This is a genomic window from Yersinia sp. 1252 StPb PI, from assembly GCF_048593885.1.
GTDB lineage: Bacteria > Pseudomonadota > Gammaproteobacteria > Enterobacterales > Enterobacteriaceae > Yersinia > Yersinia enterocolitica_E.
Map to the genome: position 1 here is coordinate 1 of NZ_JAZGQE010000003.1, position 57,671 is coordinate 57,671.

Genomic DNA, 57,671 nt, shown 5'->3' on the forward strand with positions numbered 1-57,671 from the left:
AGTTTAAATGACACCATATTGAGAAATGACAGTGTTAAGACTATTGGATTTGTTCCATTTACATGGGGAACTAAAACTATCGAAGATCATGCCGTTCAGAAAAGAATATATTGCCACTTCCCTTTCGTCCCTAAAACGTATATGCCATTGGGTGATTATCTTAAAAATGTTAAAGTCTGTGACAAAGACACAAAAGATCAGACCATGTGTACTATAGAAAATAATATTGACTACGATAAGACCATTAACTCTATTACTAATACCACCGCCCCTCATGATTTTATTAACATACCTATAGATGATGTTATATCCAATTCCTATTGTCTAAAAACATCAAATGCTTATACTCTAAGTTCTGATGATCTAACCAATGATAATATTCAGAGAAATATAGAGCAAGAAGTTGAGGGCGATACATTAGTAAGCTCTGGGATATTAGCTGGAAATAAATTACTGAAAGAATCGAATTCTACAAATAGTAACAAGTTAATGATCATTCTGTCTGACGGCAGTGACAGTGGTAATGGCATTACAATTACATCAACGCTTATGGAAAAAGAAATGTGCGATAAAATAAAAGAAAATAATATCAGAATGGCATTTATTGCTATTGGATACTCAGAAGAACATAAAACAACAAATAAGTCATATAACATTGATTGGAACAAGTGTGTCGGTGAAGGCAATTATTATGAGGCATACAATGCTCATGAGTTAGAAGCCAGCCTCCGTCAGGCATTGAGCTCAACAAAAACGCCTGAAGTTGGCCGTAATATACCTAAAAACTGATGATCAGGTGCGGTGACATTCACCGCACCTGTTTTGATTATTTCGCGCCGCCCGCTTCCATACCGACTAAGCCAACCTTGAGATAACCTGATTTACGCAGTGCATCCATCACGCTCATCAGGGTTTCATAATCCACCACTTTATCCGCCTGGAAGAAAATGGTGGTTTCTTTATTAGATTGCGTCACTTTATCCAGCGCTGCCGCCAGGGTATCGCGGTCAACCTGCTGATCACCGACATAAAGCTGATTATCGGCTTTAACTGTCAGGAATACCGGTTTTTCCGGCCGTGGCTGTGGTACCGCTGAAGACGCCGGTAAATCCACTTTAATATCGACTGTTGCCAATGGTGCTGCCACCATAAAGATTATCAGCAGTACCAACATTACATCGATAAAGGGTGTCACGTTGATTTCGTGTAATTCACCGCTTTCATCAAGATTGTCATTCATGCGCATAGCCATAAATCACCCCGCACGCAATTGGTGAGGATGCTTAGATGACTTTGCCTCAGCGCTGCTCGCCAGATCAAGGTCGCGGCTTAATAGCAGCAATACTTGGGCGGCAACGTCACCCACCTGTGCACGGTAACTACCAATTAAGCGAGCAAATATATTGTAGATAACTACCGCAGGGATTGCTGCGACCAGACCTAACGCCGTTGCCAGCAAGGCTTCGGCGATACCCGGTGCAACAACAGCCAGATTGGTGGTTTGCGAATGAGCAATACCAATAAAGCTGTTCATAATGCCCCATACGGTGCCAAACAACCCGACAAACGGTGAGATTGCACCGATAGTAGCCAGGAACCCATTGCCTTTACCCATTTGGCGACCAATGGCTGCTACACGGCGTTCCAGCCGGAAAGCCGTACGCTCTTTAATGCCATTGTTATCATTGGATTCTGTCGACAATAGGCGCTCGTTTTGCGCTTCTCGTAGCAGTAAGGCACTAATGCTATCGGTGCTAAAAGCCTCCGCCCGCTCAGACGCGGTATCCATATCAGTCACAGCCCCGATAACTTCATGTTCTTGCTGCAAACGGCGGCGAGCACGGAATAACTCAGTACCTTTGGAGAACAAAATAGTCCAGGTTACGATTGAGGCTAACACCAGACCAATCATCACCCCTTTAACCACCACGTCGGCATGTTGATACATGCCCCAAACAGAGAGATCCATTGCCAACCCTTGTGGTGCTGGAGCTGTTAGTGGCTGAACCGCTGGCGCTGATGTGGCAGGGGCAACATCGTCTGCATTAGCAGGAGTTGCCGCGACTGGGGTGATTTCCGGCGCAGGTAACGGTGTTGATGTTGCCGTTGGTGTGGCAACAGATGCAGCGACTGCACTGCTGTTGCCTGGCGCGGCCTGTACATGGCCTGCCAAACCGGCCACCAGCAATAATGCCATTACGCCTGCTATCATCCGGCCTTGCACGAATGATTTATCTTTAATCTCTTTGCCAGCTATTTTCACGCTGTGCCTCCACCCAATATGCAGATCAATTTAAGGACGAAATCAGGTGCCGATCATATCAAACAAATCGGGGATTGATAGTAATTATCATTAGTATTTGAGACGATTTTTTAAGAATGAAAGAGAATTATTCTGATTGAAACAATTATGTAAATTAATAGAAATGATAGCGACCTTAATTATTCCATGCCGATAACATTAGATATAAAGATAAGAAGTGATTGATTGAACTAAAGAACTCTCACCAAGACTCCTTAATAAATCCCTTGTTTTGCCACTTACACAGAATTTCTCCATTACAAACTGTCAGAAAACAGCGCGTCACTCTCTTTAGTTTTTTTCATGGTGAAAGCTGCCCCCACATAACAATCATCATGCTAACGTAAGGAATATATCTCTAAAATGAATGCTGGCTCTGGAACTACAGCATATCCTATGTAAAGGTGACGACACGATCATGTCTGCAAACAAAGAAACGACAGAAAAACTGGAAACAGCCTTAGTCAGTGCGGGCAGAAGTAAACGATTTACTCAAGGCTCAGTGAATACGGTGATCCAGCGGGCTTCATCGCTGGTTTTCGACTCGGTAAAAGCGAAGAAGCATGCCACTATCAATCGGGGAAAAGGCGAATTATTCTATGGCCGCCGAGGCACCCTGACTCACTTCTCGCTGCAAGAGGCGATGACAGAGCTGGAAGGTGGCGCAGGTTGCGTCCTTTATCCTTGCGGTGCCGCGGCTATCAGCAACGCAATTTTGTCATTTGTCGCAACGGGTGACCATGTGCTAATGACCGGTTCTGCTTATGAGCCGGCCCAAAGTTTTTGCGATAAAATTTTATCACGCATGAATATCACCACGACCTATTTTGATCCGATGATAGGTGCTGGGATCGACTCATTAATTACCCCAAAAACCAAAGTGGTATTCCTTGAGTCACCCGGTTCCATCACCATGGAAGTACAAGATATTCCGGCAATGGTGCAAGCTATCCGGGCCGTTGCACCAGACATCATTATTATGATGGACAACACCTGGGCTGCGGGTGTGCTGTTTAAAGCACTGGATTTTGGTATTGATATCTCTATCCAATCAGGAACTAAATACATCATTGGTCATTCTGATGCGATGCTGGGGATTGCCGTTGCCAACGCGCGTTGTTGGGAGCAACTGCGTGAAGACTCTTATCTGATGGGGCAAATGGTTGATGCTGACACAGCTTATCTTGCTAGCCGTGGATTGCGCACACTGGGTGTGCGTTTAAAACAGCACGAGAAAAGCAGTATTGAAATTGCTAACTGGCTGGCTCAGCGCCCGGAAGTTGCCACTGTCTATCACCCTGCCCTGCCAAGCTGCAAAGGCCATGAATTCTATAAACGAGACTTCAATGGCTGTAATGGCTTGTTCTCTTTTGAATTAAAAGAAGAGTTAAGTCAGCAACAGTTAGAGGCTTATCTCGACCATTTCACCCACTTCAGTATGGCCTTTTCATGGGGCGGTTTTGAATCCTTGATTCTGGGTTATCAACCGGAGAATATCCGTGCCATTCGTCAGTATGAAGGGGACGGGATAAAAGGCACACTGTTCCGTCTACATATTGGTCTGGAGAATGTGCAAGATTTGCAGGACGATTTGGCCGCAGGATTTGAGCGCATCAAAACAGTGCAGTAAGGGTTTCTGAACGATTGATTTGTTAATGCGCGGTAACAATATCCGCGCATTAATCCTCTCTTACACAAATAGTCTCAACGACACGTATATATCCCTCAAAAATTCGATTATTGAGGATAAGATCAATGTGGATCCGCACCATTACGGATACACTAGACCAGTCCTTACAACAATATCCTCACACGCTAGGCAAACAGGAACAGAAATGGATGTATTACGCGAAATCCTTCATGCCTTATGGCAGCAGGATTTTAGTAAACTTGCCGATCCGAATGTGATTTGGGTCATTTACGGCATTCTCTTTACCACCCTATTTTTAGAAAACGGTTTGCTACCGGCTTCTTTCCTCCCCGGTGATAGTTTGTTGCTATTGGCGGGTGCATTAATTGCCAAGGGAGTCATGGGGTTCTTACCGACCATGATAATTTTAACCACTGCGGCCAGTTTGGGTTGTTGGCTCAGTTACCTGCAAGGGCTGTGGTTAGGCGATACTAAAATAGTTAAAAGGTGGCTGTTACAGCTACCGGTTCATTATCGGCAACGCGCCCATACTCTGTTTGTACGCCATGGTTTGGCGGCCCTGATAATTGGCCGTTTTCTCGCTTTTGTACGGACTTTACTGCCAACGCTGGCGGGTATTTCTGGCCTGAACAGTGCACGTTTTCAGTTCTTTAATTGGTTAAGCGGGCTGCTATGGGTGGGGAGTGTCGTTGGGTTAGGTTTCGCGCTAAGTCATATCCCATTCGTTAAGCACTATGAAAACCAGGTAATGACAGCACTGATGATTTTACCAATAGTGTTGTTACTGATTGGTTTGGTCGGCACCCTGGTGTTGGTGTGGTGTAAACGTAAAAGTGTCACTGAGTAACCCTGTGTTTGCCTCGTGACTTAAGCAGTTAAACGGCGCTCACCGCGCCGTTTTTTATTGCCATTATTCGCTGGGCCGTAAAATCAGTTAGTCCGCAGTTTAGCGACCTCTTCACTGGGTGTGAGACCAAAATAGCGTTTAAACTCACGACTGAACTGTGAAGCACTCTCATACCCTACTTTGTTGGCTGCGGTACTGGCTTTTAGCCCATCGTGCAACATCATCATTCGTGCGCGATGCAACCGGTAAGATTTGAGATATTGCAGTGGCGAGGTGTTAGTGACGGCTTTGAAGTTATGATGAAACGCCGAAACACTCATGTTCACATCTGCCGCTAATTGCTCAACATTAAGATTATCTGCAAATTGATTTTCAATACGCCGCAAGGTTTTGGTAATTTGATTAAAGTGCCCATGGCGGTTAACCAGCGCCTGCAAGGCTCCTCCGCACTGACTACACAGCACATAGTAGAGAATTTCCCGCACAATTTGTGGGCCGAGTACTCTGGCATCACGGGGATTGGACATCACATCCAATAAGCGCTCGGTGGCACACAGCATTTCTTCGGTCAGCGCCGATGAATTGACGCCAGAGGTATTACCGAACGGTTTATCCAGCTCATCATCACCGATATCTATCAGCAAATCCTGTAGCATCTGGCTGTCTATATGAATCGATATTCCGGCCAGAGGTATTTCAGGGCTGGCAAAAGTTTCACATTCAAACGGCAGTGGAACCGTCAGAATAAGGTAATTTTTCGGATCATACTGAAACACTTTACTGCCCAGATAACCCACTTTGTGCCCCTGGAATATGATGACTACACTGGGGGTGTACATTACCGGAGTGCGCGGCTGGTGCACTGTGGAGTACAAAATTTTCACCCGTGGCACAGCAGAGGGCGTTAAGCCATTCCCCTTCGCCAAACGCGTAATTTTTTCGGCCATCTGTGCCTGAATATCATTAACCTCAACCATATACTCTCACTTACTGGCGTTATCTGAGACAATCTAGCAACTAAAACGATCAGATATAAATTGTGCAATATTTACCGCATTTTCTACAGTGCTTTGGAGAAATAGGCAAGAGCAAGGCAGAAATGTGCATTGAGGTATCGCGCCAAGTTGCCGACAATGGCTGCCAATGGTACGGCAATAAACAATCATTGCATCACCGGCTAATACGTCGCGTTTTGATTACCATAATTGTTCATCACCCATAAGCTGGAAGACAAATAATGCAAAACTTTACCCTCCATACCCCCACTAAAGTGCTGTTCGGTACTGGCCAGATAGCACAATTGAGTAAAGAAATTCCTGCTGATGCCCGCATCTTGATTACCTATGGCGGCGGCAGCATCAAACAAAATGGTGTGCTGGATCAAGTCCATCAGGCACTGAAAGGCTTTGATTTCCTGGAGTTTGGCGGTATTGAGCCGAATCCAACCTATGAAACCCTGATGAAAGCTGTTGCGCTTTGCCGGGCAGAGAAAATCGACTTCCTGCTAGCGGTGGGAGGGGGATCAGTATTAGATGGCACCAAATTCATCGCCGCTGGCGTCAATTACCCACAAGAACCATGGCATATTCTGCAAACCACTGGCAGCGATATTAAAGAAGCACTGCCAATGGGTTCAGTGCTGACCCTGCCTGCTACCGGTTCTGAAGCTAACAATGGCGCAGTTATCAGCCGCCGTGAAACCGGTGATAAGCAGCACTTCTTCTCACCCTTTGTCCAGCCACTGTTTGCCGTGCTGGACCCGGTTGTCACTTATACTTTGCCACCGCGCCAAGTCGCGAACGGTGTTGTCGATGCTTTTGTACATACCATTGAGCAATATCTGACTTACCCGGTTGATGCAAAAGTGCAGGATCGCTTTGCTGAAGGGCTGTTGTTAACCTTGATTGAGGAAGGTCCGAAAGCATTGGCGGAGCCAGAAAACTACAATGTGCGCGCCAATATTATGTGGAGTGCCACTATGGCATTAAACGGCCTGATTGGGGCCGGTGTGCCACAAGACTGGGCGACACACATGTTAGGCCACGAACTGACCGCCCGCCATGGTCTGGACCATGCTCAGACGCTGGCGGTAGTACTGCCCGCTCTGTTAGTGGCGAAGAAGCAACAAAAGCGCGCCAAACTGCTGCAATACGCGGAGCGTGTCTGGGGCCTGCGTGACGGTAGCGAAGAGCACCGCATCGATGCCGCAATTGAAGCTACCCGTCATTTCTTTGAAAGCATGGGCGTTGCTACTCGTCTGTCGGCCTACAAACTGGATGGCAGTTCTATTCCTGATTTGATTAAAAAACTGGAAGAGCACGGTATGACTCAGCTTGGCGAACACAGTGATATCACTTTAGCTGATAGTAAACGTATCTACGAAGCTGCGGTCTAATAATAGCATCAGCCCAGTTTACAGTTTTCAACACAGAAGGCATCGTTGAACAGGATGCCTTCTGTTCAACATCTACTTACTCTTTTCACTTACCGTTAAAAGGGTGCTATCGTTATTAACTGCTAGGCTTTAGCTTATTACCACGCATTTTGCTGTTCATCTCTCAGTGGCAGATCGCCGATAGATCTGTGCACATTTTGATACTTCTCACACATGATTAATCGCTAGCAAGATCATAAATAGAATGATCACGACTAAACTTACATTACGGGTAAACAGGGCAAACACAGCCCAATCAGTCAGCGAAGGAGATAGACATGGCAACACAACCCATTATCAAATTGCACGATGGCAACCTGATGCCACAACTTGGCCTTGGCGTTTGGCAAGCAACGATTGAAGAAACACAGCTTGCTGTCAGCAAAGCACTCGAGGTGGGCTATCGCTCTGTCGATACTGCGGCGATTTATAAAAATGAACAGGGTGTCGGCTCGGCACTGAAGGCGGCGGGTGTGGCTCGTGATGAGCTATTTATTACCACTAAACTGTGGAATGACAGTCAGCAGGATCCGAAAAAAGCACTGGAAGAGAGCCTGAGCAAACTTCAGCTCGATTATGTCGATCTCTATCTGATCCATTGGCCCAACCCAACACAGGATCACTACGTTAGTGCCTGGCGTGAACTGATCACATTGAAAGAACAAGGTTTAATCCGCAGCATTGGTGTCTGTAACTTCCAGATTCCTCATCTGCAACGGCTGATTGATGAAACGGGTGTGGCGCCAACCGTCAATCAGATTGAGCTACATCCACTGCTACAGCAGCGCCAGCTCCATTCGTGGAATGCCACCCATCATATTGCAACCGAATCCTGGAGCCCGCTGGCCCAAGGTGGTGAGGGCGTTTTCGATCAAAGCGTTATTCGCCAGTTAGCGCAAAAATACAATAAAACACCTGCACAGGTGGTGATCCGCTGGCATCTCGATTGTGGGTTGATCGTTATCCCGAAATCGGTAACACCGGCGCGTATCAAGGAAAACTTTGAAGTGTTTGATTTTAAATTGCATAAAGATGAACTGACGGCAATTTCGAAGTTAGACAGCAATAAACGCCTCGGGCCAGACCCGGATGTTTTCGGGTCTGACAACTGAGTTCAAGACGATGCATTCAGTTTAATGATGCTTAGCTTTGCCCTTTGCGCCAGTAGCCGTCTGATTTACCGGGGATTTTCTCGCCCCGGTTTTGCTTACTGACGGTTTTGCCACTGGCGTACTACTGGCAACCTGCGGTTTTTTGCTGATAGCAGACGTTGTGCTTCGGCTACCTGGTTGACGCTGGCGGGTGATAGCAGTGTGCTTCGTCAGGGCCGGAGTATGGTGGCGCAGCGCCCGACGAGCTTCACGTTGCTCCTCGATTGTCGCTGCCGGAACCAGGCATTCCCGGCGGCTGCCAATCAAATGTTGCAACCCCATCTCCTCTAATGCAGTACGGATCATTGGCCAGTTAGCCGGATCATGATAACGCAGCAAGGCCTTATGTAACCGCCGCTGGCGATCCCCTTTCGGTACAACGACGTCTTCACTTTTATAATCAACTTTCGCCAGCGGGTTCTTACCGGTGTAATACATGGTCGTAGAGTTAGCCAGTGGCGACGGGTAGAAGTTCTGTACCTGATCCAGACGGAAACGGTTTTTCTTCAGCCATAGCGCCAAATTGACCATATCTTTATCCTCAGTGCCCGGATGGGCAGAGATGAAATAAGGGATCAAATACTGCTCTTTACCTGCCTGCTTGGAATAGGTATCAAACAACTCTTTAAAGCGCTGATAGCTGCCCATTCCCGGTTTCATCATTTTGGAAAGTGGCCCTTCCTCGGTGTGTTCCGGTGCAATTTTCAAATATCCACCCACATGATGGCTGGCTAATTCTTTGATATAGCGCGGATCTTCTACTGCCAAGTCATAGCGGACCCCCGAGGCGATCAGGATCTTTTTAATCCCTTTAAGATCACGTGCCCGGCGGTACAAAGAGATAGTCGGCTGATGGTTAGTATCCATATGTGGGCAAATCTCAGGATAAACACAGGATGCACGGCGACAGGTCTGTTCTGCCCTTGGTGACTGGCAGCGCAGCATATACATGTTAGCCGTTGGGCCACCAAGATCAGAGATAATACCGGTAAAACCAGGGACTTTGTCGCGAATCTCTTCGATTTCACGAATAATAGAATCTTCAGAGCGGCTTTGAATAATACGCCCTTCATGCTCAGTGATAGAGCAGAATGAACAGCCGCCATAGCAACCACGCATAATGTTGATCGAGAAGCGAATCATGTCATAGGCGGGGATCGGCGATTTGCCATAGGCTGGGTGCGGCACACGCTGGTAGGGGAGCGCAAACACGCTGTCCATCTCTTCCGTACTCAGTGGAATAGCCGGTGGATTAATCCAAATATAGCGATCACCATGTTTTTGCATCAAGGCCCGTGCACAACCGGGGTTGGTTTCATGATGCAAAATCCGCGAGGTGTGGGCATATAACACTTTGTCTGCTTTCACTTTTTCATAAGAAGGCAGCAAGACGTAGGTCTTTTCCCATGGTTTGGGTTTGGCGGCACGAACAGTAACCGGTTTAGCTTCAGATTCAGGAATGCTATCAGTGGCGCACGGCAGATCTTCACCGTACGGATTGGGAATGGCTTCAATACGCCCTGGTTTGTCCAGGCGAGTAGAATCAACCCCACTCCAGCCCGGTAATGCAGTTTTGCGCATCACAACCGTGTTGCGAACATCCTGAATATCGGCAATTTTCTCACCCGCCGCCAGGCGATGGGCCACTTCAACCAAAGGCCGTTCGCCATTGCCGTAGACCAACATGTCTGCTTTGGCATCCACGATAACCGAACGGCGCACAGTATCAGACCAATAGTCATAATGAGCAATGCGGCGCAAGCTGGCCTCAATACCGCCGAGCAATACTGGCACATGGCTATACGCTTCTTTACAGCGCTGGCTATAGACTAAAGTGGCCCGATCAGGTCGCTTACCGCTTTGATTATCCGGCGTATAGGCATCATCGTGGCGCAACTTACGATCGGCTGTATAACGGTTGATCATCGAGTCCATGTTGCCAGCCGTAACGCCGAAGAACAGATTGGGTTCACCCAACCGCATGAAATCGTTTTTATTGGTCCAGTCCGGCTGAGCAATAATTCCAACCCGGAAGCCTTGCGCCTCCAGCATACGACCAATGATCGCCATGCCAAAGCTGGGGTGATCCACATAGGCATCGCCGGTGACAACAATAATGTCGCAACTGTCCCAGCCCAATATATCCATTTCCTCCCGTGACATGGGTAAGAATGGCGCGGTGCCATAACATTCAGCCCAATAAGGCTGATAGGAAAACAGGTCACGTTCTGGTTGGATCAAGCTGGTACTCATGGCAACACTCTTTGAATTGGGGAAAGTTGAGGTGGTTCGGGTTAAGAAATCATCACCGGGCGGCGATTATACGCATTTCTCCACGTAAAGAGGAAGGATATATCTTTTGATTACCAGGCTCACACCATCAAGTGAGTGAATGTAGAGTGGATTAGGTTGCGGTTGATATTCGCTCTTTGCTCATCTGAGGCCAAGTAAGCACTAATCTTATATCAACCGAACCCGGTAACCCTTAACCTAACGCCTTAGCCAAGTGTTGGTGCAGCCTGTGTCACTAACTGCCCCGCAGAACCACGATCCGCCATCTCAAGTGTCTGGCTGTAGTACAAGAACGGGAAGTGCTCAGAGGAAACCTGATTGAAATACACCAGTAGCTCTACATCACCATCAACCCAAACAGTATCCTTCCAGCCGCGATCCTCGGCCATCGCCGGCGCGCCGTTGACATTCTTCACCAGGAAGGAGACCCCTTGAATATGGAATGCCTGTGGCATATCGGCATGCAGAGTCCAGCGCTCCCAAGTCCCTTGCTGGGCCTGAGCATCCACACGGCTCATATCCCAAATAGCGCCGTTAATGCCCGGTAAATCATCACCCAAACGGAACTCACGGGAACGAATCACGTTGCCATCCAGAATCTGGTCGGCTAATAAACGCATCGGCAGATTATCGGTCACCAGCGGCAATAAACCGGTTGGTTTTAATGTTAGCACTAGCGTAGAAATCAAAATACTTGAGGGTTCGAACAGCCCACGGAGCCTATCCATGATACCGGCAGATTCACCCGCCGTGATAGAGACTTCATTGCCTTGTGACATATCAATCACCACTTCGCGCCGCTCACCGGGAGCCAGCGAAAGCTGCTGTACGGCCACGGGCGCAGGCAAGAAGCCCTGATCACTGGCAACAACATGCAAAGGGCGGCCATCACTGAGTTGCAAGATGTAGCGACGAGCGTTAGAGGCATTTAATAGACGTAATCGAACCCAACCACGGGAGACTTCGACAAACGGGCTTTGCACCCCATTGACCAGCAATGTATCGCCAACAAAGCCACCTTTGGCTGGCGGGTCATATTCTGGCACGCCAAAATTATCAAGCCGCTTGTCCTGAATAATAATCGGGAAATCATCGACACCATAATGACTCGGCAATGGCATCGCTTTACTAATTTCATCTTCCACCAGCCACATACCTGCCAGTCCGTTATACACATGAGGTGCCATACGGTTAGGGGTATTGGCGTGGTACCAACAGGTTGCGGCCGCTTGCCGTACCGGCAATACCGGCGACCAGTCAACACCAGGGGAGATCATACGTGCCGCGCCACCCATTAGAGTACCAGGAACCTGCAACCCACTGATTGTCATGGATACCGGTTCAGCCAGACGGTTGCTATAAATCAGCTTCACATCATCGCCGCTGAAAACCCTGACTGTCGGCCCCAGATACATGCCGTTAATCCCCCAGACTGCGGCTTTCTGACCGCCGCTGAATGCCCAATGTGCACGCTGTAGCGTCAAAAACAGCGGTTGCCCACGACGAGACTCCAATAAGGGTGGAACCGGTAACGGGGGTTGCTGGGTACTATTAGCCTGTGCCCTCAATGGCAGCGAACCTGCGCCTAGCGCTAAGCTCGTAGCCTGAATGAACTGGCGACGACTGAGTGACATATCTTCTCCGTGAAAACCACAATCAAACCTACTGCAAAATTTTGCCTGACTGCGAATAACGCTGAAGGACGGCAAAACGCTCACGACCAGAGTCGTTTAAATGGAAAGCCAAAATTTACTTTAATCAAAACAAGCCACGCAATAACCTATCAATAAAAGCCAATAGTATTATTTTCCCGCCGCTTGCTGCTCTGCCTGTTGGGCAATTTCGGCATCGAGCTGCTCAATTTTAGCCAGCATCAGGTTACGACAATGTTCCGATAATTCACGCACGCGCTCTTTGCCATAACCACTGGTATCAACGGGCGGCATTATCTCTACAATGACTTTGCCATTTGACCAGCGGTTTAAATTGATATTATTGGTGCTGGACACGCAAATAGGCACAATAGGCACACCAGCAGCTATAGCGGCATGGAAAGCACCGGTCTTAAATGGCAATAACCCACGGCCACGGCTACGTGTACCTTCCGGGAACATCCAGATAGAAACATTTCTTTTTTTGACCTGCTCAACCACCTGAGCAATAGTGCCATGCGCCTTGGCGCGGTTATCACGATCAATGAGCAGGTTACCGGTCAGCCAATATAGCGGACCAAACAGAGGCACCCACAGCAGGCTCTTTTTACCCACCGTGACCGTACCGGACTGAACCACATTCGACATGGTGACCATATCGTAATTATTCTGATGGTTGGCGATATAAATACAGGTACCGTAGTCCGCCGCTTCCTTGGGGATACGTTGTTCAACTGTAATCCCGAATAATACCGACATCCGACCGAACAGATGCGCGAACGTCGCAAGATTACGTGGGTTTCGTGGCCTAAACAGGCAATAAATCGAACCAAACACACACACCAGAATACAATATAAAACTGCCAGCACCGTGCGCAAAATTAATAGCATAACAACCTCTTAAACACTCACTCTTAGACATGCGATCGACGCTAGTATAACGGCTTACCCACAAAATACCGCGCAGATTCATCGCCATAATTATGTAACGCGACAACGCACGCAAATTGCGCCTGCCATCGGTTACATTCACTGGGTGATGCCTGACTAACAATATAATAATGACCACCACGACAACTCAAGCCGGGTGGTCATTCATTTCTAGCGACGATTACTCTTCGGTATTGGTTGGTACTGGCGGCGCATCAACATCAACCCGATCAATACGCTGCAAGCCACGTGGTAACGGCGAACCTTTCCGACCCCGCTCTGCCCGGAATTTCTGTAAGTCTTCTGGGCGCAAGGTGAGCTTACGTTTACCAAAATGAAGAGTGATGGAGGTCTGAGGTGGCAGGACAAACAACCATGCCAGACGATCTTCACCCGCAGCCGCTTGTGCCGATGGGATGGAGACTATCTTATTACCCTTACCTTTTGATAACTCAGGCAGATCCGCGACCGGGAACATCAACATACGACCGGCGGCAGTAATAGATAACAACATGTCATCCGGCCCATGAATTTCTAACGGCGTCAACGCTTTGGCATTTTCCGGCAAGGTTATCATGGTCTTACCTGCACGGTTTTTAGCAACCAAATCATTAAAGGTACAGACGAAGCCATAACCGGCATCCGATGCCATCAATAATTTCTGGTCATCCGGTGCCATCAATACCTGTTCAATGGTTGCTCCCGGCGGCGGAGTCAGCTTACCGGTCAGTGGCTCCCCTTGCCCACGCGCAGAAGGCAAGGTCAGCGGATCCAATGCATAACTACGGCCCGTTGAGTCAATAAACACCACCGGTTGGTTACTCATACCGCGAGCCGCAGCACGGAAACTATCACCCGCTTTATAACTCAATCCACTCGGATCAATATCATGGCCTTTGGCACTGCGCACCCAACCCATTTCAGACAGTACAATGGTAACCGGCTCTGAAGGGACAATGTCATGTTCGCTCATCGCTTTAGCTTCACCACGTTCGGTCAATGGTGAACGGCGATCATCACCGTAAGCGGCCGCATCAGCTTGAATCTCTTTCTTAATCAGCGTGTTGAGTTTACGTTCTGATGCCAATAATGCCTGTAGTTGATCACGCTCTTTGGCTAATTCATCTTGCTCGCCACGAATCTTCACCTCTTCCAATTTGGCTAAATGGCGAAGTTTCAATTCGAGGATAGCTTCAGCCTGCGTTTCCGAAATGGCAAAATGCTGCATCAGCAGTGGCTTTGGCTCATCTTCGGTGCGGATGATATGAATAACTTCATCAATATTAAGGAAGGCAATCAATAAACCTTCTAAAATATGCAGCCGTTTCAGTACCTTTTCCAAGCGGTAATTCAGACGGTTACGTACCGTTTGGCGGCGGAATACCAGCCACTCAGTTAGGATCTCTAATAGCCCTTTCACTGATGGGCGATGATCCAGACCGATCATATTCATATTGATACGATAACTTCTTTCCAGATCAGTCGTGGCGAACAGGTGGTTCATCACTTGATCCAGATCGACCCGGTTGGTACGTGGAACTATTACCAGACGAGTAGGGTTTTCATGGTCAGATTCATCGCGTAAATCCTCAACCATTGGCAATTTCTTGGCACGCATCTGGCTGGCGATCTGTTCCAGCACTTTGGCACCAGAAACCTGATGCGGTAACGCTGTAATTACCGCACTGCCGTCTTCTTTCTTCCACAACGCCCGCATACGGACTGAGCCACGGCCATTCTGGTAAATTTTACGAATTTCATCACGCGGCGTGATAATTTCGGCTTCTGTTGGGAAATCTGGCCCTTGTACAAATTCCAGCAACTCTTCCAGTGAAGCAGTGGGTTTATCAATCAGTGCCAGCACCGCCTGTGCAATCTCACGCACGTTATGTGGCGGAATATCGGTTGCCATACCGACGGCGATGCCCGTAGTACCATTTAGCAGAATATTAGGCAGGCGCGCAGGTAGCATTTTCGGCTCCTGCATGGTGCCGTCGAAGTTTGGCACCCAGTCAACCGTCCCCTGCCCCAATTCGCCCAGTAAAACTTCAGCGTATTTGGATAAACGAGATTCGGTATAACGCATGGCGGCAAAGGATTTAGGGTCATCCGGTGCCCCCCAGTTCCCTTGCCCATCCACCAGCGGATAGCGATAGGAGAAAGGCTGCGCCATCAATACCATCGCTTCATAGCAAGCACTGTCACCATGTGGATGGTATTTACCCAGCACGTCACCCACGGTACGAGCTGATTTCTTGAATTTGGCGCTATTGTTTAGCCCCAATTCGGACATCGCATAGACAATACGCCGTTGTACCGGTTTCAAACCATCGCCGATAAACGGCAACGCCCGATCCATGATGACGTACATGGAATAGTTCAGATAGGCGTTTTCAGTAAAGGTGTGCAGCGGTAAGCGTTCTGCACCGTCATGAGTCAAATCACTCATTACTCAATTATCCTCAGACTCTGGGATGGCGATCACTGGCTTCAGCGGATCGGCACCGCAAGTTCATTGTCGATTTCTGCCCGCGATAGTACCTCATCTGCGGGGTTACTGTCACAACCCACAGATAAACTCAATCTTTCAGCTTTACAGCATTATCTTTCAAGCTTGCAACATCTGCCGCCCTTTCTATCAACGGGGTAACAAAACGATATCATCATGTAGCCTACCGCTTCTCTTCCCTTCATATACTGGCTATGCGCTGGACTTCCCTGCACTTTTATTTGCTCCCCCGATAACAGTGGTCGGGATGACGGCGTGCAAATCAACACACAGCGACAATGTCGTTTTTGCTTGCAGTCAATGTCGTTTCGCTTGCAATAGAAGTAGGAGAATACCCATGGCATCACCCAACATTCTGCTGTTACGCATCGATAACCGGTTGGTTCACGGTCAGGTCGGCGTGGCGTGGTCCTCATCTCTTGGGGCAAACCTGTTATTAGTTGCCGACGACGGTGTCGCGCAGGACAAACTCCAACAGCAAATTATGTCGATGACCGCCGAGTCTATGGGGTTAGGGATCCGTTTCTTCTCCATTCAGAAAACCATTGATGTTATTGGCAAAGCCTCTGCTGAACAGAAAATTTTTATCGTCTGTCGCACACCGGATGAAGCTCGCCGTTTGGTTGAGGGCGGGGTACCTATCCGCGATGTGAACGTCGGGAATATGCATTTTTCGGAAGGCAAACGTCCGCTAACCAAAAAAGTGTATGTCGATGATAACGATCTGGCCAACCTGCACGCAATTCAACAGCATAACGTAAATGTCTTTATTCAGGACACACCGAGTGACGGCAAAGATAAAGTCCAGTAAATAGCCGCCGCATCAGGGTATAGCAATCTGAGAGTTTCGGACTTAATCCGATAATACCCTGCCCTACAACGCCTTTGGTGACGGAATTATTTATGCATGAAATAACAATGATGCAAGGTATTGGGCTGGCAATCATGGCACTGATTGTCGGGATCGATTTTTGGTTGGAAGCGTTGTATATCTTCCGCCCGCTAATCGTTTGTACCTTAACGGGTGCCATTCTCGGTGATATCCAAACGGGTTTGATTACCGGTGCATTGACCGAACTGGCCTTTACTGGCCTGACCCCGATTGGCGGTACCCAACCACCAAACCCAGTGCTGGCAGGTATTATGACGACCGTGATTGCCCACAGCACCGGTGTCGATGCGAAAACGGCCATCGGACTGGGCCTGCCCTTTAGCTTCTTAATGCAATACATCATTTTGTTCTATTACTCAGCATTTTCCTTCTTTATGCAGAAGGCTGACCGTTACGCAGAAGAAGCTGATGGCGCAGCTCTCGGGCGGCTGAACTTGTTGTTAACCGCCATTGTTGCTGTGACTTATGCCGCCGTGACGTTCTTGTGCGCTTACGTTTCACAGGGCGCGATGCAAAGCCTGGTGCGATCAATGCCAGCCTGGTTGACTCATGGCTTTGAGGTTGCCGGGGGTATCTTGCCTGCGGTTGGTTTCGGCTTACTGTTGAAAGTTATGATGAAAACCCCGTTCACCCCTTTCTTTATTATTGGTTTCCTGTTTGTCACCTTTATACCGGTACAGAATCTGTTGCCTGTTGCGCTACTGGGGACGGCTTTCGCTATCTACGAATATTACAACCAACAGAAAAAAGCCGCCCATGCTGCTGTCGCTCCTGAGGAGATGAATGATGGAATCTAATACCTTGCCAACAACGACAGATGCCAGCACTGAGCCAACCACCAAGTTGACGCGCCGGGATATCACCAAGTTGGGTTTTCGGTCAGCACTGTTACAATCCGGTTTTAATTACGAACGTATGCAGGCGACTGGTTTTGCCAGTGCACAAGCCCCGTTGCTGAAGAAGATTTATGGTAATGACAAAGCCGCGCTGTCTGCCGCCATGAAAGATAATCTGGAGTTTATTAATACCAACACTAATGCGGTTGGTTTCCTGATGGGATTACTGATTTCTCTGGAGGAACGCCACGAAAGTCGAGACCTGATCAAAGGGTTGAAAGTGGCGTTGTTCGGGCCACTGGCGGGGATTGGTGATGCTATTTTCTGGTTCACTTTATTGCCGATTGTCGCGGGGGTTTGTGCCTCTTTTGCCAGTCAGGGCAGTATTTTGGGGCCAATCATCTTCTTCGTGGTTTATCTGGCGCTATTTTTACTGCGCGTGGTATGGACCCATCTGGGCTACACCTTGGGGGTAAGAGCCATCGATAAACTGCGTGCCAGTTCGGGGGCTATTTCCAGAGCAGCGACCATCCTTGGTGTGACAGTCGTTGGTGGGCTGATTGCTTCGTATGTCCATATTACCGTGGCGGCAAAAGTCGCGGTGACCGCGGGCCACGAGGTCTCTATTCAGGAAGCCTTCTTTGACAAAGTCTTCCCAAATCTGCTGCCCATGGTCTACACCTTGCTGATGTATTACCTGTTGCGCGCCAAGAAAGTCAGCCCGGTTACGCTCATTCTGGTGACTTTTGTATTGTCTATCGCACTGTCATGGCTCGGTGTGTTGTAGCACCTAAATCAGTCTCAATCTTTAATGCGCTGGCTAACGGCCAGCGCCCAAGGACCTTTTATGGTAAGCATTATCATCACCGGCCATGGGCGTTTTGCCAGTGGATTGTATAACGCAGTGGAACAAGTCATTGGCTCACAACCGCAAATCATTGCGGTCGACTTTCCGGTGGGTATGAGTACTCAACAGCTAGACCATGCGTTACAACAGGCACTGGATACATTACCTATTGAGCACGGTGTGGTGTTCTTCACCGACTTGCTCGGGGGCTCCCCATTTCGCAGTGCAGTCCAATTGAGTGTGCATCAACCCCAATTTGAAGTGATTACCGGTACCAATATGCAGATGCTGGCGGAAACAGTGCTAGACCGAGATGAAATCCCTACAGCCCGCGCATTGGTTCAACAGTCACTGGCGGCGGGAAAACGGGGAATCGTTCATTTTGTCGTTGACAGTGAAACACCCAATAATGAGGAAAATGACGAGCAGGAGGGAATTTAATAATCCCATAATTCAAAATAGATCAGGGGGGCTGAAACTCAAGCGACGGATTATATTAAGCCCCGCATAATCGCCCGGTTGGCTTCAGACGCCAGATAATGGCGGAGCTAAATGGTTAACCATTTAGTTCGCGGATAAAATCAATAAACGCTTTGAGTGGTGAAGGGATAAGACGACGGTCGGGATAGTACAGATATGGGCCTGAAAACTGCTGCCACCAGGGTGTTAGAATTGCTTCAAGTTCGCCACGTTCAATCGCGGGTCGCAGCCACTCTTCAAATAGATAGATTATCCCACCGCCAGCAATCGCCGTTGCCACCGCAAGGTCAACGGCAGCACCAATGCTAACCATTAGCGGGCCATTTGGCTTCACTCGCACCACCTCGCCGTCTCGCTCAAATTCCCATTCAGGCACTATGCCGCTGGCATAACGGCCACGAATACAGAGGTGGTTAAGGAGTTCGCTCGGATGTTCCGGCCGGCCATGCAGGTCGAGATACTCAGGAGCTGCGGCAACAGCAAAGCGCTGCTGACGTTTTCCTATCGGAAGCGCAATGACATCCTGTTCGAGACATTCATCATAGCGGATACCCGCATCACAGCCATCACGGAATACGTCCTGCACATTGCTTTCGGCCACCACCTCTAACTGAATGCCTGGATAACGTTTCAAAAAAGCAGGAACAATGGCAGGCAACACCAGCCGCGCAGCACTAACAGGGACATTTAGACGTAATGTGCCCGACGGGGTATCACGAAAGCGATTAACAATATCCAGTGCAGCATCAACTTCGCTCATCGCAGGCATTAACCGCTCCATCAGTGCTCTACCTACCTCAGTCAATGCCACCGTTCGAGTGGTTCGATGAAATAACCGGACACCCAGTTGCTGTTCCACCCGCCGCACCGCATCGCTGAGATACGAAGGATTACTGCCTATCATGCGCGCAGCCTCACGAAATCCGCCCGCTTTTGCCACCGCGACCACCGCATGAAGCAGTGCAATATCAATTTGCATTGTCCGCCACTCCGTACAACTTGTCTTCATTTAGCCAGATAGTTGCACAGCTATAAGCCAGCTACAATCATTGCGTTACTTACTCAGGAGATATCCCATGTCACAACGTACTCTTACTTATCGACTTGGCGATCGGCAGATTAATCGCCTCGGCTATGGCGCGATGCAACTGGCTGGCCCAGGCGTATTTGGCCCACCCGCGAATGAATCTCAGGCGATTCAGGTGTTGCGCGACGCCATCGAATCAGGGGTCCAACATATTGATACCAGTGATTTTTATGGGCCACATATTACTAACCAATTAATTAAACGAGCCCTCCATCCTTATCCTAATGATCTGTGTATTGTTACCAAGGTGGGCGCACTACGCGATAAGACGGGGAACTGGCTACCGGCATTCAGCGCCGATGAACTCACCCGCGCGGTCGAAGATAATCTGCGTCACCTTGGGCTTGATGTGTTGGAAGTCGTGAATTTGCGTAGCATGTTTGCTGTCCACCAACCGGCAGAAGGTTCCTTGGCCGCCCCCCTTGAGACACTGGTCAAACTGCAAGCGCGAGGGCTGATTCGCCATATTGGATTGAGTAACGTGACAGCAAAACAGGTCGCCGATGCCCAAAAAATCACCCCCATCGTCTGCGTACAGAACTTGTATAATCTGGCAAATCGCGATGACGACGCACTTGTCGACGAGCTTGCTGCACAGAATATCGCCTGGGTTCCTTTTTTCCCGCTCGGTGGCTTCACACCATTGCAGTCGACACAACTTAGCGAAGTCGCACAGTCACTGGGGGCCACGCCAATGCAGGTTGCGCTTGCCTGGCTGCTGCAACGCTCTCCAAATATCATGCTCATCCCTGGCACGTCATCACCGCAACATTTACAGGAGAACCTGGCCAGTGCTGAATTGATACTCTCAGCTAGGGTGGTGGAAAAGCTAAATAGCATTGGCTAACATTGCTGACTCTCTGATTATTCTCGCATTCTCTAATTTTTGCGCGTACTGCTTTGACGCCTTGAACTTAAGATTTCACCGCGATTAAGGCAGTATTGAGCTGCTGCACAGCCTGCTGCGGAGTCTGCTCTGGATGGATAAAAAAGGAGTTCAGTACGTGGAAGAAGATCTCTTTGGTTTGTGCATCTGTCGCCATCGAATGCGCCATACTCGGCAGCAATTTACCCGAGGCCTCCGCCTGACGGAACGCCTTGCCTGACTGCTGCGCGCAGGAGTCAAAATCCTGCAAAGAAACATCCATTCGGGCGGGGATCGAGCCTTTTAGTTTATTAAACGTAACCTGAAACTGCTTATCCATCAGTACATCAGCCAAATGGCGTTGGCCCGATACCACGACTGGATTACCGTTTTGCTGCAAAATAGCAAAGCTGTCCGTGTTATAAATAAAATAGCCCTGAGTACCGGGAGCCAGCGCACACAAAAACGCTTGGCCGGGAATATCACCATCCTGCATCATCTCGCCTTTGGCCCAGTCGCCCATAATCATCATGGCAGCTTTACCACTGCGCAGCATTTCTACCGACTCATGCCACGGACGATTGGCGGCATCGGGGTCGATATAACCTTTAAGCTTGCGAAACTTTTCCAGCACTCGCACCATCTTCTCACTGGTGATGGCACTACTGCGCTGTTCCATAAACACCTGGCGGTAGAATTCCCCGCCTTCCATGCCTAACAGCAGATTCTCAAACACCGTGGCGTCCTGCCATGCCTGCCCACCATGTGCCAATGGAATGTACCCGGCAGCTTGTAACTTATCGGCCACGGCAAAAAACTCATCCCATGTGGTAGGTACGGCTAATTTCAATTTGGCGAAAGGTTTCGGGTTAATCCACATCCAATTGATACGATGTATGTTTACCGGTACGGCAACATACTCACCACGATATTTAATATTGGCTTTGATGGCGAGAGGCAAAGCCTGATCCCACTCAACGGTTTGCTCCGGCGTATAAGGGCTGGAGAGAAAGCCCAGTCTGGCCCACTCCTCAATGGCCTTACCTTCGAGTAACGCCGCCCCGGGCGGGTTACCGGCAATAGCACGCGTTTGCAATACACTGTATGCACTCTCTCCTGCACCACCAGCAACGGCAAAATCTTGCCAGTTATCCCCTTTTTCGGCCAGCGCCTGTTTTACCGATAATAGTGCCGCCTGCTCACTGGATGAAGTCCAATAATGCAGGACTTCAACGTTAACGGCAGTGGCATTGGTCGCGACCAACAGCAGAAAAATAAGAGATAGTGTCTTTAACATGCGTATTAGACTCAGTTATAACGTTGTAAACGGACTTCAACTATCAGCCCACTGGCGGGATGATTACGTAATGTCACTTCACCACCATGTGCTCTGGCAATGCTACGTGAGATAGCAAGCCCCAACCCACTGCCACGGTTATCCTGTTGCAAACGATAGTAAGGCTTAAATACTTTCTCCCACTGCTCCTCGAGAATTCCGGGGCCAAAATCACGGATAAACAGCATGATGTAATCTCGGTGATCTGACAGAATTATTTCTACTCGCTGCCCATAGTTCAGCCCATTCTCCACGATGTTATTAAGTAGGCGCTTAATCGCCAGAGGGCGGCCAAAGATCGGGCTGGCTTTACCGGAAACAGTAACATTGAGATAGGCGTCCATCGTTTGCCTTAGCAAATTCATGATATCTATGGACTCCATATTTTCATGTAAATCAGTATCCTTCATACTTTGCAGTGCGCCTTTGACCATCATTTCCAGGTCAGCGACATCCCGTTCAAATTTTTTCCCCAAAGTCTCATCTTCTAGCATTTCTACCCGCAACCGTAGGCGGGTTAGCGGGGTTTTCAAGTCATGACTGATAGCGGTAAATAGCATCTCACGATTATGCAGATAAGCGCGCAGACGGCTTTGCATTTGATTGAAAGAACGGGTCGCGGTAACCAATTCTGCACTGCCTTCCTCTGGCAATGGTTCGCTGTCCAGTGAACTGTTGAGTTCAAGTGCGCCATGGGCTAGCCGTGCTAATGGTTTCAGCTCACGCCGAATCAGCCACCAGGTAAAAAGTAAAACCAGAAGCAAGCTACACAGGGTAAAGCCGACCTGACGCAAGCTAAACAGCGGGCTTTCTAACTGATCATAAGGCGGTGGCAGTGGTGCTGCCAGAAACAGCCATTCATTGGAATTCAGTTGTAACTGAATGACTAATACTGGCGCATCTTTATGGGATGTAGTGATACCAAAACGTACCCAGGCAGGGGGGAGATTATCAACCAGAACTCCGGCGTTAAAAACTTTCAGTTGATCTGCGGGTGTCAGGGAGATAATCGCCGCCTGCCGTTCCCCTAATTGTGTTCGCAGTTCTTGTTTTGCCTGCGAGACCACGGTTCTGGCGGCCTGACTGTTCAGCAATTGCACTTCATCCAATACATGGTTATTGATCGAAATAAAAAACTGCGAGCCACCTAACGCCAATTGTTGTTGCAACACTAAATGGCGGTAGTTATACGGCAGAGATGACATAAAGTTGTAGCTAGTCAGCATCCCTTGCACCAGCCCTTTGATAGTACTTTCCAGACTGGCCTGATTGCGCAGACTAAACTGACGATACCAAATTGAACCAGAGATACTTTCTGCCAGCAGCAGGGCAATCACCAGCATGCACAGCATGCGGCTCAGAAGTGAACGCGGCCAGAGTGGCCGGAACATATCCTGTAGCCAACGGACATAACGGCCCGAATCAATATTCACGGGTAACATCACAACATAGCATGTAACCCTGATTACGCAGGGTACGCAGTAGTAAGCGCTGGCTATCTTGTAGACGCTGACGTAAGCGGCTGATTTGCACATCAATCCCCCGCTCCAAAGGGTTATTTTCCCGTCGGCGGGTTATCTCAGAGATTTGATCCCGGTCGAGGACCTGATTGGGATGACGTAAAAATAACGAGAGCAACGTAAATTCAATCCCCGACAACGGCTCACTCTGCTTTTGCGGATCAATAAGCTCCCGCCGGACTAAATCCAGTTTCCAGCCGTTAAAACATAAAAATCGTGCCTCAATGCCAGGGCTTTGCACAATTTGATTGCGACGTAATAACGCCTTAACTCGCGCCAGCAACTCGCGGGCACTGAACGGTTTAGCCAGATAATCATCTGCACCTAGCTCTAACCCAATCACTTTGTCACTTTCATCAGATGCCGCCGTCAGCATGATGATCGGCACTGCCGATACTTGCCGTGCTTTACGGCAGAGGGTGAAGCCGTCATCACCAGGCAACATGACATCCAAAATGACTAAATCCACAGACTCTTGCTTCAATGTTGCTAGCAAATGTTCACCATCAGGCAGCGAAAGCACACGAAAATTCGCTTTAGTGAAGTATTCCGTCAGTAAGCTGCGGATCTCTTCATCATCATCAATCACGAGCAAAGTATGAGGGGACATAATGGCGCTGACCTGAGTAAACGAGTGTCGCTAAAAGACAAGCAGTGTACCGCTATAACTCGGTACGCAGCTATATGCTACCAGGTATTAACTTCGTTCTGAGAGCTGCCTCAAAACTGTTATTCTGCTGTTTCTGCCATATGAAATCCAATGCGGGGAGCTTCGCATATTTACAGTTCAAAAGGTTTAAATGCAGGGGCTTTATTGCTTATTTAGCAAGAGTGTTATGCATTATTGTCCATTTTTCTCTCGCGTAAAAACCATTAGCATACTCAGCATTCCGGGTAGGCCGCTGTTTTGTGTTATTAGCCCCCGCTTCACAAGGATTATATCAATGAGTAACGTATTAATTATTAACGCCATGAAAGAGTTTGCGCACTCCAAAGGGGCGCTTAATCTCACGCTCACGAATGTCGCTGCCGACTTCCTACGTGAAAATGGTCATCAGGTGAAAATCACCACGGTTGATGAAGGCTATGATATTGAAAGTGAAATTGAAAAATATCTGTGGGCTGATACCGTTATTTATCAAATGCCCGGTTGGTGGATGGGTGAACCGTGGATCCTGAAAAAATATATTGATGACGTCTTTACCGCAGGTCACGGCAAACTGTATGCCAGTGATGGCCGTACCCGTTCTGATGCCACTAAAGGCTATGGTTCTGGCGGTTTGATTCAGGGTAAAACCTACATGCTGTCAGTCACCTGGAATGCACCACTTGCAGCGTTCAATGACCCGAAACAGTTCTTCCATGGGGTGGGCGTTGACGGTGTGTATCTGCATTTCCATAAAGCGAACCAATTCCTTGGTATGGAACCTCTGCCAACATTTATGTGTAATGATGTGATTAAACAACCAGACATTGAAGGTGACATCAGCCGTTACCGTCAGCATTTAGCCGAAAACTTTAACTATCAGGCCGTTTGATTTCCTATCAGAGATAAATAGAGGCAGTAATGATTACCGTTTTTGCAGAAATCAAAGTCAAACCAGGGCGCCGTCAGGCGGTATTGCAGGCAATTGAGAAGCTTATTCCGGCGGTACTGGCCGAGGAAGGTTGTGGCGGTTATGTGCCGATGGTTGACGTTCCCACCCAGCTTGACTGGCAAAAGAACTCGCCGGACTCTATTTTCATGCTGGAGAAGTGGCAAAGTGTGCATCATCTGGAGTTACATTTGCAGATGGAACATATGCATCAACACCGTGAAGTGATTAAGGATGATGTGTTGGATGTGAACATTCACATTTTAAATAACGCCTAATCAGCCTATCCCCAAAGTAATTGGAGTTGCAGGTAGGCAGCAAGCAAACGCATCCCGATGAGCTTACTCAAGTAAGTGATTCGGGTAAGTGCGCGCAGCTAACACCCCTGCAGCTTCAAGTACGAAGGGGATATCTGAGCCAATGACTCCCCTGCAACCGAATCTGCTCACTCACATAATCGAGAAAACAGGTAATCCGCGCAGCAAGTTGTGTATTGCGATAATACACTGCATTGATCGGTTGCCAGGTTTCCAGAGTTTGATCCGCCATGACTTCAACCAAACGCCCCGCCAGTTGATCTTCACGCGTCATAAAATCAGAGAGTTCGACGATCCCTTCACCCTGTAAAGCCAATAAACGCAGCGTTTCGCCGCTGGAAGCCGCTAAATTCGGGATAATCGACGAACGCCCGCCTGGCAAATGGGGTAGCGACCACTGATTAAGGAATTCCGGCTGTGTAAAACCCAACAGGCTGTGATCAGCCAGTTCATCAATAGTGTGCGGGGTACCGTGACATTGCAGATAGTCGGGGCTGGCAAGAATACGCACCCGGCTGGCACCCAGCAAACGAGCATGAATAGTGGAGTCGCGCAAAGCACCAATGCGGATCGCGATATCAGTACGTTGCTCCAATAGATCGATATTAAGATCGTCGGTATTCAGTTCAAGAATGATTTGCGGATATAAAGCGCGAAAGCCGCTGATCATCGGCACGATAACGTGCTGCATAAAGGGGGCTGCTGCATTCACTCGCAACCTACCAGCAGGCTTCAACCGCCGCAGAGCAATCTGTTCCTCAGCATCATCTACCGCGCCAAGAATCTGGCGTGCATGGCTGAGAAACAGCTCGCCCTCTTCGGTCAATTCCAACCGACGGGTGGTGCGGCGTAGCAAAGTGGTCGCCAGCTTTTGCTCCAATCGGCTCAATGCACGGCTGATACCCGATGTGGTCTGGCTACGTTGCTCTGCCGCCGCGGTAATCGAGCCGCAGTCAACTACCGAGGTAAATGCCTGCAACTCTTCTAACGTCACTTTCATCGATCAAACCTCGATTTCAGCGGTATCCCCTTTCTCTTGCAGCCAATTGCGCCGATCTTCGGAACGCTTTTTCGCTAACAACATGTCCATCATTGCTAACGTTTTATCAATATCATCATCACCAATGGTCAATTGCACCAGACGACGGGTATTCGGATCGAGAGTCGTTTCACGTAACTGCAGCGGGTTCATTTCACCCAGCCCTTTAAACCGCTGAACGTTGGGTTTCCCGCGTTTGCGTTTCAGTTGTTCCAGAACACCCGCTTTCTCTTCTTCATCCAAGGCATAAAACACTTCTTTGCCTAAATCGATGCGATACAGTGGTGGCATCGCCACATAAACGTGACCGTTGCGCACCAATGCCCGGAAGTGGCGCACAAACAGTGCGCACAGCAGAGTGGCAATATGTAGACCATCGGAGTCCGCATCCGCCAGGATACAAATTTTGCCATAACGAAGTTGGCTCAAATCTTCACTATCTGGATCAATACCAATAGCTACCGAGATGTCGTGTACTTCCTGCGAGGCCAGCACTTCATCTGACGAAACTTCCCAGGTATTCAGGATCTTGCCTTTCAGCGGCATGATTGCCTGATATTCACGATCACGTGCTTGTTTGGCCGAACCGCCTGCGGAATCCCCCTCCACCAAGAACAATTCGGTCATGCTCAGATCCTGCGAAGTACAATCCGCCAGTTTACCGGGCAATGCCGGACCGCTGGTCAGCTTCTTACGCACCACTTTTTTCGCCGCACGCATACGGCGCTGAGCACTGGATATGGCCAATTCAGCCAGTTGTTCTGCCGCTTGTATATTCTGATTCAACCATAGGCTGAAGGCATCTTTTACCACACCGGACACAAAAGCAGCGCACTGACGTGAGGAGAGCCGCTCTTTCGTTTGGCCGGCAAATTGTGGGTCCTGCATTTTTACTGACAACACATAAGCACAGCGTTCCCAGATATCATCGGCCGAAAGTTTGACGCCACGGGGCAAAATATTGCGGTATTCGCAGAAATCGCGCATGGCATCCAGCAAACCCTGACGCAAACCGTTGACGTGAGTTCCGCCCTGCATGGTGGGGATCAGGTTGACGTAGCTTTCTGTCAACAGTTCACCGCCTTCTGGCAACCACAACAGCGCCCAATCAATCGCTTCAGTATCACCGGCAAAAGAGCCGACAAACGGTGCTTCTGGCAGGGTAATCAAGCCATCAACAGCTTCCATCAGATAATCGGTCAGGCCATCGGCATAGCACCAACGCTGCTCGGTATTATTCACCAGATCTTTAAAGACGATTTCTACGCCGGGGCACAACACGGCTTTCGCTTTCAGCAAATGGGATAAACGCGAAACCGAGAAACGTGGGCTATCGAAGAATGAGACATCCGGCCAGAAATGCACGCTGGTACCGGTATTGCGCTTACCGCATGTCCCGATAACTTGTAGTTCCTGCACTTTATCGCCATTTTCAAAGGCGATACTGTAGATTTGGCTATCACGGCGCACCGTGACCTCTACCCGCTTGGATAAAGCATTCACAACTGAAATGCCTACACCGTGCAAACCACCAGAGAACTGATAGTTTTTATTCGAGAATTTGCCGCCTGCGTGTAACCGACACATAATCAGTTCAACGGCGGGAACACCTTCTTCTGGATGGATATCAACAGGCATACCACGGCCATCATCAGTCACTTCCAGCGATTGATCGGCGTGCAGAATAACGTCAATACGCCGGGCGTGGCCCGCCAGCGCCTCATCGACGCTGTTATCAATCACCTCTTGACCAAGGTGGTTTGGCCGCGTGGTATCCGTATACATGCCCGGACGACGACGCACTGGTTCTAAACCGCTGAGTACTTCAATGGCATCAGCGTTATAGCTGGATTCAGTCATGGTTGATTAATATTCGGCTAATGGTTGGAAGGCTGGCGGTGACATGCCCGGTGGGCCATCTCGGCCCCAGTGCAATACCCACTGTAGTAACGATACCCAACGGTAGTAATACCAACATTGTAGTAATACCAAACCTACTGTATCGGTGGCACATATACGGCCTGTTATCAGGCAGTCGCTAGCCCTAAAAAAGTTACAATCGGGGAGAAATAGTGATCAAAGCCAACAAAGGCATGATTTCCACCTGATTCTACTGTTTGCCGGCAAGGGGTGTAATAAGCAACAGCTTGACGGTAATCGAGGATCTCATCCCCGGTTTGTTGCAATAACCAGAGTAAATCTGGGGATTCCAACTTTTCAATTTGCATGACCTTCAGGTCGTAAATATGTCGAGACTCTAACACATATTGTTGACCTGTGTAGGGGTTCTCATTCTCGCCCAGATAATCACTGAGCAGCTCAAAAGGCCGCACTGCCGGGTTAACAACCACCGCAGGTATGCTGAAACGCTGGGAAAGCCAGGTAGCAAAATAGCCGCCCAAGGAAGAACCAACAATACCAATAGATTGCCCAGCTTTATCCATCACAATGTTTTCCAACATTTCTGCTGCTTGTGCCGGATACGGCGGTAATTGCGGTGTCAGCATCTCAATATGAGGATGGTGCTGCTGCAACCAACTTTTAAAGGTGGTTGCTTTGAGCGAACTGGGGGAGCTATTAAAGCCGTGAATATAAAGAAGCGTACTCATCAATAACCATCCGAGTCCATGTCCGGGCAGAACTCATCACTGGCTAACCGACGAACCTCAGTTTCAAGTATTCCATCAGGCAGTAAGTCGAGGTAGCGCCATCCCGGGGCCACAGTATCAAGCGTAAAATTAGTACAGTGCGGTTTGAATTGCACACAAGTAGAAGGGCTGGCCAGCAGCCGTTTACCATACCAATCGAGATCCAAATCTTGATGGATATGGCCACACAATAAGGTGGTAACACGCGGATAACGAACCAGCACTGCCGCCAACATATGCGCATTACGCAGACTGTGTTGGTCAAGCCAAGTGCAGCCGGATGGCATTGGGTGATGATGCAATAAAATCAGCGTATAGCGTTCTGGGTAAGCCACCAGACAACGCTCCATCCACTCCAACTGATAATCGCTCAGTTCACCATAAGGAACGCCGAATACCTGACTGTCCAATAACAGAATTTGCCAGTTATCACCAACCAGAACCTGCTTCGAAGGCGCAATGCCTGAATCCGCCAGTGCATCTACCATCGCCGGTTGAAAATCGTGATTACCGGGTAGCCAGACGCAAGGCGCTGGCAAACGGGAAATACCCTTGGCAAAATTCTGATAGGCAGCAACTGAATGGTCCTGCGCCAAATCACCGGTTGCAACAATCAGATCGAACGGATGTTGCTCAGCAATAATCGCATCCAACACAGCGCGATAACTGTGGGACGTATTCACACCCAGCAAGGTCTCATGTTCACCTGCGAAGAGGTGGGTATCTGTTATTTGTAAAATTCTGACTTTGGCCCCACTCGCCATAGGCAGTTTAAACAGGCTTTCCAAATGGTGTCCTTGTTTTTGCACCCTTCCCAACCAGAATTATCACGATTCTTCACTCTCTGTAGGCAAGGTTATAAGTCTGTCTAACAAACCGGAACTGCCACCGCTCCATGCGCCAAACAATAGCGCAACCAGTCAGCAAGAAACTGGTTAATTTGATGCTTTTCGTCCCGCTGATGCAACTTTTTATTCGGATAATCATAACTTGCTTTGAAGCGGTAGATCTGCTGACTGGCACACACTTCCGCGACCTGTGCATCATGATAAAGCCGCACCACCATCGATGGCAGGCTCCAGTGACTCACCGCAGGCTCGGTTTGCACAATCTCTACTACCGAAGTGTAGCGGGTTGACTCAATAATTGTCAGCCTATAACTGCCGCCATTAACCTGATAAGCCACGTTTTCGCCCACTTCATCGACGCGAGGTATCAAACGACGCAATTGTGCGAAGTTAGTTTCACATATCCGCATCATCTCAGGGAAATCAGGTGTATAGCGCTTACTCATTATTTTTTCTCTTTATCTATACTCTAAATAATTCGAGTTGAAGGAAGGCGGCAAGCGATATAATCCCGATGAGTTGACGCCAGTCAATGATTCGGGTTATTGAGTGTAGCCAACGCACCAGCAGCTTGAAGTATGACGAGTATCTTTATGACTGCCATTCTGCTCTCAGCGATTGATGGTGCAACGCCAACCATTGTAATGCAATGATTGAGGCTGCGTTATCAATAGCACCTTCTTCAACCCAACGACAAGCTTGTTCACGACTAACAACATGCACTCGAATATCTTCATTTTCGTCAGCCAAGCCATGAATCCCCTTCGCCGTTGTCGCATCAACTTCGCCCACCATAATAGACAAACGTTCGCTGGTGCCCCCGGGGCTGGCTAAATAGCTGAGCACCGGCTTACAGCGGCCAATGTCAATTCCGGCTTCCTCCTGCGCCTCGCGACGGGCGACCGCTTCAACGGTTTCACCCTCTTCAATCATTCCGGCTACCATTTCTAATAACCAAGGTGACGGGCTACTGTCAATGGCGGCAATCCGTAATTGCTCAACCAATACCACTTCATCACGCACCGGATCATAGGGTAACAACACCGCAGCATGGCCACGCTCGAAAATTTCACGCTTAACTTCACCACTCATTTCACCGTTAAACAGGCGGTGGCGGAATCGGTATAAATTCAGTGAAAAAAAACCACTGTAAAGTGTTTCACGTGCAATAATTTCCACATCATTCTTGTCAAAGGTCACCGGTGAGGATTGTACTGACGTCATTAACTGTTCTCCTTACTTAAGTATCCAAGCTTAATTGTGATTTTTGATGACAGCCAAACTACACAGGCTATACCCTAAATAATTAGAGTTGCAGGAAGGCGGCAATTGAGCGACAAATTGGTTGTAAACCATTTTGCACAGCGCCTGCGTGGCCCGTAGGGTGAGGCTCATAATCCCCCATGAGCTTACATAAGTAAGTGACTGGGGTTAACGAAAGCAGCTAACGCACATGCAGCTTGCAGTATGACGGGTATACAGGATTTTAAAATAGCAGGCATAGAGTTAGCTGATAGAAATGATTTTGATAAAGATTATTTGACCAAGATAGCTCGATACAGATGAGTTGTCTGAATACTCATTTAGCTTTGTGATAGATTTAAGTAAATTAAGGCGAGATGGCACAATCAGCCACCTTATCCCATTGGCAGACTCTGATAGAATCGGCAACAATATCGTCTATCGACAGCTACCATAGTAAAATTGCCGCACAAATGCTGCACAACAAGGACTGCAAATGAAGAAACTGCTCCCCCTTCTTATCGGGCTGAGTCTGGCTGGTTTCAGTACCATGAGCCAGGCAGAGAACTTGCTGCAAGTTTATAAGCAAGCCAGGGATAGTAACCCGGATTTACGCAAATCGGCTGCTGACCGCGATGCTGCATATGAAAAAATTAATCAAGCGCGCAGCCCGCTGTTACCACAGCTCGGTTTGGGTGCAGGTTACAGCCATACTAATGGTTTCCGTGATGCATCCGATAGCCCGGATAGCAACGCGACATCAGGCTCCCTGCAACTGACTCAAACTATTTTTGATATGTCTAAATGGCGCGCCCTGACCTTACAGGAAAAGGCGGCGGGTATTCAGGATGTCACATTCCAGACCGACGAACAGGCACTGATCCTGAACACGGCAACAGCCTATTTCAACGTACTCAGAGCGATTGATAGCCTGTCTTACACCGAAGCACAGAAGCAATCGGTCTATCGCCAGTTGGACCAAACGACCCAGCGGTTTAATGTAGGTTTAGTCGCAATTACCGATGTGCAAAACGCCCGTGCCAGCTACGATACCGTGTTAGCAGCAGAAGTGACTGCCCGTAACAATTTGGATAATGCGTTGGAAAACCTGCGCCAGATCACCGGTGTTTATTATCCTGAATTGGCATCACTGAATGTGAGTCGCTTGAAGACTGAGCGCCCACAAGCAGTTACTAACTTATTGAAAGAAGCTGAAAAACGTAACCTTGCTTTGCTTTCTGCCCGTTTGAGCCAAGATTTGGCTCGTGAGCAAATTAAGTCAGCAGAAACCGGTTATATGCCGACGGTCGATTTGACCGCCTCATCTTCTGTAACCAATACGCGTTACAGTGGGGGGTCACCAACCAGCCAGCAAGTAAATAATGATGCTGGGCAAAACCAAATTGGTGTGCAACTGAGTTTGCCACTGTATAGCGGCGGGGCCACCAATTCTGCGGTGAAACAAGCACAGTACAATTTCGTCGGTGCCAGTGAACAGCTAGAAAGTGCGCACCGTAGTGTGGTGCAAACTGTACGCTCCTCATTCAATAATATTTCAGCCTCCATCAGTAGTATCAAGGCTTATGAGCAGGTGGTCATTTCCAACCAAAGTTCATTAGATGCCATGGAAGCCGGATACCAGGTGGGTACCCGTACTATTCTGGATGTATTGACTGCAACGACTAACTTGTATCAATCCAAACAGCAATTAGCTGACGCGCGTTATAACTATCTGATTAATCAGTTAAACATCCAATCCGCGTTGGGGACATTGAATATGGACGATCTGATGCAACTGAATGGCGTATTGGACAAGCCAGTGCCAACTTCAGCCACCAGCCTCGCACCGGACAATGCCAACCAGAATGCTTATGCTGATGGCGAAAGTGCTCAATCAGCACCGCGTGCTACTTCTGTAAGCCAACCAGCTACCGCAGCACCAACAGCGGCGCGTAGTGGCAATCCATTCCGTAACTGATTTTTACGGACTCGGACTCTCCGGGTGCAGCATCAGGCTGTGCCCGGTTTCTATGCCCTACGTCTTCGCTGCCAAGCACTTTTTGCCAATGAAAAAAGCGAAGCTACTCGCAGCATTTCGTATAGCTTTGTAAAGTCTGCCGCTGGCAAGCCCCTACGCTTTAATTTCGTACATCTTTCCCCTATTCTAGAGCGTACTTACTGGGAAAGGGCACAAAAGCCCTGAAATGAGACAAATAATGATGAAACGGACTCAAAACATCAATCAAGAGACTTTCCGTAAATCCTGGCGCAATTACCGTCTTGCGCCCGTAGCTTTAGCTGTCAGTGCTGTATTTATGCTGGCTGGCTGTGAAAAAACCGATGAAACCGTCTCTTTGTATCAAAATGCTGATGATTGCTCTCAGGCTAATCCGTCCAAGAGCGCGGAATGTACCACCGCTTACAACACGGCATTACAAGAAGCGGCTAAAACTGCACCAAAATATGCGACCCGTGAAGACTGTGTGGCAGAGTTTGGTGAATCTCAGTGTACTCAGGCTCCTGCTCAAGCTGGCATGGTACCAACATCTTCATCATCTTCTGGCGAAACCACGGCGGCCGCACCACAACAAAGTGGCAGTATGTGGATGCCATTAATGGCCGGTTATATGATGGGTCGGATGATGGGCGGTGGTGCAAGCCAGCCACTATTCACGTCGAAAGCGCCAAATAGCCCAGCGAATGGCAAGTTTGTTGATGCGACAGGCAAAAACTTTGGTTCAGCCACCACTGGCCGCACCATGAATGTGCCAAGAACCGCTATGGCACCCAAACCTGCGGTAACCAACACTATCACTCGTGGTGGCTTTGGTGAGTCCGTAGCTAAGCAGTCTTCTATGCAACGTAGTGCCGCGACATCATCTAAAACCAGCACACGCAGCATGGGTGGTTAAGGTCTGATTAATGAAACGTTTAGCGATTAGCGAACGCCCAGACTGGCGCGAGAAAGCCACTGAATTCGGTTTCCGTTTCCACACCATGTATGGCGAGCCGTACTGGTGTGAGGATGCGTATTACGAATTCACACTGGCACAGATTGAAGAGCTGGAAGAAACTACCGCAGAATTGCATCAGATGTGTCTGCAAGTGGTTGAGAAAGTGGTGAATAGCGATCAACTGATGGCAAAATTCCGCATTCCAAAACACTGTTGGGATTTTGTTCGTAGCTCATGGAAAACTCATCAGCCATCGCTCTATTCTCGCCTTGATCTGGCCTATGACGGCATAAATCCAGCAAAACTGCTGGAAAACAATGCGGACACCCCAACGTCATTGTATGAAGCCGCCTTTTTCCAATGGTTATGGTTGGAAGATCAAATCAACGCAGGCAATTTGAGTCAGGATTCTGATCAATACAACAGCATGCAAGAGAAGTTGATTGAGCGCTTTGTCGACCTGCGTGATAACCATGGTTTTAGCTTACTGCATCTGGCCTGCTGTCAGGACAGTGAAGAAGATCGTGGCACGGTGCAATATTTGCAAGATTGCGCGCTGGAAGCAGGTCTGCCAACTGAATTCATGTTTATGGAAGAGATCGGCTTAGGAGAGAAAGGCCAATTTACTGACCTGGATAATCAGGTTATCAGTAATTTGTTCAAACTCTATCCGTGGGAGTTTATGTTCCGCGAAATGTTTTCAACCAAGTTGGAAGATGCTGGTGTACGCTGGCTGGAACCCGCCTGGAAAAGCATTATCTCCAATAAAGCCTTGCTGCCGTTGCTGTGGGAGATGTTCCCAAATCACCCTAACCTGTTGCCTGCTTATTTCGCCGAAGATGACCATCCAAAGATGGATCATTATGTCACCAAGCCGCTGTTCTCACGGGAAGGTGCCAATATCCAGATTGTGGAAAACGGCAAAGAAGTTGCCCGAGTTGATGGGCCATATGGTGAAGAAGGCATGATTGTGCAGCAATTTCATCCGCTGCCTAAGTTCGGCGACAGCTATACCCTGATAGGTAGCTGGCTGGTGAATGATCAACCCTGTGGCATTGGTTTGCGTGAAGACAGAGAACTGATTACCCAAGATCTGTCGCGTTTTTACCCGCATATTATTTTGGGCTAAGGCTGCGCATAACTTAAGGGAAAGCACTCGCTTTCCCTCAGACTGCTGACAAGGTCAAATCAAGGGGAAACACTCCGTTGGCGCCACTTTTAGTTTCAAATACAAGTGCGTAAACCGTAGGAGTGGTCAACCCTTGGCTCGCTGACTTTATCAGTTCAAACCTTTCTTTTTATAACGTCGAACTATCCAATTCTTACCGACAACATACTGAGCGATCCCATCTCAATCCCATCAGTGGGAATCGAAATCGGCTCGACGCCGTCCCAGCTCCCCAACACATACAAAAGTGGCAGATAATGCTCTGGTGACGGATTAGATAGCGCAGCCCCTTCATGTTGCATAAAGTTTACTAAAGGATGTTTATCACCTTGATAATTAAGGTTATCTCGCACAAATTGATTGAAAGATTCAGCCCAAGGATACGGACTGCTATCACCCTGCCATCTAACCATACGCAAGTTATGCACGACGTTTCCGCTGGCGACAATCATCACGCCCTGCTCCCGCAGCACTGCCAGCTTGCGACCTAACTCATAGTGATAAGCCACCGGTTGCGTACCATCAATGCTCAATTGCACCACCGGAATATCAGCCTCAGGGTACATTTTAATCAATACCCCCCAGCTACCATGGTCCAATCCCCATTCACTGGTATCAGCTCGCACAGCGATAGGTGCCAATAATTGCTGAACTTGTGCTGCCAGTTCCGGTGACCCCGGCGCTGGATATTCGGTATCAAATAACGCCTGAGGGAATCCACCAAAATCATGGATAGTCCGAGGTTGCTCCATTGCCGTCACTGCGGTACCACGGGTATACCAGTGGGCGGAGACGGCCAGAATTGCCTTAGGACGCGGTAAGGTCTCACCCAACGTACGCCATGCCTGAGTGTGACTGTTTTCTTCCAGCACGTTCATCGGGCTACCGTGGCCGAGAAACAGTGCAGGCATACGAGAGCTGTTCATAAGAAATCCTTACTGTTAAGAGAAAAAATGGCGCTTGAAATCATAAGAAATACATTACGCGCTTTTTTTTCATTACACAGCCAGATAACAGTGATGAAGATATTCAATAAAATTGAATGGGGAAAGTCAGAGAAGGGTTAACTTAGGGGTCAAGACATTATAGGAAATAACCGGGCCGCACTCTATTCAGGAAAATAGAGGCAACCCGGTGTTTAAACCAACACGATCAGCAGGCAATATCCATTGATATCGCCACTCTATTAGCTGGCTTTTCTTGCCTGAGACTGGAGGTAATCAGCCAGGTCATCAATTGTCACTACCGGCATATCATGCAATTTAGCGAACTCAATAACCTCTGGCGCATGGGCCATACTGCCATCGTCATTAGTCAGTTCACACAACACACCTGCTGGCTTGTAGCCCGCCAGTGTTGCCAAATCGATAGAGGCTTCGGTATGACCACGACGCGATAATACACCGCCTACCTGACCACGCAGCGGGAATACATGGCCCGGGCGGTTAAGATCAGCAGGTTTAGCGTTGTCAGCAATGGCCGCACGAATAGTCGTCAAACGGTCAGCCGCAGAAACGCCGGTCGTAACACCTTTAGCCGCTTCAATTGTCACGGTAAATGCCGTCTGGAACTGACTGGAATTATTGGTCACCATCATCGGTAAATCAAGTTGCTGGCGGCGCTCGTCAGTGATACACAGACACACAATGCCACTACCGTGGCGGATGGTCAGTGCCATTTGTTCAACAGTCATTGCTTCAGCTGCAAAGACGATATCACCTTCGTTTTCTCGACTTTCGTCGTCTAACACCATAACGCCACGGCCATTACGCAGCGCGTCGACAGCACGTTCTACACGCTCAACAGGCGTGCCAAAATCTGATAGAAGGGTCTGATTCATGGTAAGAAACCTCATTAAAATTATGGATTACCAGAATCAGGGCGGTCTTGAGGAGTAAAAGGCCACTCTTTCATATATAACATTGCTTCATATATAAATAGAAATAGCCGAAATAACGCAAGCGAGCTATAAGCCCGGCAGATACCGTTACTCTCTCCCATCCGGACTATAACCGTCGGCCCCGGAATCACACCGGGTCTGCTGACCTCTACCTTGCCCTCTTTAACAAGAGAAACAACGTGAGCGCTCGCGGGCTTTTGCACCACGACACAGATATGCCGCACCACAATTTACCGCCGGTGGGGACTTGCACCCCGCCCTGAGAATAAGCCCTATGACTATAGCGCTATTGATTCGTCTGGGCAATTACCAAAATGTAGATGTTTGGAGGTTTATACAATCAACGTGAGGCATTACACTAATAAGCAGTAATCCACATCTCATTAGGGAAATATCATGATTGACCCGAAAAAAATTGAACAAATCGCCCGCCAGGTGCATGAGTCTATGCCGAAAGGAATTCGCGAATTCGGGGAAGACGTCGAAAAGAAAATTCGTCTGGTGCTGCAATCGCAATTAACACGACTGGATTTGGTTAATCGTGAAGAGTTCGATGTACAAACTCAAGTGTTGCTACGCACCAGAGAAAAACTGGCGTTACTGGAACAACGCGTGACAGAGCTGGAAGCCAAATTCAACAACGTCCCAGCCGTTATTGATGATAACAGCGGTGATGACAAAACCGGCGAGTAACGCTTGGTCGCATGTCAGTAGTGATAATCAGGGCGCAGTTCGATATCGCGCCCTGAGTTTACGAGGATATCGCCGCTGGCCGCATTCTGGAAAGCAGCACCCACAAGAGGAAAAACATCAGTAAAGCGTATAAGCTTTTCCAACCTATCATCACCAGCAATACACAACACAGAATACTGCCAATCACCGACATCACCCGCGAGCGCCCGCTCAATAGGCGAATCCCCGCCAGCATACAGAGCAAGTAAATCAGCACAAAAATGCCATTGGCATACACAATCAGTAGGTCCAGTGGCAGCGATAGCCAATAAATAAGTAACGCAAATACCAGGCAACTCCCCACCACGGCAGTAAGTGCATTAACTGGCGTTTGCCCGGCAGAAAGCTGCGCAAGTTTGCTTTCAGGCCGAACCTGAGCCTGTGACCACACCATGCGGGCAAAACTCTGGGTATAAATATTGACGCTGGCAAAACAGGCCAGATAGCCAATAATGCACGCTATCCACAGTGCATGCTGACCAAAAAGTTGCACCACAATGCCCGGCAACGACGCCGCAGCCGCTTGTTGTTCGCCATAGGCATGGAAATGCAACACCGCCACGGTACAGCCCCAATACACGGCACCTGCGACGAGTAAGCCAACGATTAGTGCGCGTGGAAAATCACGTTCAGGATGGCGGAATTCTGTTGCCAAATGTGCAAAGGCTTCTAATCCGACAAAACACCAGAACATTACGGCCAACGCGCTGAACATATTCGGAGGGGAAATATCTTGTAGCTCTGGCCAGGGTATCTGTGATGGTTGAATCGCCCCCTGCCACCAAATAGCCACCACCAGCGCAATGACCAGTAATGCTATCAATGTCTGTACATTAGCGCTGGAGCCCGCGCTACGTGTGCCCAGCAGCCAAATAACCAACAAAGTGACCAGTTGCACCATCAACAACCCAGTATCACTCCAGCCAAATGTCGCCTGCCAGAAACCGGCAGCTATTTGCAAGGCGGCGGGTAAACCTACCGGAATAACAGACAAAAATAGCCAACCAGTGACATTCCCCAACTTCGGGCCAAAGGCCATTGTCACAAAGTGGGCCGCCCCTGCGGCACTAGGGAAATGGCGGCCTAGCGCAGCAAACGCGATAGCAATCGGGAAAACCAGTATAATCAATACCGGCCAGGCCCATAGACTGTCGTCTCCGGCCAGCATCGCCGCCAGTGCTGGAACCGCAAAAACGCCCGTTCCCAGCAGTGAGGTGGACAGCAACCCGACTCCCTGTGCCAGACTCAACTCCTGTTTTAGTCCATTCACCTACTAGCCTCGGCCATTCTTGATTGACTGAATAATATTGGTGGTGGAAACTCCATCTTCAAAATTCAGTACTTTAACCTCACCGCCAGCAGCCCAAACCTCGGCACTGCCCGCTATCTCATCCGGCTTATAATCACCACCTTTTACCAGCAAATCCGGCAAAATATCGGCAATTAAGCGCTGCGGCGTATCTTCCTCAAACGGCACCACCCAATCCACAGCTTCCAGCGCACCTAATACAATCATGCGCTGATCAAGTGGATTAACTGGCCGTTTTTCGCCTTTCAAGCGTTTGGTCGAGGCATCGCTGTTAACTGCCACGATCAGGCGGTCACCTAGCTTACGGGCGTTAGCCAAATAAGAGACATGACCCGCATGGAGAATATCGAAAATACCATTGGTCATGACCACTTTTTCACCACGCTGACGGGCCTGCGCCACCGCTTTTTTCAGTTGTTGCTCATCCATCACCCCAAAACCGGTTTCCGCACGACCACGGATGGCATTTTCCAGCTCAATCGGTGAAACCGTTGAGGTGCCCAACTTACCAACCACGACACCGGCGGCAGCATTAGCCAGGAAGCAGGACTCTTCCAGCGTATTACCCGCAGCCAGTGCCGCAGCCAACACCCCAATCACCGTATCACCAGCACCGGTCACATCGAACACTTCCTGCGCCTGAGTGGGTAGATGTAATGGTGGTTTCCCCGGTTGTAGCAGTGTCATTCCCTGTTCGGAACGGGTCACCAGCAAAGCTGAAAGCTCAAAGTCAGCCACCAGCTTCATGCCACGGCTGACCAGCTCTTCTTCATTTTTACAGTGACCAACGACGGCTTCAAATTCGGATAAGTTAGGGGTTAACAGTGTTGCGCCGCGATAACGCTCAAAATCGCTGCCTTTAGGATCGATAAGTACCGGAACTTTCGCATTGCGTGCCAGTTGGATCATCGGCTGCACACTGTTCAATGCACCTTTGGCATAATCGGATAGCACCAATGCGCCAATCTGTGGCAGCGCCTGCTGGATACGATCAAAGATTGGCTGCGGATCAACCCCGTCAAAACCCTCTTCAAAATCCAGGCGGATCAACTGCTGATTACGAGAAAGCACCCGCAATTTGGTAATTGTTGGGTGGGTCGGCACCGAAACAAAATCACAGCGCACCTGTACTTCATTCAGCTTGCTGGTCAGCGCCCGCGCAGCATCATCGATGCCGGTCAACCCAACTAAACGAGAGATAGCGCCAAGGGATGCGATGTTCATCGCCACGTTTGCAGCACCTCCAGGGCGCTCTTCGATGGTATCAACTTTGACAACTGGCACCGGTGCTTCTGGTGAGATCCGGCTGGTTGGCCCATACCAATAGCGGTCTAACATGACATCACCAACGACTAATACACCAGCGCGGCGAAAATCAGGCAGCGTGACTTTCATACGTTAGCCCCCCAAAGTGAGCTGTTATTAACCCCGAAAACACACATCTCTTCGCTCCAATTTTGTGTTTGTTATACTCTAAATAATTCGAGTTGCAGGAAGGCGGCAAGCGAGTGACAAATTGGTTGCAAACCATTTTGAACGGCGCTTGCGCTGGCCCGCAGGGTGAGCCTCTCATGAGGCTCATAATCCCGATGAGTTGACGCTAGTCAATGATTCGGGTGACAAATCGGTCAGGAACCGATTTGAACGTTGCTTGCAACGGCCTCGCCTCTGCGAGGCCCATGGACGGGCCGAGTAACGAGCGCGGCCAACACACATGCAGCTTGAAGTATGACGAATATATGTGGTGCCGGATAATATCACAGACACCTTGCATACTATGAATAACCGACGTACCCAGTCATAACGGGCACTGCTGGCACTTTATCTTATTCGCTGGCAACAATATCTGACGTCACCAGCCATTTTCGCCAACTGGCAGCAACTTGCTCTCTTTCGGTGATAAAACTGTCAGCAGAAACCTTACTGGATAGCTCCTGCAATGCCAGGTGATGAATCTCATCACGCATGGTGACATAAGCACGGGTCAGGGCCGCTGCCTCTTGCGGTGCCATGATGTCGTAATTAGCCATCAACTCAAAAATGCGCACATTATCTGACCAACGGGTCAACCGTGGCTCGCTGGCCGCATAGCGCAACACCAGATATTGCGCGATAAACTCAATATCGGTAATCCCCCCCTCATCAGCCTTAATATCAAAGATACCACGCTGTTTGCTGCCCAGATGGTTGCGCATTTTCTCTCGCATTTCGCGCACTTCCTGCTGCAATTGTGGGTCTTCTCGGTGGCGGCACAGAATTTGCTGGCGGATGGTATCAAACTGTTGATGCAATTGAGGATCACCATAAACGATGCGGGCGCGCACCAGTGCCTGATGCTCCCAAGTCCAGGCCTCATGCTGTTGGTAATCGGCGAAAGCTTCAACGGTGCTGACCAGCATGCCCGCCTCACCTGATGGCCGCAGACGAGCATCCACTTCATATAAAATGCCTGACGAGGTGCGGGTGCTGAACAAATGCATCACCCGCTGAGCCAAACGCAGGTAGAACTGACGGCCGTCGATGCTACGCTCGCCATCAGTCATCACATCCAGCGGGCAATCGAGCAAGAACACCAGATCCAAATCTGAGCTGTAACCTAGCTCCCAGCCCCCCAACTTGCCATAACCAATCACGGCGAAACCACGGCCTTCTCGCTGCTGTAGATGGCTCGGCTGGCCATAGCGAGCCACCATCTGCCCCCAGGCTTGCTGAATAACCGCATCAATCATGGCCTCTGCCAGATAAGTTAAGTGATCGCTCACTTTCATTACCGGCAGTGCCTCGGTGATATCACCAGCAGCAATACGCAATTGCTGGGCTTGCTTAAATTGACGCAACGCCTCGAGTTGCTGCTCTTCGTCATCCTCCGGCACCCGCAATAAGTATTGGCGCAATTCATCGCGATAAGCACCGGGTTCCAATGGTTGATAGAACGATTGCGGATCAAGCAACTCATCCAATAACAGCGGGTAGCGGGCCAATTGACTGGCCACCATCGGCGAGGCAGAACACAGGCGAATAACATGTTTTAGTGCCGCATGGTATTCCACCAGTAATTCGAGGTAAGTGGTGCGGGTAAGGATACTGAGCAGCAACTGAATCAAGCGGCTGAGGGCGACATTGGCGTCCGGGCGCGAGCAAACCTCGGAGAACAAGCGCGGCATCAGTTGATCCAGCACCTCACGGCCCCGAGGGCCAATGGTGCGTTTATCAACGTCATGGCGGAAATCATTTATCGTCGTCAACAACTGCCGGCGGGCTGGTTCGTCTAAATGTGGCGTCAAAGGGGCTAAATCACTCTCTTCCAGCACATCCTGCCATAAGCTTTTATACAAACCATGACGAGGATCTTCACCGATATCGGGAGTATCATCGCCAATCAGGTCGTCAAATACCAACCGTACCGCCTGCATATGGTGTTCCAGTGCAGCACTCATTTCCATCCAGTCGGTATACCCCATGCCCCAAGCCAATCGGGCCTGATTCAGTGCATCACCGGGTAACGTTTGGGTTTGCTCATCAGCAATAGCTTGCAGCAGATTTTCCAAACGGCGCAAAAACAGATAACTGCTGCTGAGGTCGTTCACTTGTTGTGGCGGCAATAAACCCAGCTCGGCGACTGCCTGCAACGTCGGCAGTAAAGCCCGCTCTTGCAGGCGCGGTTCACGGCCGCCACGAATAAGCTGAAATACCTGCGTGATAAATTCGATTTCACGAATACCGCCGGCCCCCAGCTTAATATTATCTTTCAGACCACGCCGCCGGACCTCACGGGCAATCATCCCTTTCATGTTACGTAACGATTGAATCACGCTGAAATCGATATAGCGTCGGAAGACGAAGGGCCGCAGCATCTGGCGCAGCTCTTTACTGTAGTGGTCTTCAGCCCCGCCCATCAGACGAGCCTTAACCATCGCATAGCGTTCCCAGTCGCGCCCTTGCTCTTGGTAATAATCCTCCAGCGCGGCAAAACTCAGTACCAGCGGGCCACTGTCACCAAACGGGCGTAGACGCATATCCACCCGATAGACAAAACCATCAATAGTTTGCTGATCCAACGCTTTAATCAGCCGTTGCCCCAAGCGGGTAAAGAACTGGGCATTATCCAACTGCCGTCGCCCACCCTGGGTCTGGCCGTTTTCTGGGTAGGCAAAAATTAGATCGATATCAGAGGAGAAATTCAGTTCACCGCCGCCTAACTTGCCCATGCCCAAAATCAGCAGCGGCTGCGGTACCCCCTCGGCATTAGAGGGGGTACCGAACTCACGGCAACAAGCCTGATACAGCCAATCGCGCGCCGCCAAAATCAGGCTTTCAGCCAACCCGCTCAGTTGTTGTAAGGTCTCAGTAGTCACACTGGTTTGCCGTGTTTGTGACCAGGCGATGCGCACCATCATCCGGCGGCGAAACAGCCGCAATGCGGCTAATAATGCCGCTTCGTCATGTACCTCGGCCAACGCCAGATTTAACCATTGTGGATAAAATTGCCACTCCTGCGGTTGCGGGGGTTGCTGATGCAACTCCTCCAGCCACTCAGGGTGAATCAGTAACATATCACTGACAAAATCACTCAACGCCAGCACAGGGATATCTTCCTCGTGTAAATCTGGCGGAGCCGGTAACTCATAAAAGCGCTGTCGTATATTCTGCGCCTGAATCTGTAATTCCGAAGAGAGTGGCAACATAAAGCATTCCTCAAGCTGCTATCTATTAACTAGCAGCACCGTTCAACCAAAAGGCTGCCTGCGCTAGCGCTTCCTTACGGGCGGTATCACGCCAGTGACCCTGACGGTGCATAATCTCCTGCTGTAAACCAAACCAGCCATCGATATACGGCAACCATTCACTCTGCGGATAGAAGCCTGAGAGCAATTGGAAAGACATGATCTGCCGGTTCAAGCGAGGGAGTTGCGCCAAATAACCATCGTCATCCAGATGCTGGCCAAAAGCGTCTTTCAGATCAGCAGCGCTGCGGCTCAACATGATGTCGCAGAAGCGTTTAAATGACCCTTCAAACTTGGTCTGTGCTTTGGCATCCATAAATGGCCGCCAGCCAGAGGTAACCAACCAAGATGTGAGCGCTAACTTACATTTTAGGTAATCAGTGCTATAGCAAAGCTGCTCAGCATCGACATTCTTCGGTTCTAACTGCGGTTCAAGCGCCAGCAGCCCGGCACGCAATTCAGTACTGGCTTTGCGCGGGACCAAACCACCAAAAATAGCTAATGACTGACGCACCATTGCCAATGCTTCAATGATCATAGCTTTAGCGGCCGGCTCACCACGTAACCACAGCTCTTCATGGTATTGCCAATGGTCCAGGGCCATCTCCAGCCCTGCGACCATACCTTGCTCAACGGTGGATTTGGCCGCTGGCTGCAACACCAGTAACGGGCGCAATTCACGAGGAGGATTGCCTTGTGCTAAATGATAGCCACGGGCTGCTTTACTCAGATTGCCCTGTCGTAAACCGCCAATTTGTGCCAGTTCTGCGGCCAATGCCAGCAAATCTGCCTGATTGCCTTTTTTCAGTTCCAGCTCAATTTCGTGCAAGGGTTCCGACAGCTCACCTGCACTGATAGTGCCTTGATCAACAGCAAGCTCTATCTCGCTTTCGCCGTAAGTAATCACCCACTTCTCTCGAGTAAAATCCGTACGGAATAGCGGCTGTAGTTCTGCTTGTAATGTCTCAATCACCCAACCGTTCGGCCAGATATCGGCAGGGAAACGCGCCAAATCCAATTGGTCACTATCAATATCAACATTGTATTCAGGGCGTTGATGTAAACCACCGACCACTTTACCGCCGGTCTTAACCGTCATTTCGTAACGGCCATCATAACCACGGATACGTAAGCCAATATCATGTTGGCGCAGCCGCTTATCGGCAGTTTCAAAATAGATATTGGTCAGCGTCTGCGGCGCAGAATGCTGGCTTTGCCAGGATGTAAGCCGCTCGGGCAAAGCGGCAATGGCCGCAGGAGTAGCAATAAATTTTAATTCTATTTCAACGGTCATAATTTCATTCACACCGGTATGTTGCGAGTTTACGGGCATTATGCCTCTTTCGCGGCGGTTTGCCTGTTTTACACAGACTTCGCTATTTTACACAAAAAAACCGCGTGGCTACCCCGAGTCAGCCTCTATTTTAACAGGTCTGCCATAAGGCTTCATAAGACAAATTTTCAGTGTGGTTAAAATGAACAACAAAGTGGCTAAAGCCGCGCTGGCTATGAGAGTAAGATAGTTCTCATTCCGGTTTATGCGTTGCGTCGGCAAACTGAACACACTACTATCGTTCCATAAATTCACTCATAAATGACTCTCTAATGCTGAAAATACGCCTAATTTGCCTCGCGATGCTAAGTCTCAGTATCTCCTGGGGCGCGCACGCTGAAGAAAAACGCTACATCTCTGATGAGCTGGATACCTACGTTCATAGCGGTCCCGGTAACCAATACCGTATTGTTGGCACGTTAAAAGGCGGAGATGAAGTCGCCCTGATAAGTGTTGATGACAGCACAAATTACGGTCAAATCCGCGACAGTAAAGGGAAAACCACCTGGATCGCGCTGAATCAATTGAGTGAAACGCCAAGTCTGCGTATTCGGGTACCGGACCTTGAACAACAAGTCAAAACCCTGACAGATAAGCTGGCTAATATTGATAATAGCTGGAATCAGCGCACTGCTGAAATGCAACAGAAAGTCGCGGCCAGCGACAGCGTGATTTCCGAGCTGCAAAAAGAAAACGAGTCACTAAAGAATCAGTTAGTGGTTGCTCAGAAGAAAGTCAGCGCTGTGAATCTGCAATTAGATGACAAACAGCGTACCATTATCCTGCAATGGTTTATGTACGGCGGCGGTGTTGCCGGTATCGGCCTGCTCCTTGGTCTGGTACTGCCACATCTGATCCCAAGCCGTAAAAAGAACAATCGCTGGATGAACTGATAGCCGTTTAATAAGACTGTAAAATCGACGCGTTCGGCTGCCCGCCAGGGTGGCCTGCTTGTTTAATCTATTCTCATCCCCAACTATACTGAAACAAGCCTTTGTCGCCAGGCGGTAAAGTGTGATTCAAGTGAGCAGCTAATAACGCTGCAACATCAAGAACGAAGGATTTATATGAAAATCTATCTGGTCGGCGGCGCGGTACGCGACAGCTTATTAAATCTGCCGGTCACCGAACAGGATTGGGTCGTGGTGGGGTCCACCCCGGAACAGTTACTCACACAGGGCTATCAGCAGGTTGGTAAAGACTTCCCCGTGTTTCTGCACCCTGTCAGCCATGAAGAATACGCACTAGCTCGTACCGAGCGTAAATCCGGCGCAGGTTACACCGGTTTTACCTGCTATGCCGCGCCAGATGTCACGCTGGAAGAGGATTTGTTGCGTCGCGATTTGACCATCAATGCCATTGCCCGTAGCGCCGAGGGGGAATTGATTGACCCCTACCACGGCCAACAAGATTTAGAAAACAGAGTACTGCGTCATGTCTCCGACGCCTTTGGCGAAGATCCACTACGTGTGCTGCGGGTTGCCCGTTTCGCTGCCCGTTTTGCCCATTTAGGTTTTAGCGTCGCCGCTGAGACTCAATCATTGATGGCAGCAATGGCACAAAGTGGCGAGCTATCGGCTCTGACGCCAGAGCGAGTATGGAAAGAGACCGAGAAAGCGCTGAAAACACAAAGCCCGCAGATCTATTTTCAAGTGTTACGTGATTGCGGTGCGCTGGCGGTGCTCTTTCCAGAAATTGAACGTTTATTTGGCGTACCGGCTCCCGAAAAGTGGCATCCAGAAATTGATACCGGTATCCATACGCTGATGACATTAGCCATTGCGGCTCAACTTAGCCCTGAGGTTGATGTCCGCTTTGCCGCTCTCTGCCATGATTTGGGTAAAGGTCTGACACCAAAAGAATTCTGGCCACACCATCACGGCCACGGCCCGGCTGGGGTTAAATTGGTTGAGCAGTTATGTCAGCGCTTACGGGTACCTAATCCGATACGTGACTTGGCGAAACTGGTGGCGGAATACCATGACCTTATCCATACAGTGAATAAGCTTCGCCCCGAAACTCTACTCAAACTGTTTGATGCCATTGATGTGTGGCGCAAACCAGAACGTCTTGAGCAAATGATTATCACCAGTGAGGCTGATGCCCGAGGCCGTACCGGATTTGAAGAAAATCCTTATCCGCAGGGCGATTATTTGCGCGCCGCATTCCATATTGCCAGCGGCGTATCAGTGCAGGAAGTAGTCGCCAGCGGGTTACAAGGATTGGCCATTCGCGACGAACTTAAACGTCGCCGCCAACAAGCATTAGCCGAATGGAAACAGACTCAAGAAGTAATTTAAGAATAAATCCATATTATCTAAAGATAAAACACCCTGATTAATCAAGGTGTTTTATTGTATCTGATGTATTTTTTATACCCTAAATAATTCGAGTTGCAGCAAGGCGGCAAGCGAAAGAACCCGATGAGCTTACATGAGTAAGTGATTCGGGTGATTGAACGTAGCCAACGCACGTGCAGCTTGAAGTATAACGGGTATATTACATAAAGACCCAGTACACCGCAGCCGCGACAACAAAGCGATAGATGGCGAAAGGTACAAAAGAGATACGTTTAATCAGTGAAAGGAAGGTTTTGATAGCAATCAGAGCCACGATAAATGCTGTGATAAATCCGACGGCAAACATCGGTAAATCACCCAGAGTCAGGAAGTGCAGGCTCTTATAAAGATCCAGTCCACTGGCCCCGATCATCATCGGTACTGCCAGAATGAAGGAGAACTCAGACGCGGCATAACGGTTAACACCGACCAACATACCGCCGGAAATGGTGGCACCAGAACGGGAGAACCCCGGCCACAACGCCAGACACTGGAAGCAGCCAATCGCGAAAGCCTGACGGTAAGTAATATCATCCAAACCAACAGATTTAGGATTTTTAGGTTTGAACCATTCTGCGACTAGCAAAAGCACCCCACCCGCCACCAAGGCATACATGACATTTCTCGGATCAAACAGCGATTTGATGAGGTCATGGAATACCAACCCCAGCACCACGGCGGGGATCATTGCCAGTAAAATATGGCCCAATGTCAGGTGACCGCTGGTTTTCCCCTCATGAGGTACCGCGCCGAAATGGATACCAATCAGGCCAAATAACCGCCGCCAGAACACCACGACAACCGCCAGAATCGACCCTAACTGAATGATAACTTCAAAGGTTTTTGCCTTGTCGCCGGTAAAGCCCAATAGCTCACCGACGATAATCATATGCCCAGTGGATGACACGGGTAAAAACTCAGTCAATCCCTCTACCACACCTAAAACAACAGCCACAAACAGCGAATACATATCCGTCATCTACGATACCCAATGCCATGTAATATACCCGTCATACTTCAAGCTGCATGTGCGTTGGCTGCCCTCGTTCACCCCAGTCACTTACTTCTGTAAGCTCCTGCGGATTCGGTCAGTTGCCGCCTTCCCGCAACTTGAATTATTTAGGATATAGAAATCCACAAAAAAACGGCAATGTGCAAAATAATGCCGTTCAATTTCAGTCGGTAAAAATATCACGTTAATCAATAATTCAAACCACATTATCAATATAGGGTTGCATTTTTATGTCGTGGCAGAGCAAAAATCAGTTAGGTCGTTGACCACGTTCAATGAGCACACCGACATTACGGGCTTGTGCCACCGCCCCTGGTTTACTGACTTTAATCCGCACCCACGGTGATTGGAAACGGACTAATAGCAGCTCGGCTATCTCTTCTGCCACCCGCTCAACCAAGGCAAAACGCTGTGACTCTACGTGTTGTATCACCGCATCACTGATATCTGCATAGCTCAAGCAATCATTCACATCATCACTGGCAGCAGCTTTACGATTATCCCAACCCATTTCGATATCGAACACCAGCTTCTGCTGGATGGTCTGCTCCCAGTCATAAACACCAATGGTGGTTATGACACTCAGTTCTTCAATAAATACGATGTCCATCACGTCATTCTCTGTTTTTGCGCCTGCCGGATACCACTTCCAGCCGAATATGCGTATTATCCACTGATGTTGCGATTAAAACGATCATTATTCAACAGGGCGGTGTTATGAGTGCTATCGCGCTTGGCATGATTATCTTCGCGTATTTGTGTGGCTCTATTTCCAGTGCAATCCTGGTGTGTCGGGTTGCTAAGCTGCCAGATCCGCGTGAACATGGCTCCGGTAATCCCGGTGCAACCAACGTGCTGCGCATCGGTGGCCGAGCAGCCGCAGCAACAGTGCTGATTTTCGATGTGCTGAAAGGCATGTTACCCGTTTGGATTGCTTACCTGCTGCACGTTTCCCCGCTGTATCTTGGCTTGACCGCTATCGCTGCTTGTCTTGGTCACATCTATCCGGTCTTTTTCCATTTTAAAGGTGGCAAGGGCGTTGCTACTGCTTTTGGCGCCATCGCCCCTATCGGCTGGGATCTAACCGGTCTGATGACCGGTACTTGGTTGTTGACGGTGTTATTGAGTGGGTATTCATCTTTAGGCGCAATTATCAGTGCGCTAATTGCGCCCTTCTACGTCTGGTGGTTTAAACCGCAATTCACCTTCCCGGTCGCCATGCTCTCTTGCCTGATTTTGATGCGCCACCACGATAACATTCAACGTTTATGGCGCGGCAAAGAAAGTAAAATCTGGGATAAACTCAGAAAGAAAAAGCAGAAAACCCCGGCCGAAGAAGCCGCAGAGTTGGAAGAGAAAGAAGATTGATTCTCCTCAAAACAAGAATGACTGAACGGGAGCCAGGCAAAGCGCAAAGGAATGCAAAAACGGCGTGGACTCTCATCCATAAGCATTTTGAATGACTGCGGCAACACCGCCGCAGCCCCGCTCAGACTTTCGGCACCAATCTTAGAATGGCTGAGCGGGAGCGAGGCAAGGCGCAAGGAATTGAGAGAGCGGAGCATACATCAGTATGTGAGCATCACGAGATGACGCGGCAACACCGCCGCAGCCCCGCTCAGACTTTCGGCAACTCGGCTAACGGCCAGCGCGGCCTAACCGAAACACTCAACTCACTGCTCACACCACTTTTCAGCCTGATCAACCCAGCATAGGCGATCATCGCGCCATTATCGGTACAAAACTCTGGCCGAGCATAGAATACTTCACCGCCCCGTTTTTGCATCATCTCCGCCAGCTTTGAACGTAAAGTGCGGTTTGCACTGACACCACCGGCAATGACCAAACGTTTGAAGCCGGTCTTATCCAGCGCTCGTTTGGATTTAATCGCCAGCGTATCAACCACTGCATCTTCAAATGCACGGGCAATATCAGCACGGGTTTGATCATCGGTACCGTTAGCACGGATAGTATTTGCGGCGAACGTTTTCAAACCAGAAAAACTGAAATCCAGTCCAGGGCGATCGGTCATTGGCCGCGGGAAAGTAAAACGCCCCGCCGTACCCTGTTGTGCCATACGCGACAGCATCGGCCCCCCAGGATAGTCCAGACCTAATAATTTTGCAGTTTTATCAAAGGCTTCACCTGCCGCATCATCGACAGATTCCCCTAATAGCAGATACTCACCAATACCGGTCACGCTAATTAACTGAGTGTGACCGCCAGAGACCAGCAGAGCGACAAACGGGAACTCTGGTGCGTTCTCTTCCAACATCGGTGCCAGTAGGTGGCCTTCCATATGGTGGACCGGCACCGCCGGAACCCCCCACGCAAATGCCAATGCGCGGCCGACTGTCGCCCCGACCAGCAATGCGCCAACCAAACCTGGGCCTGCGGTATACGCCACACCATCGATGTCTTTAGCGCTCAGATTGGCTTCTTTCAATGCTGCCTGAATCAGCGGCACAGTCTTGCGCACATGATCACGGGAAGCCAGCTCAGGCACTACACCGCCATAATCAGCATGCAATTTAACCTGACTGTACAGTTGGTTAGCTAACAGACCGGCTTCATCGTCATACACTGCAATACCGGTTTCATCGCAGGACGTTTCTATACCCAAAACTCGCATTACATTTCCCATCATTCACGTGCGGCCGATAGTTTAGCATAACAGCGCCGCCAGTCATGATCTCTGACGGTAAAGACGGCATTTTCACGCTTTGAGCACCTAAATGTTGTTGATAGTGGTCATATTTGAAAAGAGTGTTGATTAATTCGATCAACAGCCTTGTTTAGTATATAATCAGCGGCCGTCGCACTCTCGGCACCAACTTTCTTGTAAAGAACGAGGGCGACATCACAGGGGCGTGCCTGTTTCAATTTGCTGTGGTGCTTTACAAAGCAGCATCCATTGAAGTAAAATTCCGCACCATTTTGAGAAGGCTGGCGATTGGCCAGCAGCAAACCGATTTCTATTGAGGTGAGAGGCACATGCCGGTAATTAAAGTACGTGAAAACGAGCCATTCGACGTAGCTCTTCGTCGTTTCAAACGCTCTTGTGAAAAAGCGGGTGTTTTAGCTGAAGTTCGTCGTCGTGAGTTCTATGAAAAACCGACTACCGAACGTAAACGCGCTAAAGCTTCTGCTGTAAAACGTCACGCGAAGAAATTGGCTCGCGAAAACGCACGCCGCACTCGTCTGTATTAATTCTTCGGGGGTAACCCCACCGCGTAGTTTTTTATGTTCTAAGAACGCGCAGATCAAGTAGTTGCATACGAAGGCCGTGCTTTCCGAAAGGAATGCGCGGCTTGTTCTCGTTTATGGACTGACCGAATAGGGGCTTATGGCTGGACGAATTCCACGCGTATTTATCAATGACTTGCTAGCGCGCACCGACATCGTTGATCTTATCGACGCACGGGTAAAGCTGAAGAAGCAAGGCAAAAATTACCATGCGTGCTGTCCGTTCCATCATGAGAAAACACCCTCATTCACTGTTAACGGCGAAAAACAGTTTTATCACTGTTTCGGCTGTGGCGCACATGGTAACGCTGTTGATTTCCTGATGAATTACGACAGACTCGAATTTGTCGAAAGTATTGAGGAATTAGCCACCATGCATGGGCTGGAAGTGCCTTACGAGGCAGGAACCGGCACCACCCAGATCGAACGTCATCAACGACAAAGTCTCTATCAACTGATGGAAAGCCTTAGCGGATTCTATCAACAGTCACTCAAAGGCTCGAATGCCAATCAGGCACGCGAATATCTTAAGCATCGCGGTTTGAGTGAAGAAATCATCCAACATTTTGCTATTGGTTTTGCCCCCCCAGGTTGGGACAATGCCTTAAAACGTTTTGGCCGTGATGGTGAGAGCCGTACTGCGCTGAACGATGCCGGAATGCTGGTGACTAATGATACAGGACGGACTTACGATCGTTTTCGTGAGCGCGTCATGTTCCCTATCCGCGATAAACGTGGGCGGGTTATCGCTTTTGGCGGGCGAATTCTGGGTGATGGAGTGCCAAAGTATCTAAACTCCCCAGAAACAGAAATTTTTCATAAGGGCCGCCAGCTTTACGGCTTGTATGAAGCGCAAGTGAATCATCCCAATCCAACGCGTTTACTCGTGGTGGAAGGTTATATGGATGTGGTAGCACTCGCGCAATTTGGTATTGACTATGCCGTTGCCTCGCTGGGGACCGCGACCACTGCGGAGCATATTCAATTATTATTCCGTGCCACCGATAACGTAATTTGTTGTTACGACGGTGATCGGGCGGGCAGAGATGCGGCATGGCGAGCATTAGAAACGGCGCTGCCCTATCTAAATGATGGCCGTCAGCTACGCTTTATGTTTTTGCCCGATGGCGAAGACCCAGACACTCTGGTACGTAAAGAAGGGAAAGACGCATTTGAACAGCGGATGGAAGGGGCACAGCCACTCTCAACCTTTTTGTTTGAAACGTTGATGCCACAGGTGGATTTGAGCAGCCCCGACGGGCGCGCCAAGTTAAGCACTCTGGCACTACCTTTAATCAGTCAGGTACCCGGTGAGACATTACGTCTTTATCTGCGCCAGCAGCTCGGTAATAAATTGGGCCTGCTCGATGATAGCCAGCTCGATAAGCTGATGCCAAAACAGGCTGAAAACACGAATACCTACCAACCGCCCCAGCTAAAACGCACAACCATGCGTATACTTATAGGGCTACTGGTACAAAACCCACAACTAGCTACACTTATTCCCTCACTACAGGGCGTCGAGCAAGCCAAGTTAGCCGGTTTACCGTTATTTATTGAGTTGGTTGAGACTTGTCTGGCTCAGCCAGGGCTGACAACCGGGCAGTTATTGGAACTGTATCGGGATAATAAATTCAGCCAACAGCTTGAAACTCTCGCAACATGGAACCACATGATTGTTGAGGACATGGTCGAACCGACTTTTGTCGACACGCTAACGAGCCTGTATGACTCCATCTTGGAGCAACGTCAGGAAACCCTGATAGCGCGTGACCGGACACATGGATTAAACGCCGAAGAACGTAAAGAGCTTTGGTCTTTGAATCTGGCATTAGCCAGAAAAAAATGAAACACCCAACGGCTTAATTGCCGATAAATGTGGGGGCGACTCCCCACAATATGCCGCCATAGCGGGCAGCGGCGACAAAAAAAGGCCCCAAATGCTATTGTTGGCGGTTTCGCCGACCGACACCAACCCAAATACTCTGAAGTGTGGATACCGTCTTATGGAGCAAAACCCGCAGTCACAGCTGAAGCTACTTGTCACCCGTGGTAAGGAGCAAGGCTATCTGACCTATGCTGAGGTCAATGACCATCTGCCGGAAGATATCGTCGATTCCGATCAGATCGAAGACATCATCCAGATGATTAATGACATGGGCATACAGGTGCTGGAAGAAGCTCCTGATGCCGATGATTTGATGCTGGCCGAGAACACCACTGATACCGACGATGACGCGGCTGAAGCTGCTGCACAGGTATTATCCAGTGTTGAATCCGAAATCGGGCGTACTACCGACCCGGTGCGTATGTACATGCGCGAAATGGGTACCGTTGAGCTCTTGACACGTGAAGGTGAGATTGATATCGCCAAACGTATTGAAGACGGTATCAATCAGGTTCAGTGTTCAGTTGCTGAATACCCTGAAGCGATTACTTATCTGTTGGAACAATATGATCGCGTTGAAGCGGGTGAAGCCCGTTTATCTGACCTGATCACCGGCTTTGTTGATCCAAACGCCGAAGAAGATATTGCGCCGACGGCGACTCACGTTGGTTCTGAATTATCCACCGCAGAAATGGATGATGACGACGACGAAGATGAAGACGAAGACGAAGAAGAAGACGACAACAGCATCGATCCAGAGCTGGCACGCCAGAAATTCAGCGATTTGCGTGAGCAGTATGAAAACGCACGCATGGAAATCAAGAAAAATGGTCGTAGCCACGCCAATGCTGCTGCTGAAATTCTGAAGTTGTCTGATGTATTCAAGCAGTTCCGCCTGGTACCGAAGCAGTTCGACTATCTGGTCAACAACATGCGTACCATGATGGATCGCGTTCGTACTCAAGAACGTATCATCATGAAACTGTGTGTTGAGCAGTGCAAAATGCCGAAGAAAAACTTCGTTACTCTGTTTGCCAGCAATGAAACCAGTGATACCTGGTTTGCCGCAGCAATTGCGATGGGTAAACCCTGGTCTGAAAAACTGAAAGATGTCTCGGACGATGTTCAACGTAGCTTGCAGAAACTGCGCCAGATCGAAGAAGAAACCGGTTTGACAATTGAGCAAGTGAAAGACATCAACCGCCGTATGTCTATCGGTGAAGCGAAAGCACGTCGTGCCAAGAAAGAAATGGTTGAGGCTAACCTGCGTTTGGTTATCTCTATTGCGAAAAAATACACCAACCGTGGTCTGCAATTCCTTGATTTGATTCAGGAAGGCAATATCGGTCTGATGAAAGCAGTAGATAAGTTCGAATACCGCCGTGGTTATAAGTTCTCAACTTACGCCACGTGGTGGATTCGTCAGGCCATTACCCGCTCTATCGCGGATCAGGCGCGTACCATCCGTATCCCGGTACATATGATTGAGACCATTAACAAACTCAACCGTATCTCACGCCAGATGCTGCAAGAGATGGGCCGTGAGCCAACACCGGAAGAACTGGCTGAACGCATGCTGATGCCGGAAGACAAGATCCGTAAAGTGCTGAAGATTGCCAAAGAGCCAATCTCAATGGAAACCCCGATCGGTGATGATGAAGATTCACATCTGGGCGATTTCATTGAAGATACCACTCTGGAACTGCCGCTGGACTCTGCAACATCAGAGAGCCTGCGCTCTGCCACCCACGATGTGTTAGCTGGCCTGACCGCTCGTGAAGCGAAAGTTCTGCGTATGCGTTTCGGTATCGATATGAACACTGACCACACCCTGGAAGAAGTGGGCAAACAGTTCGACGTAACCCGTGAACGTATTCGTCAGATTGAAGCCAAGGCATTGCGTAAATTGCGTCATCCAAGCCGCTCTGAAGTGTTGCGCAGCTTCCTGGACGATTAATCGTTAGCGACAGCAGCAAACACACAAAAAACCCCGGCGTGCCGGGGTTTTTCTTTTTGGCCCCAAACCACCGATTCTCAAGCCTGCATCCGCACGTAATTACCTGCTATGTGCGTAAAAAACCTTAATTTTGTGCATAAAACAGCCATATGATTTATCAGCTCTAGACCGCAGGATAAAAACTACCGTATAATCAGCGCCCAAGTCTGGCCCCTTAGCTCAGTTGGTTAGAGCACGCGACTCATAATCGCTTGGTCACTGGTTCAAGTCCAGTAGGGGCCACCAAATTTTAGCTTTAAAATCAGTATATTAAGCCAACTTTCGAGTTGGCTTTTTTGTATCTGGTAACCTGTGTCGCAAAAGTGTCGCTGCGCTATATTTGCTCAACTCAATGAAGCCATAACTGCACAATCTTGAATAGAGACTGTTGAATGGAATCTCACGGATATAATTACACTTTATCTGATTTTTTCTGTCTCAGTGGTTAGCCAATTTGAACGAAAATTGTTCAATGCGGATTGGCTGGATATTCTAGTAGAAGAATAGAAAAGCACCTTGAGATGGCGATAACGTCATCGATTCAGGTTATAACAATTTACTCATCCCCAAGCCTCTCGCTTTGCCTAATTATCTCAAGATATATAGGTCATTGCTATTTGCTTGCCGAATATTCAATAGACAGTCCCTTCGTTGATGAAATGTTTTAGTCGGCTAAAATTCAACGCTACTTAACGACCTACAATAATTCTCGTACTATAAAATAGCCATCTAACTCTCCGCTGAGATCTGAAAATGTCTGTGCTTACTCACTTTGATATGCTTTTTCAATACAAGGCCTGGGCTGATAAAGAGATCCTCTCCGCTATCGCCAATGTTGATACCGCGGCTTATAAAGATAAACGTCATCTTATGATTCGCCTGATGAATCATATTTATGTGGTTGATCAAATATTTATCGCCAATATTCAGGGAGTTCCCCACCGTTATACTGCGCTGAATACGGTTGAAACACCGCCTCTAGAGGTGCTGAATGACGCCTTTGCTATCAGTGATAATCGCTATCTCGAGTACCTTCACTCTCTGGTTGAACAACAATTGGATGAAATAATTAACTTCAAATTTGTCGATGGGGGAAAAGGGGCAATGAGTAGAAAAGAGATGTTTTCCCATGTTGAGCATCATGGTGCTTATCACCGAGGCGCTGTGGGGTGGCTGCTGTCTGAGTGTGAGGTGACACCGCCAAAAGATGTGCTAACCCTTTTCTTACGCGACACTTATCAGGCAGAGCAATAATAAATCCCAGAGGCGATTAAATACGTTATCAGTTGATAACGTATTCAGTATAAGAATGCTATGAATTGACCGATTAGGTTCTTAAAGCATCAATGGCGGCAGTTGGCATCGATATTACGGATTTGAGACTATTTTCAATACGTTCAACAATTGCCACCCGCGGGCCAGCAAGCCAGCCGTCACTGCTGTAAAAACGTGCCTCAGCATTCACTAATGCCTCTTGACTGTCAAAGGCACGCATCAGGTAATAAGCGTCTGGGTCGTGCAGCGATTGACCATAAGCGACGACGTCCATCCCCTCCCTGGCGTGCAAGGGAATGCTGATCTCTTGCATAATTCGGTGGAATTCCACACCACTACCCGGTTTCAATGTGTATTGCAGTATTTCCAGTATCCGAGAATCCATTTTGCATATCCTGTCATTAATATCCATTGAGATTTTATTTCCCGCCGCAGATACCTTCCTTACCGCTTAATCACTTTTTTCCGATGGCAT

50 protein-coding genes, 1 tRNA gene, 1 pseudogene and 1 riboswitch (1 of these 53 running past the window's edge) are annotated in these 57,671 nt (G+C 49.0%); of the genes and pseudogenes, 24 read left to right on the forward strand and 28 right to left on the reverse strand.

Going from position 1 to position 57,671, the window contains the following annotated elements:
• Nucleotides 1–789: pseudogene (locus V2A85_RS00790) on the forward strand (TadE/TadG family protein); the annotation flags it as partial.
• Between the two features lie 37 nt (nucleotides 790–826).
• Here the strand turns inward: V2A85_RS00790 and exbD are convergent.
• Together exbD and exbB are read right to left on the reverse strand one after the other, a co-directional pair.
• Nucleotides 827–1,252: a TonB system transport protein ExbD gene (gene exbD, locus V2A85_RS00795; protein WP_004390102.1), complete on the reverse strand. Its 426-nt coding sequence runs from the start codon at nucleotides 1,250–1,252 to the stop codon at nucleotides 827–829.
• A 3-nt stretch (nucleotides 1,253–1,255) separates the two neighbouring features.
• Entirely contained in the window at nucleotides 1,256–2,263 is a 1,008-nt protein-coding gene (gene exbB, locus V2A85_RS00800) for a tol-pal system-associated acyl-CoA thioesterase (protein WP_420070736.1), read from the reverse strand.
• A gap of 457 nt (nucleotides 2,264–2,720) precedes the next feature.
• Between exbB and metC the strand changes: the two genes are divergently transcribed.
• A complete protein-coding gene (gene metC, locus V2A85_RS00805) occupies nucleotides 2,721–3,932 on the forward strand; it encodes a cystathionine beta-lyase (RefSeq protein ID WP_372560500.1) in 1,212 nt (403 codons plus the stop codon).
• A 205-nt stretch (nucleotides 3,933–4,137) separates the two neighbouring features.
• Nucleotides 4,138–4,800: a DedA family protein gene (locus V2A85_RS00810; protein ID WP_083162413.1), complete on the forward strand. Its 663-nt coding sequence runs from the start codon at nucleotides 4,138–4,140 to the stop codon at nucleotides 4,798–4,800.
• Nucleotides 4,801–4,883: 83 nt separating this feature from the next.
• Here the strand turns inward: V2A85_RS00810 and V2A85_RS00815 are convergent, their stop codons facing one another.
• Complete coding sequence (locus V2A85_RS00815; RefSeq protein WP_420070737.1) at nucleotides 4,884–5,777, reverse strand: AraC family transcriptional regulator; 894 nt, start codon at nucleotides 5,775–5,777, stop codon at nucleotides 4,884–4,886.
• Nucleotides 5,778–6,037: 260 nt separating this feature from the next.
• On the opposite strand from V2A85_RS00815, the gene yqhD reads away from it, so the two are divergent.
• Both yqhD and dkgA read left to right on the forward strand, forming a co-directional pair.
• Complete coding sequence (yqhD, locus tag V2A85_RS00820) at nucleotides 6,038–7,195, forward strand: alcohol dehydrogenase (RefSeq protein WP_372560498.1); 1,158 nt, start codon at nucleotides 6,038–6,040, stop codon at nucleotides 7,193–7,195.
• A 317-nt stretch (nucleotides 7,196–7,512) separates the two neighbouring features.
• Nucleotides 7,513–8,346: a 2,5-didehydrogluconate reductase DkgA gene (gene dkgA, locus V2A85_RS00825; RefSeq protein WP_420070738.1), complete on the forward strand. Its 834-nt coding sequence runs from the start codon at nucleotides 7,513–7,515 to the stop codon at nucleotides 8,344–8,346.
• A 21-nt stretch (nucleotides 8,347–8,367) separates the two neighbouring features.
• Here dkgA and V2A85_RS00830 read toward each other — a convergent pair whose 3' ends face one another.
• The 4 genes from V2A85_RS00830 to parC form a co-directional block, all read right to left on the reverse strand.
• Nucleotides 8,368–10,638, reverse strand: coding sequence for a YgiQ family radical SAM protein (locus V2A85_RS00830; RefSeq protein ID WP_372560496.1), 2,271 nt, complete (start codon nucleotides 10,636–10,638; stop codon nucleotides 8,368–8,370).
• Nucleotides 10,639–10,883: 245 nt separating this feature from the next.
• The gene (gene ftsP / locus V2A85_RS00835; RefSeq protein ID WP_372560495.1) at nucleotides 10,884–12,311 is read right to left on the reverse strand and encodes a cell division protein FtsP; all 1,428 of its coding nucleotides are present in this window, start codon (nucleotides 12,309–12,311) and stop codon (nucleotides 10,884–10,886) included.
• 168 nt (nucleotides 12,312–12,479) lie between these two features.
• On the reverse strand, nucleotides 12,480–13,220 hold the full coding sequence (locus tag V2A85_RS00840; protein WP_083162401.1) for a 1-acylglycerol-3-phosphate O-acyltransferase: 741 nt from the start codon (nucleotides 13,218–13,220) through the stop codon (nucleotides 12,480–12,482).
• 220 nt (nucleotides 13,221–13,440) lie between these two features.
• Nucleotides 13,441–15,708 (reverse strand): DNA topoisomerase IV subunit A, encoded by a 2,268-nt coding sequence (gene parC, locus V2A85_RS00845; protein ID WP_005188260.1) that lies wholly within the window; start codon nucleotides 15,706–15,708, stop codon nucleotides 13,441–13,443.
• 397 nt (nucleotides 15,709–16,105) lie between these two features.
• Here parC and agaB point away from each other — a divergent pair, with 397 nt between their 5' ends.
• The 4 genes from agaB to agaF all read left to right on the forward strand — a co-directional run bounded on the left by agaB (nucleotide 16,106) and on the right by agaF (nucleotide 18,784).
• On the forward strand, nucleotides 16,106–16,579 hold the full coding sequence (gene agaB / locus V2A85_RS00850) for a PTS galactosamine transporter subunit IIB (protein ID WP_004390117.1): 474 nt from the start codon (nucleotides 16,106–16,108) through the stop codon (nucleotides 16,577–16,579).
• Nucleotides 16,580–16,671: 92 nt separating this feature from the next.
• Nucleotides 16,672–17,457, forward strand: coding sequence for a PTS galactosamine transporter subunit IIC (gene agaC / locus V2A85_RS00855; protein WP_372560493.1), 786 nt, complete (start codon nucleotides 16,672–16,674; stop codon nucleotides 17,455–17,457).
• Complete coding sequence (gene agaD / locus V2A85_RS00860) at nucleotides 17,447–18,283, forward strand: PTS galactosamine transporter subunit IID (RefSeq protein WP_372560697.1); 837 nt, start codon at nucleotides 17,447–17,449, stop codon at nucleotides 18,281–18,283. The genes agaC and agaD overlap by 11 nt, the downstream gene beginning before the upstream one ends.
• Nucleotides 18,284–18,343: 60 nt before the next feature.
• On the forward strand, nucleotides 18,344–18,784 hold the full coding sequence (gene agaF / locus V2A85_RS00865) for a PTS galactosamine/N-acetylgalactosamine transporter subunit IIA (protein ID WP_420070739.1): 441 nt from the start codon (nucleotides 18,344–18,346) through the stop codon (nucleotides 18,782–18,784).
• 115 nt (nucleotides 18,785–18,899) lie between these two features.
• Here the strand turns inward: agaF and V2A85_RS00870 are convergent, their stop codons facing one another.
• The gene (locus V2A85_RS00870) at nucleotides 18,900–19,802 is read right to left on the reverse strand and encodes a LysR family transcriptional regulator (RefSeq protein WP_420070740.1); all 903 of its coding nucleotides are present in this window, start codon (nucleotides 19,800–19,802) and stop codon (nucleotides 18,900–18,902) included.
• A gap of 97 nt (nucleotides 19,803–19,899) precedes the next feature.
• Here V2A85_RS00870 and V2A85_RS00875 point away from each other — a divergent pair, with 97 nt between their 5' ends.
• On the forward strand, nucleotides 19,900–20,757 hold the full coding sequence (locus V2A85_RS00875; RefSeq protein ID WP_420070741.1) for an aldo/keto reductase family oxidoreductase: 858 nt from the start codon (nucleotides 19,900–19,902) through the stop codon (nucleotides 20,755–20,757).
• A gap of 67 nt (nucleotides 20,758–20,824) precedes the next feature.
• On the opposite strand, the gene V2A85_RS00880 is transcribed toward V2A85_RS00875, so the two are convergent.
• From V2A85_RS00880 to V2A85_RS00890, 3 genes are read right to left on the reverse strand one after another with little or no spacing between them, the layout of a single operon-like run.
• A complete protein-coding gene (locus V2A85_RS00880) occupies nucleotides 20,825–22,072 on the reverse strand; it encodes an ABC transporter substrate-binding protein (RefSeq protein WP_420070742.1) in 1,248 nt (415 codons plus the stop codon).
• A gap of 11 nt (nucleotides 22,073–22,083) precedes the next feature.
• Entirely contained in the window at nucleotides 22,084–23,553 is a 1,470-nt protein-coding gene (locus V2A85_RS00885; protein WP_227746580.1) for an ATP-binding protein, read from the reverse strand.
• Nucleotides 23,534–24,241 carry a response regulator gene (locus V2A85_RS00890; protein ID WP_420070743.1) on the reverse strand — a complete coding sequence of 236 codons (708 nt, stop codon included), beginning with the start codon at nucleotides 24,239–24,241 and terminating at the stop codon, nucleotides 23,534–23,536. Before V2A85_RS00890 ends, V2A85_RS00885 begins: the two co-directional genes overlap by 20 nt.
• Before the next feature lie 334 nt (nucleotides 24,242–24,575).
• Here V2A85_RS00890 and V2A85_RS00895 point away from each other — a divergent pair, with 334 nt between their 5' ends.
• Nucleotides 24,576–25,169 (forward strand): NAD(P)H-dependent oxidoreductase, encoded by a 594-nt coding sequence (locus V2A85_RS00895; RefSeq protein ID WP_420070744.1) that lies wholly within the window; start codon nucleotides 24,576–24,578, stop codon nucleotides 25,167–25,169.
• 29 nt (nucleotides 25,170–25,198) lie between these two features.
• The gene (locus tag V2A85_RS00900; protein ID WP_005188293.1) at nucleotides 25,199–25,504 is read left to right on the forward strand and encodes a putative quinol monooxygenase; all 306 of its coding nucleotides are present in this window, start codon (nucleotides 25,199–25,201) and stop codon (nucleotides 25,502–25,504) included.
• 115 nt (nucleotides 25,505–25,619) lie between these two features.
• On the opposite strand, the gene V2A85_RS00905 is transcribed toward V2A85_RS00900, so the two are convergent.
• The 6 genes from V2A85_RS00905 to nudF form a co-directional block, all read right to left on the reverse strand.
• A complete protein-coding gene (locus tag V2A85_RS00905) occupies nucleotides 25,620–26,543 on the reverse strand; it encodes a LysR substrate-binding domain-containing protein (RefSeq protein WP_372560486.1) in 924 nt (307 codons plus the stop codon).
• A 3-nt stretch (nucleotides 26,544–26,546) separates the two neighbouring features.
• A complete protein-coding gene (gene parE / locus V2A85_RS00910; protein WP_372560485.1) occupies nucleotides 26,547–28,442 on the reverse strand; it encodes a DNA topoisomerase IV subunit B in 1,896 nt (631 codons plus the stop codon).
• A 167-nt stretch (nucleotides 28,443–28,609) separates the two neighbouring features.
• Nucleotides 28,610–29,191: an esterase YqiA gene (gene yqiA / locus V2A85_RS00915; protein WP_372560484.1), complete on the reverse strand. Its 582-nt coding sequence runs from the start codon at nucleotides 29,189–29,191 to the stop codon at nucleotides 28,610–28,612.
• Nucleotides 29,191–30,018 carry a 3',5'-cyclic-AMP phosphodiesterase gene (gene cpdA, locus V2A85_RS00920; RefSeq protein WP_372560696.1) on the reverse strand — a complete coding sequence of 276 codons (828 nt, stop codon included), beginning with the start codon at nucleotides 30,016–30,018 and terminating at the stop codon, nucleotides 29,191–29,193. Before cpdA ends, yqiA begins: the two co-directional genes overlap by 1 nt.
• Nucleotides 30,019–30,098: 80 nt before the next feature.
• Nucleotides 30,099–30,524, reverse strand: coding sequence for a DUF1249 family protein (locus tag V2A85_RS00925; protein ID WP_050086674.1), 426 nt, complete (start codon nucleotides 30,522–30,524; stop codon nucleotides 30,099–30,101).
• 145 nt (nucleotides 30,525–30,669) lie between these two features.
• Nucleotides 30,670–31,302, reverse strand: a complete 633-nt coding sequence (nudF, locus tag V2A85_RS00930) for an ADP-ribose diphosphatase (protein WP_083162382.1) — start codon at nucleotides 31,300–31,302, stop codon at nucleotides 30,670–30,672.
• 514 nt (nucleotides 31,303–31,816) lie between these two features.
• On the opposite strand from nudF, the gene tolC reads away from it, so the two are divergent.
• The 3 genes from tolC (at nucleotide 31,817) to V2A85_RS00945 (ending at nucleotide 35,403) form a co-directional block, all read left to right on the forward strand.
• A complete protein-coding gene (tolC, locus tag V2A85_RS00935) occupies nucleotides 31,817–33,298 on the forward strand; it encodes an outer membrane channel protein TolC (protein ID WP_372560483.1) in 1,482 nt (493 codons plus the stop codon).
• A gap of 241 nt (nucleotides 33,299–33,539) precedes the next feature.
• A complete protein-coding gene (locus tag V2A85_RS00940) occupies nucleotides 33,540–34,232 on the forward strand; it encodes a DUF1190 family protein (protein ID WP_083164047.1) in 693 nt (230 codons plus the stop codon).
• A gap of 10 nt (nucleotides 34,233–34,242) precedes the next feature.
• On the forward strand, nucleotides 34,243–35,403 hold the full coding sequence (locus tag V2A85_RS00945; protein ID WP_083162380.1) for a glutathionylspermidine synthase family protein: 1,161 nt from the start codon (nucleotides 34,243–34,245) through the stop codon (nucleotides 35,401–35,403).
• Between the two features lie 182 nt (nucleotides 35,404–35,585).
• Here V2A85_RS00945 and ygiD read toward each other — a convergent pair whose 3' ends face one another.
• Nucleotides 35,586–36,368 carry a 4,5-DOPA dioxygenase extradiol gene (gene ygiD, locus V2A85_RS00950; RefSeq protein ID WP_420070745.1) on the reverse strand — a complete coding sequence of 261 codons (783 nt, stop codon included), beginning with the start codon at nucleotides 36,366–36,368 and terminating at the stop codon, nucleotides 35,586–35,588.
• A gap of 260 nt (nucleotides 36,369–36,628) precedes the next feature.
• The gene (ribB, locus tag V2A85_RS00955; RefSeq protein ID WP_083162378.1) at nucleotides 36,629–37,282 is read right to left on the reverse strand and encodes a 3,4-dihydroxy-2-butanone-4-phosphate synthase; all 654 of its coding nucleotides are present in this window, start codon (nucleotides 37,280–37,282) and stop codon (nucleotides 36,629–36,631) included.
• A 145-nt stretch (nucleotides 37,283–37,427) separates the two neighbouring features.
• Nucleotides 37,428–37,613, reverse strand: a riboswitch (FMN riboswitch).
• A gap of 125 nt (nucleotides 37,614–37,738) precedes the next feature.
• Here ribB and ubiK point away from each other — a divergent pair.
• On the forward strand, nucleotides 37,739–38,035 hold the full coding sequence (gene ubiK / locus V2A85_RS00960) for a ubiquinone biosynthesis accessory factor UbiK (RefSeq protein ID WP_083162376.1): 297 nt from the start codon (nucleotides 37,739–37,741) through the stop codon (nucleotides 38,033–38,035).
• A gap of 58 nt (nucleotides 38,036–38,093) precedes the next feature.
• On the opposite strand, the gene yjeH is transcribed toward ubiK, so the two are convergent.
• From yjeH to V2A85_RS00980, 4 genes are all read right to left on the reverse strand, one after another.
• Nucleotides 38,094–39,344, reverse strand: coding sequence for an L-methionine/branched-chain amino acid transporter (yjeH, locus tag V2A85_RS00965; RefSeq protein WP_372560481.1), 1,251 nt, complete (start codon nucleotides 39,342–39,344; stop codon nucleotides 38,094–38,096).
• 3 nt (nucleotides 39,345–39,347) lie between these two features.
• Nucleotides 39,348–40,778 carry a bifunctional D-glycero-beta-D-manno-heptose-7-phosphate kinase/D-glycero-beta-D-manno-heptose 1-phosphate adenylyltransferase HldE gene (hldE, locus tag V2A85_RS00970; protein ID WP_372560480.1) on the reverse strand — a complete coding sequence of 477 codons (1,431 nt, stop codon included), beginning with the start codon at nucleotides 40,776–40,778 and terminating at the stop codon, nucleotides 39,348–39,350.
• Nucleotides 40,779–41,209: 431 nt separating this feature from the next.
• Nucleotides 41,210–44,068 (reverse strand): bifunctional [glutamate--ammonia ligase]-adenylyl-L-tyrosine phosphorylase/[glutamate--ammonia-ligase] adenylyltransferase, encoded by a 2,859-nt coding sequence (gene glnE, locus V2A85_RS00975; protein WP_420070746.1) that lies wholly within the window; start codon nucleotides 44,066–44,068, stop codon nucleotides 41,210–41,212.
• Between the two features lie 25 nt (nucleotides 44,069–44,093).
• Nucleotides 44,094–45,401, reverse strand: a complete 1,308-nt coding sequence (locus V2A85_RS00980) for an inorganic triphosphatase (protein WP_372560695.1) — start codon at nucleotides 45,399–45,401, stop codon at nucleotides 44,094–44,096.
• Between the two features lie 311 nt (nucleotides 45,402–45,712).
• Here V2A85_RS00980 and V2A85_RS00985 point away from each other — a divergent pair, with 311 nt between their 5' ends.
• Together V2A85_RS00985 and V2A85_RS00990 are read left to right on the forward strand one after the other, a co-directional pair.
• A complete protein-coding gene (locus V2A85_RS00985; protein ID WP_372560478.1) occupies nucleotides 45,713–46,333 on the forward strand; it encodes a TIGR04211 family SH3 domain-containing protein in 621 nt (206 codons plus the stop codon).
• 174 nt (nucleotides 46,334–46,507) lie between these two features.
• Nucleotides 46,508–47,740 (forward strand): multifunctional CCA addition/repair protein, encoded by a 1,233-nt coding sequence (locus V2A85_RS00990; RefSeq protein ID WP_420070747.1) that lies wholly within the window; start codon nucleotides 46,508–46,510, stop codon nucleotides 47,738–47,740.
• 199 nt (nucleotides 47,741–47,939) lie between these two features.
• Here V2A85_RS00990 and bacA read toward each other — a convergent pair whose 3' ends face one another.
• Together bacA and folB are read right to left on the reverse strand one after the other, a co-directional pair.
• A complete protein-coding gene (bacA, locus tag V2A85_RS00995; protein ID WP_372560476.1) occupies nucleotides 47,940–48,758 on the reverse strand; it encodes an undecaprenyl-diphosphate phosphatase in 819 nt (272 codons plus the stop codon).
• Between the two features lie 283 nt (nucleotides 48,759–49,041).
• Complete coding sequence (gene folB, locus V2A85_RS01000) at nucleotides 49,042–49,401, reverse strand: bifunctional dihydroneopterin aldolase/7,8-dihydroneopterin epimerase (protein ID WP_050086684.1); 360 nt, start codon at nucleotides 49,399–49,401, stop codon at nucleotides 49,042–49,044.
• A gap of 107 nt (nucleotides 49,402–49,508) precedes the next feature.
• Between folB and plsY the strand changes: the two genes are divergently transcribed.
• The gene (gene plsY, locus V2A85_RS01005; RefSeq protein ID WP_032911234.1) at nucleotides 49,509–50,159 is read left to right on the forward strand and encodes a glycerol-3-phosphate 1-O-acyltransferase PlsY; all 651 of its coding nucleotides are present in this window, start codon (nucleotides 49,509–49,511) and stop codon (nucleotides 50,157–50,159) included.
• 250 nt (nucleotides 50,160–50,409) lie between these two features.
• On the opposite strand, the gene tsaD is transcribed toward plsY, so the two are convergent.
• A complete protein-coding gene (gene tsaD, locus V2A85_RS01010; RefSeq protein WP_372560475.1) occupies nucleotides 50,410–51,423 on the reverse strand; it encodes a tRNA (adenosine(37)-N6)-threonylcarbamoyltransferase complex transferase subunit TsaD in 1,014 nt (337 codons plus the stop codon).
• A 362-nt stretch (nucleotides 51,424–51,785) separates the two neighbouring features.
• Here tsaD and rpsU point away from each other — a divergent pair, with 362 nt between their 5' ends.
• The 5 genes from rpsU (at nucleotide 51,786) to V2A85_RS01035 (ending at nucleotide 57,175) form a co-directional block, all read left to right on the forward strand.
• Nucleotides 51,786–52,001, forward strand: coding sequence for a 30S ribosomal protein S21 (gene rpsU, locus V2A85_RS01015; RefSeq protein ID WP_001144069.1), 216 nt, complete (start codon nucleotides 51,786–51,788; stop codon nucleotides 51,999–52,001).
• Nucleotides 52,002–52,137: 136 nt separating this feature from the next.
• Nucleotides 52,138–53,886: a DNA primase gene (gene dnaG, locus V2A85_RS01020; protein ID WP_420070748.1), complete on the forward strand. Its 1,749-nt coding sequence runs from the start codon at nucleotides 52,138–52,140 to the stop codon at nucleotides 53,884–53,886.
• A gap of 157 nt (nucleotides 53,887–54,043) precedes the next feature.
• On the forward strand, nucleotides 54,044–55,882 hold the full coding sequence (rpoD, locus tag V2A85_RS01025; protein ID WP_372560473.1) for an RNA polymerase sigma factor RpoD: 1,839 nt from the start codon (nucleotides 54,044–54,046) through the stop codon (nucleotides 55,880–55,882).
• A 208-nt stretch (nucleotides 55,883–56,090) separates the two neighbouring features.
• Nucleotides 56,091–56,167, forward strand: a tRNA-Ile gene (locus V2A85_RS01030).
• Between the two features lie 507 nt (nucleotides 56,168–56,674).
• On the forward strand, nucleotides 56,675–57,175 hold the full coding sequence (locus V2A85_RS01035; RefSeq protein WP_372560472.1) for a DinB family protein: 501 nt from the start codon (nucleotides 56,675–56,677) through the stop codon (nucleotides 57,173–57,175).
• Between the two features lie 73 nt (nucleotides 57,176–57,248).
• Here the strand turns inward: V2A85_RS01035 and V2A85_RS01040 are convergent, their stop codons facing one another.
• Together V2A85_RS01040 and V2A85_RS01045 are read right to left on the reverse strand one after the other, a co-directional pair.
• Nucleotides 57,249–57,581, reverse strand: a complete 333-nt coding sequence (locus V2A85_RS01040) for an NIPSNAP family protein (protein ID WP_083162354.1) — start codon at nucleotides 57,579–57,581, stop codon at nucleotides 57,249–57,251.
• 59 nt (nucleotides 57,582–57,640) lie between these two features.
• Nucleotides 57,641–57,671 carry the 3' end of a winged helix-turn-helix transcriptional regulator gene (locus V2A85_RS01045; RefSeq protein WP_420070749.1) on the reverse strand. The gene runs 428 nt beyond the window's last position, so the window shows 31 of its 459 coding nt (coding positions 429–459); the start codon falls outside the window, past its right edge; it ends in the stop codon at nucleotides 57,641–57,643.

What these genes read in the sequence shown, in the direction of transcription:
- V2A85_RS00840 (WP_083162401.1), bottom strand. Translation starts at nt 13,220, where the DNA reads ATGCTATTAATTTTGCGCACGGTGCTGGCAGTTTTATATTGTATTCTG.
- glnE (WP_420070746.1), bottom strand. Translation starts at nt 44,068, where the DNA reads ATGTTGCCACTCTCTTCGGAATTACAGATTCAGGCGCAGAATATACGA.
- V2A85_RS01040 (WP_083162354.1), bottom strand. Translation starts at nt 57,581, where the DNA reads ATGGATTCTCGGATACTGGAAATACTGCAATACACATTGAAACCGGGT.
- dnaG (WP_420070748.1), top strand. Translation starts at nt 52,138, where the DNA reads ATGGCTGGACGAATTCCACGCGTATTTATCAATGACTTGCTAGCGCGC.
- V2A85_RS00810 (WP_083162413.1), top strand. Translation starts at nt 4,138, where the DNA reads ATGGATGTATTACGCGAAATCCTTCATGCCTTATGGCAGCAGGATTTT.
- exbD (WP_004390102.1), bottom strand. Translation starts at nt 1,252, where the DNA reads ATGGCTATGCGCATGAATGACAATCTTGATGAAAGCGGTGAATTACAC.
- V2A85_RS00885 (WP_227746580.1), bottom strand. Translation starts at nt 23,553, where the DNA reads ATGTTACCCGTGAATATTGATTCGGGCCGTTATGTCCGTTGGCTACAG.
- V2A85_RS00830 (WP_372560496.1), bottom strand. Translation starts at nt 10,638, where the DNA reads ATGAGTACCAGCTTGATCCAACCAGAACGTGACCTGTTTTCCTATCAG.
- V2A85_RS00870 (WP_420070740.1), bottom strand. Translation starts at nt 19,802, where the DNA reads ATGCAAATTGATATTGCACTGCTTCATGCGGTGGTCGCGGTGGCAAAA.
- V2A85_RS00925 (WP_050086674.1), bottom strand. Translation starts at nt 30,524, where the DNA reads ATGAGTAAGCGCTATACACCTGATTTCCCTGAGATGATGCGGATATGT.
- ftsP (WP_372560495.1), bottom strand. Translation starts at nt 12,311, where the DNA reads ATGTCACTCAGTCGTCGCCAGTTCATTCAGGCTACGAGCTTAGCGCTA.
- bacA (WP_372560476.1), bottom strand. Translation starts at nt 48,758, where the DNA reads ATGACGGATATGTATTCGCTGTTTGTGGCTGTTGTTTTAGGTGTGGTA.
- V2A85_RS00895 (WP_420070744.1), top strand. Translation starts at nt 24,576, where the DNA reads ATGAGTAACGTATTAATTATTAACGCCATGAAAGAGTTTGCGCACTCC.
- ribB (WP_083162378.1), bottom strand. Translation starts at nt 37,282, where the DNA reads ATGAATCAGACCCTTCTATCAGATTTTGGCACGCCTGTTGAGCGTGTA.
- V2A85_RS00945 (WP_083162380.1), top strand. Translation starts at nt 34,243, where the DNA reads ATGAAACGTTTAGCGATTAGCGAACGCCCAGACTGGCGCGAGAAAGCC.
- V2A85_RS00900 (WP_005188293.1), top strand. Translation starts at nt 25,199, where the DNA reads ATGATTACCGTTTTTGCAGAAATCAAAGTCAAACCAGGGCGCCGTCAG.
- ygiD (WP_420070745.1), bottom strand. Translation starts at nt 36,368, where the DNA reads ATGAACAGCTCTCGTATGCCTGCACTGTTTCTCGGCCACGGTAGCCCG.
- agaB (WP_004390117.1), top strand. Translation starts at nt 16,106, where the DNA reads ATGGCATCACCCAACATTCTGCTGTTACGCATCGATAACCGGTTGGTT.
- rpsU (WP_001144069.1), top strand. Translation starts at nt 51,786, where the DNA reads ATGCCGGTAATTAAAGTACGTGAAAACGAGCCATTCGACGTAGCTCTT.
- agaD (WP_372560697.1), top strand. Translation starts at nt 17,447, where the DNA reads ATGGAATCTAATACCTTGCCAACAACGACAGATGCCAGCACTGAGCCA.
- V2A85_RS00875 (WP_420070741.1), top strand. Translation starts at nt 19,900, where the DNA reads ATGTCACAACGTACTCTTACTTATCGACTTGGCGATCGGCAGATTAAT.
- dkgA (WP_420070738.1), top strand. Translation starts at nt 7,513, where the DNA reads ATGGCAACACAACCCATTATCAAATTGCACGATGGCAACCTGATGCCA.
- V2A85_RS00890 (WP_420070743.1), bottom strand. Translation starts at nt 24,241, where the DNA reads ATGTCCCCTCATACTTTGCTCGTGATTGATGATGATGAAGAGATCCGC.
- V2A85_RS00940 (WP_083164047.1), top strand. Translation starts at nt 33,540, where the DNA reads ATGAAACGGACTCAAAACATCAATCAAGAGACTTTCCGTAAATCCTGG.
- rpoD (WP_372560473.1), top strand. Translation starts at nt 54,044, where the DNA reads ATGGAGCAAAACCCGCAGTCACAGCTGAAGCTACTTGTCACCCGTGGT.
- parE (WP_372560485.1), bottom strand. Translation starts at nt 28,442, where the DNA reads ATGACTGAATCCAGCTATAACGCTGATGCCATTGAAGTACTCAGCGGT.
- V2A85_RS00905 (WP_372560486.1), bottom strand. Translation starts at nt 26,543, where the DNA reads ATGAAAGTGACGTTAGAAGAGTTGCAGGCATTTACCTCGGTAGTTGAC.
- V2A85_RS01035 (WP_372560472.1), top strand. Translation starts at nt 56,675, where the DNA reads ATGTCTGTGCTTACTCACTTTGATATGCTTTTTCAATACAAGGCCTGG.
- yqhD (WP_372560498.1), top strand. Translation starts at nt 6,038, where the DNA reads ATGCAAAACTTTACCCTCCATACCCCCACTAAAGTGCTGTTCGGTACT.
- V2A85_RS00880 (WP_420070742.1), bottom strand. Translation starts at nt 22,072, where the DNA reads ATGTTAAAGACACTATCTCTTATTTTTCTGCTGTTGGTCGCGACCAAT.
- tsaD (WP_372560475.1), bottom strand. Translation starts at nt 51,423, where the DNA reads ATGCGAGTTTTGGGTATAGAAACGTCCTGCGATGAAACCGGTATTGCA.
- hldE (WP_372560480.1), bottom strand. Translation starts at nt 40,778, where the DNA reads ATGAAAGTCACGCTGCCTGATTTTCGCCGCGCTGGTGTATTAGTCGTT.
- plsY (WP_032911234.1), top strand. Translation starts at nt 49,509, where the DNA reads ATGAGTGCTATCGCGCTTGGCATGATTATCTTCGCGTATTTGTGTGGC.
- agaC (WP_372560493.1), top strand. Translation starts at nt 16,672, where the DNA reads ATGCATGAAATAACAATGATGCAAGGTATTGGGCTGGCAATCATGGCA.
- ubiK (WP_083162376.1), top strand. Translation starts at nt 37,739, where the DNA reads ATGATTGACCCGAAAAAAATTGAACAAATCGCCCGCCAGGTGCATGAG.
- tolC (WP_372560483.1), top strand. Translation starts at nt 31,817, where the DNA reads ATGAAGAAACTGCTCCCCCTTCTTATCGGGCTGAGTCTGGCTGGTTTC.
- V2A85_RS00815 (WP_420070737.1), bottom strand. Translation starts at nt 5,777, where the DNA reads ATGGTTGAGGTTAATGATATTCAGGCACAGATGGCCGAAAAAATTACG.
- metC (WP_372560500.1), top strand. Translation starts at nt 2,721, where the DNA reads ATGTCTGCAAACAAAGAAACGACAGAAAAACTGGAAACAGCCTTAGTC.
- yqiA (WP_372560484.1), bottom strand. Translation starts at nt 29,191, where the DNA reads ATGAGTACGCTTCTTTATATTCACGGCTTTAATAGCTCCCCCAGTTCG.
- V2A85_RS00990 (WP_420070747.1), top strand. Translation starts at nt 46,508, where the DNA reads ATGAAAATCTATCTGGTCGGCGGCGCGGTACGCGACAGCTTATTAAAT.
- parC (WP_005188260.1), bottom strand. Translation starts at nt 15,708, where the DNA reads ATGAGTGATTTGACTCATGACGGTGCAGAACGCTTACCGCTGCACACC.
- nudF (WP_083162382.1), bottom strand. Translation starts at nt 31,302, where the DNA reads ATGACGTCAGTACAATCCTCACCGGTGACCTTTGACAAGAATGATGTG.
- V2A85_RS00985 (WP_372560478.1), top strand. Translation starts at nt 45,713, where the DNA reads ATGCTGAAAATACGCCTAATTTGCCTCGCGATGCTAAGTCTCAGTATC.
- folB (WP_050086684.1), bottom strand. Translation starts at nt 49,401, where the DNA reads ATGGACATCGTATTTATTGAAGAACTGAGTGTCATAACCACCATTGGT.
- agaF (WP_420070739.1), top strand. Translation starts at nt 18,344, where the DNA reads ATGGTAAGCATTATCATCACCGGCCATGGGCGTTTTGCCAGTGGATTG.
- V2A85_RS00980 (WP_372560695.1), bottom strand. Translation starts at nt 45,401, where the DNA reads ATGACCGTTGAAATAGAATTAAAATTTATTGCTACTCCTGCGGCCATT.